This is a genomic window from Acetivibrio mesophilus, assembly GCF_004102745.1.
Lineage (GTDB): Bacteria > Bacillota > Clostridia > Acetivibrionales > Acetivibrionaceae > Hungateiclostridium > Hungateiclostridium mesophilum.
The window spans coordinates 1-48,381 of sequence record NZ_RLII01000025.1 but is presented as its reverse complement, the minus strand read 5'-3'; the positions used below and the strand labels follow the sequence as shown (position 1 = coordinate 48,381).

Genomic DNA, 48,381 nt, shown 5'->3' with positions numbered 1-48,381 from the left:
ACATACTACTATGACGCATTTGGTAATATAGAAGAGGAAAAGTACTATGATGCCAATGGAAATCTGACAACAACGCCGATAAACAACAACATAAGGTATGCCGGCTATCAGTATGATGAGGAAACAGAGCTGTATTACCTGACTGCAAGGATGTATGATCCGAAGATTGCAAGATTTTTGCAGGAGGATACATATACTGGGTCACCGGATGATCCGCTTAGCTTGAATCTGTATGTGTACTGTGGGAATAATCCTTTGGTGTACTATGATCCTACAGGGCACTTTAGAATTTTCGGAGTTGAATTTGGAAATCCAATTGAGGGATTTAAAGAACTATTTTTAACAACCGAAGAAGAACGAGAACAAAATTTTAGAATCATCTACCTATATGGTGGAGACGATGCATATACCACGTTTGTAACTGATATGGGAGCTGCGCTTGTAGAAGTAGGTGATTTGTTCAAAGACCCTATAAGTCAGATGAATGAAAATAATGCAATATTGGATTCTTTCCTTTCCAATGATTTAGGATTAAAAGATTCCAAGGTATATAATACTGCTAAAGAAGCTTTGGAGTCTGATATTAAAAAGGTTGAAGCTGCAGCAATTTATAGTATAAATATGTTTAAGAGTGTAGCACAAACTGGTTATGTCATAATAGACAGTAATAATAAGCAGATGAATTTTGCATATGATACGCTGGGATTATTAACAGGTGGTTCGAATTTTGAATCTTGGGGAAATTCTGCACAGGACTATTATAACCACCAAAGGATGTTGGTAAGTATTCCGGGGAATATAGTAACAGGAGCAGTAAATGATGTAAGAACTCTCTTAAATCCCAAAAATGCCGGTAATTATTTCTTTAACCCGGATGCAAGTCTGGAATCAATAGTAGAATATCAATCTGCGGGATTTGATACTGCTATGTGGGTAATACCAACAGCAAAAGTAGCCCCAAAAATTAAGACTCGTATTACATCAACGTTAGGTTCAATAAGTGAAAAAGGAATAAAAGGCTTTGTTTCTGATATTAAAAATGGTATTAAGCTCAAAGTTGGTAAAAAGGGAGCGAGTAAGGCTCTTGGTGATCTGTCTCAAGCATCAAAGTATGGAATTGATACATATGGCAATTTGACAAAATCTTTAAAAGGAACAGGTTTGCAGGCTCATCATATTATTGAACAGCGTTTGGCAGATGTATTAGGAATATCAAACACTAAATCAATGTTAAGTGTTGCAGTAACTAAAACAGAGCATCAAGCATTTACAAATGCTTGGAGAAAACTTATACCTTACGGTACAAATTATAGTACGTTAACTAAGACTCAAATTTGGAACTACGCACAAGAAGTTTATAAGGATTATCCAGCATTGCTTGATGCAGCTAAAAAAACTATTTTTAAATAGGAGTGATGAATAGTTTATGAAGATAAGGCATCGAATAGTATTTAATAGAAAAACTATCAGCATAGAATTTGTTAATTTTCTTGAGGAAAAAAAAGCTAAATTCTCAAATGATGATTCAGATTTGATAGTTGCATATCTTTTTGAAGAAGAGAATTGGAAAAACGATTTATATCAATTTTTACAGAAGGAAGGAATTACATCTATAATTGAATGTATATATTCAAAGGCAGAAATTGAAAAAGCAACTTGGTTTTCAATAAGGTCAAAGTTTAGATGGGAGTATCCTCAACCAAAAGATTACTTTAGCTATAGGCACATAACATATGACAGTACTAGTTATTGTGATAGTTGTGGTTATGGATTAAAGCAAAAGGAAGAATTTAGAATCAATAAGAGCCCCAAATGGGGAAAACGAAATTTCCTAATGTTAAATTGGGTTCATGATGAATTGTTTATTAATAATAAAGTCAGAAGCATTATGGATAAAGGTGATATCAAAGGCTATAAATTACATAGTGTTTTAAATGTTAAAACAAATAAACCTATCGACGATATCAACCAAATTTATATTGAAGAAGTTTTACAGCCCGGCTTAATCAATAAAGAGCAATCAATTAAAGAAGTATTAACATGTAGAAAGTGTGGAACAGTAAAGTATATTTATACAGGAAGAGGATTTACTTATAAGAAAGATGTTTTTGAAGGTTTAAACACTGATATTGTTAAGTCTGCTGAAATGTTTGGCGATGGACTAATGTGTTCAAGTATTATATTTATTTCCAGAAATCTGTATAATCTTTTAACATCAAATTCTTTAGATAAAGATTTAGTATTTGAGCCAATTACGATCGTGTAAAAACTTTTAAACCCTGGCAAGCCAGTCAAAGGTAAGCCGGGTTTTCTTTCTGTAAATACTTGACATGCGTATTACATTGTGGTACAATAATGACATAAAGAAACATAGGAGGTGCAATTGTGTCCACAGAAAAAGATAGTATGTTAAGAGTAAGACTTACACAAAAACAATCAGATGCACTGGATTCCATCATAGCTGAATTACAAGCACAGATGCCGGAAGCAAGTGTCACCACATCAAGCATTGCTAGATATGCACTTGAGAAGTATGTCAGTGATTATATTGCTAAGCGTGATGGAACTAAAATTTTTATTGAAATAGGTACAGAAGATGCCACAGATGATGACATTAGAAATCTTTATAATCTTGTTTCCAAGATGCTAGATGATGCGAAGGAGAATTACTCACAGTCAGTTCATTACATGGTAGGAGAGATATTTGAACCTATCATGATGCGAATGGCAAGCCTCATGAAACCAAAGAAACCGGAGGTGAAGGCTGGTGAGTAAGAAACAGTACACAGTCCGCTGTCCTCGCTGTAATCACAGAGTATTTGATGCCGACTATGCAGATGTTGAAATTAAATGTCCGAAATGCAGAAAGGTATTTGAGGTAAGGCTGGAGAAGAAGGTGGTGTAAAAAAGTGAATAGTTCTGGCACAGAGCCACAAAGGGAGCAGATGACTCACCTATAGAGCCTGGCAGATAGTCTAAAAAACTATTTGTCGGGCTCTTATTTTATTTGCGCGAACGCGCCCGCGACAACCGGATAAACTCGCGTAGCGTGTTTATCCCGGTTTCGGCAACAAAGGAGGTGAGAAACGTGAATCAATTTATAAATATTCCAGTAGAGTTAAAGAAATTACCACAGTGGGTGTGTCATAGAAATAAAGTGCCTTTTAACCCAGTGACAGGAGCACCAGCTAAGGCAGGTCAGACAGCTACATGGGCAAGTTTTAAGGATTGTGTGAATGCTTTGGATAGTGGAGGATATGACGGTATTGGCTTTGAATTTAACAATAACGGTATAGTGGGGATTGACCTTGATCATGTTGTTACAAATGATGGCTCATTATCTGCCGAAGCTGTTGAGATAGTAGCAATGCTGGACAGCTACACAGAGTATTCGCCTAGTGGAAAAGGTCTTCACATCTTCGTTAAGGGTGATATCCCTGTGGATGGCAGGAAGAAAGGCTTTATTGAAATGTATAAGGCCAAAAGGTATTTTACCATGACTGGTAATGTCTATGGTGATTTAAAGCCAATAAACGAGAGAACAGAGCAGGTGATGCAGATATTTAATAAGTATTTCATCAACCCTGTGTCGGCAAATTCAACCATGAATGCTGCTATAGAAAACGCTTGTATAAGCAAAGGTAAGGACTACCTTCACATCGGACTTGAAAAGGATGCTGTGTTCAAGTCTCTATGGAACGGTGGGTATCAGAGTGAGAAGTGTATTAGCGAAAGTGAGAAAGACCTTGCATTGATGGGGAAGTTACTCTATTGGTGCTCTGGCAATGTGGGTACAGCCATAGAAGCTTTTAAAGACTCACCTTATGCTAGAGGTAAAGACGACAAACACACAGCCAAGTTAGAACGCTTGGATTATCTTCAAAGAACAGCAATGAAAGCAATCCAAGGTTTGACTTCAACAGCTGCTTTGGATGATGAGCAGTTTATAGGACAACAGGAGTTTAGTTTAGATGATATGGGAAATGCCAGGAGATTGGTTTTCATGTATGGCCATAACATACGATTCAGTTATACCAAAAATAGTTGGTATTGTTGGAATGGTAAGGTATGGCAGGAGGATGAGACAGGAGAGATTAACCGACTTGCAGATAAAACAGTGGAAGCAATGTATACCGAAGCTATCAATCTATCTGACCAGGATAAGCGTGATAAACTTCTAAAACATGCATCCAAGACCCGCTCCATAGCAGGTAGAAAAGCAATGATAGAAGGAGCAAAGCATTTGGAGCGTATTCCAGTTACTACAGCTGATTTTGATAGAGATGTGTGGCTGTTAAATCTTCAAAATGGAGTCCTCGATTTGAAATCAGGAATGATACATCCACACAGCCCGGACTTTATGATAACTCAAATCAGTAATGCTAGCTTCAATCCTAGTGCTACATGCCCAAGATGGATGGATTATCTGGATAAAGTCACCAATGGTAATGCAGAGCTTATCAGATATATGCAAAAGGCGGTAGGGTATTCTCTTACAGGCAATACAGGAGAAGAGTGTTTGTTTATCCTTTATGGTACCGGTCGAAACGGGAAAGGAACCTTTGCTGAAACATTGTTACATCTTCTGGGTTCTTATGCAAGAACCGCTCAAGTAGATAGCTTGATGCTTAAAAGCGTATCAGCCAATAGTGCCAATCCTGATATTGCAAGGCTTAAAGGGGCAAGGGTTGTTAATGCTGCTGAACCACAGAAGAATGCAAGACTTAATGAAAGCTTGATTAAACAACTGACAGGTGGGGACACGGTAACAGCCAGATTTCTTTATGGTAAGGAGTTCGAGTACCGACCGGAGTTTAAGCTGTGGATTAATACCAACTACAAACCGCAGATATCGGGCAATGATGATGGCATCTGGAACAGGGTGAAGCTAATCCCTTTCACCGTATATATTCCACCGGAGAAGCGTGACCCACATTTGAAAGAATATCTTCGTGAGAAGGAGATTGACGGAATATTAAACTGGGCGCTTGAAGGATTAAAGCTGTGGCAGAAGGAAGGATTAGAGATGCCAGAGACGATGAAATCAGCCACGATGGATTATCGCTCGGAAATGGATATCATGCAGAAGTTCTTGAATGATTGTACGAAACCAAACAGTAAGTGCAGTGTCGGAGCATCTGCCTTGTACAAAGCTTATTCGAATTGGTGTTCCGAGAATGGAGAGTATACCCTGAGCAATACCAAGTTTGGAAGAGAGATAAGCAGGTACTTAAGTAAACGATATGACAGAAGTGGAACAGTTTACCTTGATATTGAACTCACAAGTCCATTGCTAGGAGAACAGCATGAATTTAACACAGAGCTTTAAGTTGATAGGTGTGGTGTGTTTAAGCAGTTTGTGGTGAGTTGGATGGTTAGTACAAATAGCTGAAAGCCTCTTAAACACAGGGGTGTGGTGAGTGTGGTGGGCTATGGTGAGTTTTTCAGTAACTTTTATATTTTATTTTATTATATAGACTTTTATAAAAACTAACCACAACTAACCACACTCACCACAGAAGATATATAAATTGCATAAGGAAAGTTGGATGATTGTGTGAAAACCATGGACATAGCGGATTTGAGGGCAGGGGGAGGTCAAATCTCTACAGCAAAGAAAAAGAACAACGGGCTGGCAGCACCGCGTAAAAAAATGCAGATTCAAACGGGGTATTAACCCCAGACCATATTAACAAAAAAATATTAAGAAAATGGAGGTTTAAGCATGAGATTTATAGCAGATTTGGTACATGAGAAAAAGCAATTGGTGAAAAAAGCAGAAGCCATTTTGCAGGAAGCTGAAAAAGCAGGTGGAAGTTTGACGAATGAACAGGAGCGACAGTTTAACCGCTACACAGACAAAATTAAGAGCATTAATGAAAGCATTGACGAGGAATTATTAAATATCAGAACCTCTGAGCCAATTCTAATTACACCACAAAAAGCTGTATCTCCTATTGAAGAATCAAAAACACCTGTAACAAAAGCCGTATCAAAATCATTCAGAGGGATGTTCTATGGAAACGAAACTGTGAGCTTAAGCAACAATGGTTTCCATTCCATGGATGAATTCCTGAGAACACTTCACTCGGGAAGAGCCGACAACAGGCTGATAAATGCCAGTATGGTGGAAGGGATACCTGAATTCGGCGGATATTCCGTACCGGAGGAATACGGAGCCTTCCTGATGGATAAATCCCTGGAGAATGAAATCATCCGTCCAAGAGCAACGGTATGGGCAATGGGAAGTGAAACAAAGAAAGTACCAGCCTTTGACGGAGCAGACAGAACCAACAACCTATTCGGCGGCATCTCTGGCGAATGGCTTGAAGAAGGACAGACAGGCACACGAAAAACAGCCAAGTTAAGGCTGATTCAACTGAAAGCCAAGAAGCTGGCATGTTTCAGTCAGGCATCCAATGAACTCATAGCAGACGGAATGTCCTTTGAAGAAATGCTTGCAGGTGCTCTTATTAAAGGCTTGGGCTGGTACATGGACTATGCCTTTATCAATGGAACAGGAGAAGGACAACCACTTGGTATCCTCAATGATCCTGCTCTGATAACCGTCACCAAGGAAACGAACCAGACCGCTGCCACAATCAATTACAGCAATGTGGTCAATATGTTTGCAAGGCTGGCACCTTCCTGCTTTACCAATGCAGTATGGCTTGCAAATCCCTCAGTAATTCCGCAATTGCTCACAATGACTATCACTATTGGAACTGGGGGTGCTCAGATACCTGTATTCAAGGAAGAGGCAAGCAGATTCACCCTTCTTGGCAAAGAAATCATCTTTACCGAGAAGTGCCCGGCATTAGGCTCTAAAGGTGACTTAATCCTTGCAGACCTCAGCCAGTATGCCATAGGCATGAGGAAAGAAATTGCCCTTGACCGCTCCAATGTACCTGGCTGGATGGAGGATATGACCGATTACAGAGTGATAGTGCGTGTAGATGGTCAGGGTACTTGGGATAAGCCTGTTAAGCCTAAAAATGGCACTACGCTCTCTTGGGTGGTGGCTCTTGAAGCAAGATAGTTTTACTCAAATTTGAGTAAAAGCCACTGAACCCAATTTTGGGCTGAGTGTGGCTCACTTCATTGCCACTGAGCACAATTTGAGGCTAAGTAATACTTAGGGCGAAACCGCTCAAAAATGAACAATTGGAAGTGCTGCTCCTATTGAGATAAATCCTTCGGCAGGAGCAGCGCCCCATCCTCTGAAACCCTTAAAAATACTGTATACAAGTGCAGAAATGACTTGATGTATTAGCGGTTCAGAGGGAACATGTTACTACGGAATAAAGGCTTTCAAGGCTTTAACCGTAGGAAGGGGTGATAGTGTGAGAATAAAGATTACCACAACCATAGAGGAAGCAATATTGAACAAAGCCAAAGCACTTGCCAAGCAGGAAGGCTTGGAGGGTGCAAATGCAATTATTGAAAGGGCGCTGGAGTTGTATTTTACCAGTATTGAGAATGAAGTATGGGAAAAATCATTGTCCAGCGGCTGGATTAAGAAGCTAGTTCTCAAAGGGGATTCTATTCTGTACGAAAACATCAAGTGCAGAAAAACCTTGGAGAACTACAAACCAGAGGATTACACACAGAATAATTTACAAAGTAAAGGTTGGAATAAGGTTTAGCAGCCAGTAAAAGGACTTCTGTATTGCTCCTATGAAACGTAAAAAGCGTAGGTCAAAGCCGTAAGCTTTATAGAAACAGACGGGGCAAGTAAAGAGGGATTTGTAAGGGCTGCAGCAGTTATTAACACAGTTATATCGGTCAGAAACATTAAAGAATTTATGTCCAAGCGAAGCAGTAAAAGAACTTTGAAAGCAAATGAACCAAGGCTCGTGATGCCTGAAATCACGTAATTTGTCACACCAGGAATAGATAGGTTGGCGTTCCCTTGCGAGGATTAAGGTTGAAGGACACTTCTTTACAAGAAATGTCCCTAATCGAATCTAACGCTCTTAAATTGAGGTTGCCGGTATGAGTGGTGGAGACATTGGAAAAGGAGAGGATAAATATTTATCATAAACGAAACACCTGCTTTGTTGGAATTGATATGCACAAGGATACCCACTGTGCAGTTGTTATAGATTGCTGGATGAATAAACTGGGTGAGATTAACTTTGAGAATAGACCATCCAGATACCCTGCATTTGTTGAGGATGTTAGGAAGATTTGCGGCACAAAGGAAATTGTATTCGGACTTGAAGATACCAGAGGCTTTGGCAGAAACCTTGCTGCCTATCTGGTGGGCAGGAAATTTGAAGTCAAGCACGTTAACCCTGCCTATACAAGTGCTGTAAGGCTGGCAAACCCTATCATTTACAAGGATGACTCCTATGATGCCTATTGTGTGGCAAGGGTACTCAGGGATATGGTAGACACTCTGCAGGATGCCAAACATGAGGATATATTCTGGACAATCCGGCAGATAGTTAAAAGGCGGGATTTGATTGTAAAGGGCAATGTGATGAACAAGAACCAGCTCCACAGCCAGCTTTCCTACAGTTACCCATCTTACAGGAAATTTTTTGCCATGATTGATTCCAAGAGTGCTTTATGTTTCTGGGAGAACTACCCGTCACCGGAGTATATATGGAACACAACACCGGAAGAAATATATCTGACGATAAAGCCGGTGCATCAGGCACTTAAAATACAGCGTATTCATGAGATTATATCCATGATTGAAAGGGATGGAGACACAAGAAAGGACTATCAGCCCGAAAGAGATTTTATAGTCAGAAACATCGTAAAAGATATCAGGCACAACAAGGAGTTGATTGCCGAAATTGACGATGAACTAAGAAAGCTGATACCTTTGACAGGCTATAAGCTACATACAATGCCGGGAATCGACCTTGTTACAGAAGCACAGATAATATCTGAAATCGGAGATATTAACCGCTTCCCAGACTCAGACAAGCTGGCCCGGTTTATGGGCTTGGCACCGGTGCAATTCAGCTCCGCCGGAAAGGGTAAAGACCAAAGGTGCCGGAATGGCAACAGGGCATTGAATGCCATATTCCATTTCATGGCGATACAAATGGTAGCCATATCGGCGTCAGGAAAACCGAGGCACCCAGTATTCAGGGAATACTTCGAACAGAAGGTCAAGGAAGGCAAAAACAAACCACAGGCGCTTGTATGCGTGGCGAGGCGGCTTGTGAGGATTATTTACGGCATGATGAAGACCAAGACTGAATACAGGCCATTTGAGAAAGTTGACGGAAAGAACTGATTTTTAAAAAGGCTCAGAACCTTGGAAGGAATTTGATTTTTTGATTGAGATATTGAAGTCGGAATAATATAATAGTTATAGTCCTTGTAGTGAGGGAACGAGTAAGACTGGCTATACGTTTAATCCCGATGTAGACCTTGATTGGAGAGGTACAGAAAAAACTTATAAAGACGCATTGGAAGAGGCTTTCAAAAGAACAGGGGTTCCAAAAGAAAAATTTGAAGTAACTGAATGGGCGAAAGATGTAAATGGGAAGTCCTTTCCAGTTGAATGGAGAGCGAAAAATGGAGCAGAGGTTAATATTGATATCGGACATACTACGCATGGTCCTGATGTACCTCATATTGGATATCAGACGGGTGGAAAGAGAAATAGTGGGGGTGCAATACGTGGACATATTTTGGTTGATGATGTTCCTATTAATAGATGATAAGCAAAAGAACTGGAGGTGTAGTTGTGTGGAATATACAAGAGCAAATATTATCTGCTGCTAGCTCGTTAAATATTAATATAGAGAAAGTTGAAGCTATTGAAGTTGAACGTATGATAAGCAAAGTTATAGATAAATTTGCAGGTGGAAGTAAAAGTATGCCATTATGGGAGTATCTTAAAGATGATTTAAGCGTCAATAGCAAAGATGCATGGTTATGGCTTGGTGAGTTAATTGGTGATGTTGAGACTATTATGTTTTTTAATCCTACTGATGAAAAGGAGGCATTTTGTTTTAATAAAGGCGATGATGTGGTTTCTGTATTAGGTGAAACCTACGGATTTGAGTTTTATTTAACTAATAGGGATTTAGAGTATTTAATATGTTTTAATCATCATGATGTTCTCATAGTATGTGGCAATGCTATTGAGAAGTTAAAAAATATAAATTATGAGAACATAATACACTCCTACAAAGGAAAATAGTTTTAAATCCATTAAGTTGTAAATAAAGACGGTTATCTGCGGATAGCCGCTTTTTTCTTCGTAACCGCCAAATAGCTCATCACATAGTAGAATTGTCGTAAGCGGTAAACCATGAGTACCTCGCAAAGAATTAAGGATCATGAGATAATTCTTCTATAATATTTTTGCTAGTTACTTTAGAAACTTGTAATAGTTTTTCAAGTAAACTTAAAAAACTGTAAAGGAGAATTATTAGATGAATGCTCAAGAAGTAAAACTTCAGTATCATCTTTCAAAATGGAGGCCCATTGTTGAGAAGTGCCGTACTAGCGGTATGACTGTAAAGGCATGGTGTAAAGAAAATAATGTAAGTGAGCAACAGTTTTTTTACTGGCAGCGCAGGTTACGAGAAGAAATTTGCACATCTATACAAAATCCTGAAAAAGAACATAAAGAACATCAGCCAACTATATTTGCTCCGATTCCTATTGGGAATCATCATAAAGAAGCTCTTCTATCGGCTTCACTCATACCTGATTTGGTTATAAATATTGGTGATTATAGGTTGGAAATTACGAATCAAACCAGTACTGAGTTGCTGGAAGCTGTTCTGAAGGTAATTCGCCATGTTTAATGATGCTACTGGTTTTGACCGTATATTTATTGCGTGTGGATATACCGACTTACGTCGTGGAATCGATGGTCTTGCCAGGATTGTCGAAAGTGAGTTCTGCTTGGATCCTTTTCAAAATATTTTGCTTCTTTTCTGTGGTAAGAGAACCGATAGAATCAAAGGGCTATTGTGGGAAGGTGATGGATTTGTTCTTTTGAATAAACGTTTGGAAGACGGTAAATTCCAATGGCCTCGAAGTAAAAAGGAAGCTAAAGAGATTACCCAACGTCAGTTTAGATGGTTAACAGAAGGTCTTTCCATTGAGCCATCAAAATCTGTGAATAAAGTACAACCAAAACGGGTTTTTTAGTGGATAACTTATCTTGGAATTCCTTAAAAACATTAGATTTCGTCAAGTTTATCCACAAATTTTAGAAGTTACTTTTAACCTATTCCATATTATCCATTTTCGTGATATTGTAGACATATGGAGAAAACGTATACAGAAATCGAATTAATTAAATATAGTAAAAAAGATATTATACAACTCTTCCTTAATCAGCAGGAGCTCCTTGCAAAGCAAAGCGAACAGTTAGAACAGATGAACAAAAACATCAACCTTCTGATTGAAGCTACGAAGATAGCAAAGCAGCAGAAATTTGGGCGTTCCTCTGAAAAGATGGAATGGGAAGGCCAGATGGAATTATGCTTTAATGAGGCAGAAGTCACAATCGCAGAAAAGAATGTTATAGAACCTGAGTTTGAGGAAGTATGCCCGAAGCCGTATAAGCGTAAAAAAGCCAAAGGGAAACGCCTTCCGGATGAAATCTATAAAAGACTTCAGTTTCATCCAGCTACCTTTGAAGTGGAAGAACACCATGTAGCTGTTTATGTCGGCAAAGATAATCAAACAATTGTAAAGGCAGAACGTCCAACGGATCTGTTGCGTAACAGTATTGTAACTCCATCCTTGGAAGCAGGTATTCTTAATAGTAAATATATAAATGCAGTTCCATTGTACAGACTGGAGCAGGAATTTGCACGGAATGATATCAACATATCCCGGCAAGTAATGGCAAACTGGACCATACAGTGTGCAGAGCGCTATTTTTCACTTTTATATGATCGTCTGCATGAAGAATTGCATCGGTGCCATGTATCCCAAGCAGACGAGACGCCGGTTCTCGTCTCTAAAGACGGACGAGCTGCCGGTTCCAAAAGTTATATGTGGGTATACCGCACGGGAAAAATATATCATGACCCGCCAATCATTCTATATGATTATCAGAAAACACGGAAGGCTGACCATCCCCGCGAATTCCTCAAAGGGTATAAAGGTATTATTGTAGCGGATGGCTATGAAGTTTACCATAAGCTTGAAAAAGAAAATCCTGATATCAGGATAGCTGGGTGTTGGAGCCATTCACGCAGAAGATTCGCTAATGTGGTGAAAGCACTAGGCAAAGAAGCTGCAAAAGATACGCTGGCCTATGCTGCATTGAAGCAAATAGCCATCATATACAAAATCGACAATGGTCTTCTGGATCTCAAACCAGAGGAACGTGTTGCTCAGCGTCAACTACTTGTAAAACCACAAGTTGAGGCTTTCTTTGCGTGGATAAAAGAGCACCGGAATGAAGTGCCGGCACAATCGGAAACAGGTAAGGGATTTACTTATTGCCTGAATCAGGAGAAATATTTAAAAACATTTCTTGAGAATGGTTATGTTCCCCTAGACAATAATGCCTGTGAGTCATCAATTAGAGGATTCTGTATTGGAAAACGCAACTGGCATATGATCGATACGATTGAAGGAGCTAAGGCAAGCGCAATCATTTACAGTATTGCTGAGACAGCTAAGGCAAACAACTTAAAACCATATCAGTATTTCAAATATTTACTGGAAGAGATACCGAAACACATGGATGATAAAAATACTTCCTTTTTGGAAATGTTACTTCCATGGTCAAAAGATCTACCAACTGAATGTCGCAAAGCGGATCAAAATCGCTAAAATTTTACCGTCAGAAATGACGGTGATTTTTATACCAGTACGCGTGGTTTACCGTTTACATATGGAATTCTATGACGAAGCACAAAAAAGATTTGAATACTTTGAAAATAATGTAACAAATTTTCTAGGCATTCAGGATAATGAATACTATTACATAGGAGGTACATTAACTGGTGCTTACAATACGATTAAAGGTGCATCGCAATTTGCAGGTGGTGCCTTAATAGGCGCGCGTGGAATGCGAGATACTACGATTGGTATAAAGGGTATATTGAGTGGTGATGGTACAATATCCTTAATGCTTACGGCAGTTGGTGTTGGTGAATTGATGCTTGCTGCAGAAGTTAGTGCCGGTGGAGTATTAAAGGCTAGAAGCGGTTTTGATAGTTTCAACCGGAATTACGAAAAGTTTGCTAAAATGACAGAGGGAACGGGTGGAACTAAAATAGTAAATGGATTTGAAGCAAAGGTAAATGTAGGACAGCAGGAAAAACATATTCCTGGAACTAACAATTATAAAAATGAAATAGCAAATGGTAAAGTTAAAAGTACTATAAATGGTGATGTGAATGATGTTCAAAGATTGCTTGATGAAAAAGCAGGAACAGGAACTATGATTGGAAATAATAAAGAAAGAGTAGATTTTGGTGAGATAATTGGTCAATATGTTGATCCGAATACTGGTATTGCAACAGATACAACAGTTGGAATTATTCACTATGGTAAAAAAGGGGCTCATATTGTTCCTGCAAGACCTAAGTAAAAGGAGAATAAAAATGGACGAATTAATGAAACAATTAAGTAAGTATCCGAATGGAACAAATATTATTATTGTATGGGATACAGGGTTGTGTATAGAGGGGATAATTAACACAATATATGAAAGTAATAATGGATTGGAAGAAGATGAGGAAGGTTATAAAGAATTTTATGCATGTGCAGTAGAGGTAGTATCAATTATAGCTGATTCTGTTGGAAGAGTAGAAGTAGGAAATCTAATTGAAGTATCAATGGAGAATTGTCCTTTATGTGTAAAATTAAAAGACGGATTGGAAATATGGAAGCGTCCATGACTGTGTCTGTAATTTATTTCGTATAAGCTAATAAACTAATCCTCTTGATTTAATGTCAAAGTAATTATTAGTCCAAGAGGATTAGCTTAGAGCTAGACAAAGGAAGCTTACTCAGGAACGCAAGGTATAACTTTTCTTGCCATTCAGATAGTGACTGTTTCACTGTCAGGTAAGCCAAGACACCCGGTATTTTGGGAATACTTTAATCAGAAGGTCAAGGAATGCAAGAACAAGTCACAGGCACTTGTATGCTTGGCAAGAAGGCTTGTTAGAATTATCTATAATATGATGAAAACCAAGACAGAACACAGACCATATGAGAAAGTTGTAGATAAGAGGTTATTTTAAAATGAGAGCTCATAGTATTTGGAAGTGTTTTTTTGAATAAGTTATTGGGAAAGAAATAATATAATGGTTTTAGTTCTTGTAGTGAGGGAACGAGTAAGACTACAGGAAAACAAGCTCAAATTATAGGTGCGACTAGAGAACAGAAAGTTGCAGATATAACAGGTGGACAAGTTAGTGGAGCAAAAATAAAATCAAGTGCTGGAGGAACAGATATAGATGTAATTGGACCTAATGGCGAATTAATAATGGTCGGTGGACCAGCGAAAGCAAATGATCTTGGTAAATTGGGTCAAGTTATTAAGATATATCAAGATGAAGCAGCTATAAGAGGAGTTGGTGTTAAGGCGTATTTTGCAGAAGGTACACCACAAAATGTAATTGATTTTGCTATAAAAAAGCTGGGCACAGATAATGTTGTGATATTTAAATAGAATTGGAGGTTGCTTATGCCAAGGGGTGTTGCTAGCGTATTTTCTACACTTCAAAATATTGATATGTTTAAACAAATAGAAGTTCTTTTTAACACCAAGGGGATAAGACTTGAATTGCCTAATGCAAATAAAGTGCAAGTATGGACTACAGAAGGTGAAATGCTAAATATTGAGAAAAAAGAATTACTTCAAAACACATCAGATATAAGTGACTATTTAATACAATTTTGGTGGCCTCAGATGGATGATGTTGCAATAAAACTAACTTGTCAAGGGTATTTATGTGTATGTGATATTTATTTAGACGGATTAGATGAAAGTCAAACAAAAGTTATTCTTGACTTATTAATCATTATGACTCTCCAAAGATTCGAAATAGTTGGGTTTGTCATTGATAGGGAGGAACTTGTTTCAGAACTCGAATGGAACAGATTTTTTAGTAACAAAGAGTATTTGGATAGTCATTATTTGGAACTATGCGGTTTAAAAATATTTAAGAAGTATGAGCTCAAAGAATACAAAACAGAGCAGTTGATAGACTTTAAAAGAGATTGTGTTTATGTTGCTATACCAAATCGCGAACGGAGTACAATAACTTTATACTTACTCTGCTAGAAGTTCAAGGGATGCAGAACAGTTTTTATTGGTACAGGAGATGTTAAATAACTTGACGTTGTCCTAAATGAGAAAGAATTTATGTCTTTGAGCACGGTAATCATAAAACAATAAAAGTCTATAAGTAGGAAGAATAGAAAATCTTTTTAAGGTCACACCGTATCGGCTGGTGTGGCCTTTTTTCTTTTATCCACGCTTGATAATATGTGATACTTTGTGACACAATAGAACCAACAAGAAATCCAGGAGGTGCAATAATGTCTCCAGAAAAGGATAGTATGCTTCGGGTAAGGCTTACACAAAGGCAGTCGGATGAGTGGACGCTATCATTGATGAGTTACAGGCACAGATGCCGGAAGCAAGCGTTACCACATCAAGTATAGCAAGATACGCTCTGGAGAAGTATGTGAGCGACCATATCGCCAAGCGTGATGGTACCAAAATTTTCATTGAAATCAACACTGCAGATGCCCCAGACGAGGACAAAGTGACGGCGGTATATTAACATATTTGGCCAATGAGCCAGACAAGGAAATTTTAAAGTCTGATGAATTGGAAATGAAAGCAAATTAAGAATGTTCCAAAACTTGAGATGCCGGAAATTAGAAGAGCATTAGATTAAAAATACTGAGGGCCTAGTGCCTTTTTTTGTATATAAAATTTTAATAAAAATCGGACCTGACTAATATACTTACAAGGAAGTGGTTTTGTTAATTACATATGGAAAGTGATGAATAGCGATGTGGATAAGTGTGGCACAAATACTCATGGCTCTAGCCCTGATTCTAATTAGCTGTGAGTTCTTTACAAATGGTATTGAGTGGTTGGGAAGAAAGCTTGGAGTTGGAGACGGTGTTGTAGGAAGCATATTTTCCGCCGTAGGTACATGTCTTCCTGAGACAATGGTCCCGGTTATTGCGATAGTGTTTTTGAGGGAAGACAGCGGATCGATGGATGTAGGAGTTGGTGCAATTTTAGGAGCGCCTTTCATGCTGAGCACCCTTGCATTCTTTGTGATCGGTATCAGTGTTGTTTTGTTTAGGTCAAAAAGAGAAACAGGAATGACGGTAAATGTTAATAGTGATATTGTTAGCCGTGATATCAGCTTTTTCATTGTAGCTTATAGCGTGGGGGTGGCTACCGCCTTTATAAATATCCATTTTATAAAAGGGATTGTTTCTGCATTTTTGATCACAACATACATCTATTATATTATTCTGACGGTCAAACAGGATAGTGTAAATCAGGGACATTTGGATAAGCTTTATTTGACAAAAGCATTAGGCTTAAAAAACAATATGCAGAATATTTTGCTGCAGATTTGCATTTCATTGACGGGCATAATTTTCGGAGCTAATCTTTTTGTAAAAAATATAGAGGGCGTAGCGGAGCTAATTGGTATAACTCCTCTTATCCTGTCTTTGATAGTGACACCTATAGTAACGGAGCTCCCGGAGAAGTTCAACAGCATTATCTGGATATCAAAGAGGAAGGATACCTTGGCAGTGGGTAATATAACAGGAGCCATGGTGTTTCAAAGTTGTATACCGGTATCAATCGGAATTCTTGCGACTCCATGGCATTTGAACTCCCATATTATAGTAAGTTCTGTAATGGCTACCTTGTCCGCTTCCACAATATATTTCTGGATAGAGGATAAAGGAAAGCTAAATCTCATCCCTCTGCTTATGGGAGGCGCATTTTATGCCCTGTTTATAATCTCCCTCTTTATGAAGGGGTGAGTTGCTATTTGACCTTTTTAGGTGGAAATAAGTAGGGAAAAAGCTAAGGGGCTCGGTGCCCCGAGCTTTTACGTCAAAAAAATATCCTTCGTCACAAAAGATTTTTTAGAGAAAAGGATTCTTCTTCAGGAATTTTGTTTATAAACTGTCGTAATACTGCTATTTCGGATATTGCCATAGAGACATTTTTAGTCTCAACATATTTTGATATTCTTAAGAGGGATGTATCAATATTCTCTATTTCAACATGGTCTAGGAGAAGTACCCATGAGTTTTCCACTTTGGTCCATTTCTCCTGAATCGCCATAAGGTGTTTTTCGGCAGATGTCCAGTCAGCTTTGTTTATACTATCTTCGATTACATTAATCTGCTCTTCAAGCATTTTTGCATCCCTTGAAAAAGTTGTGGATGTATAAAAGGATCCACCTAATAGTAGAACGCACAATAGACCAAGCCCCATAAATACTTTGGCTGAATGCATTTATTTATTTCCCCTTTCCTTAACCTGATAATAGAGGTTGCCCTCCGAGTCCAGACTGGCAAAAAGCACGTCTTTGGGATTGTTTATTCCAAATTTTGAAAGTGTGTCCTTTAGCCAGTTTATGTCGAGATTAGCCAATTTAAGGTTTTCATAGCTTATATCTCCGTCAATAATGATATCCATAGATAAACCCTCATACTGTGTGGATATATTCAGGTCTTGAGGAGTTACAGGTCTTTTTTGTGATTTCGGTATTACGCTCAGTTGTCCATTGGTTTCGAGTAGGGCAAACTCAACATCGGCTATATTTTGTATATCTTTGATTCTCAACTGCTCCAACAAATCATTTAAGGAGTACATCTCCTTTCTTAGCTGCGCTTCATTTATTTTGCCGTTTTGAATTAAAATGGTGGGTCTTCCGCAAATTATTGCTCTAACATGGGGGTTTTTTAACCCTATAAAAGACAGGGTTATCTGTGCGAATAGCAATGTAAGTATAGGAATTATACCGTTTATCAGAGGAATTCCTATGTCTTGCATAGGCAAGGCGGCAAGCTCTGATATCATTATCGCAATAACAAGCTCAAAGGGCTGCAGCTGACCGATTTGACGCTTACCCATTATTCTCATAATAAATACAACAATCAAATAGAGTATCAGTGTTCTGACAACAACTACTAACACAGAATCATCCTTTCTTTTTTGCTGTTGTTTCAGGTCATCTTATATATTATTAGCATTCCTTTTTTAAAAAACTCTATTCGAAGGAGGAATTTACTTAAATAGTCGATAAATTTCGTAATAAGTATCTAATATGAGTAATATCGAAATATCTGCGTACTATCATCTTATAAATGTAAAAAATTGAACAAAATTTACGAATATAATAATGTGCAAAAAATGCTCGCATGATATAGAATAGATGTCATATATTAATTGCAGTGCGTTCAGGAGGAGTAGTATGTTTATAATTGTAGTTGGGTGTGGTAAAGTGGGTTCGAGGTTTGCCCAGGTTTTATCCGAGGAAGGACATGATGTGGTTATTATTGACAACGATTCCGAGGCATTCAAGCTTCTAGATCCTGATTTTGGCGGATTAACCGTTACCGGAATTCCCATTGATCAGGATGTCTTAAAGAAGGCTGGAATTCAAACAGCGGATGTTGTCACGGCGGTTACTCCGGATGACAATATAAACATAATGGTTTCACAGATGGCAAAGGAGATTTTCAAGGTTCCCAGAGTGGTTGCAAGAATTTACAACCCTGCCCGGGAGCATGTGTTTCATGAGTTTGGACTTGATACCATATGTCCTACCGAGATTACTGTTGATTTAATGAGGTCAATGTTACTTTGCCAAAGCGAAACATCCACCCATACTATAGGAAATACAGCCATTGTGTTCAGCAATCAAAAGATTCAAAATGGAGATGTCGGCAAAAAGCTGGGGGCAGTAAAATGCGGCCGGGATTCTCATATTTTTGGCGTCATAAAAGACGGAGAATTTAATTTCCCCGATCCGGAAATGATTTTAAACAAGAATGATGTTTTGGTAGTAGCAAATAAATCCGGTAAGGTGAAAAGTAAAAAGACCTAAATCTGTTGTTTGTATTAATATTATCAATATAATAGTTGGAGGTTTGTTTTATGTATATTGTTATTGCAGGGGGCGGCAAGATAGGCTACTATCTGGTTAAGACTCTTCTTCCTTATAAACATAAAATTGCGATTATTGAACCGCAAGAGAATGTTTGTATTAAGATTGCAAATGAGCTCCACATTCCTGTAATAAATGGTGATGGTACTGATCTTGAAATACTTTCGGAAGTAGAGCTTGAAAAAGCGGATATTTTTATTGCAGTTACCGGCAAGGATGAAGATAATCTTATTTCATGCCAGCTTGCAAAGAGAAACTTTGGCGTAAAGAGAACTATATCCAGGGTTAATAACCCCAAGAACATAGAGGTTTTCCAAAGGTTTGGAGTGGATCTTGCTGTAAGCAGCACTTCGATTATCGCTGAGTTGATTGAGCAGGAAGTGGATTATACAGGAATTAAGACACTTATGAAATTAAGGAGCGGCAAACTGGTCCTAAGCGAGATTTCTATTACAAAAAACTCACCGGTTTGCAATAAGAGTCTTAAGGACATAAATATCCCTAAGGACTGCGTACTGGTTTCGGTTATTAGAGGGGAAGAAGTAATAATACCTAACGGCTTTACCGAACTAAAGGAAAATGACTCTATTATTGCAGTTTCTTCCAAAGAGGATCAACAGGAGTTGAAGGAATATTTTATTGGTAAAGATAAAAGATAGCAAATTTTACCCGACCATAATTTTACCTTCAGGATAAACCAGATCCTTTCTGTTATTTTTCGTTGAAAGAGCTATGGCAAAGGAAAGGGGTCCTACTCTTCCTAAAAACATGGTAAATAACAACAGTAATTTACTTGCAATACTCATATCAAAAGTACCTATTGTGGTCATACCGACAGTAGAAAAGGCAGATGTTGTTTCAAAGAGGATATCAATTAAGGGTTTGTCTTCAAAAATCATTAGTGCAATGGTTATTGTTACGACTAGCAATGCACACAGGCCGATAATGGAAAGGGACCTGTATACGATCTTTTTGGATATACGCTTCTTTAATATTATGGTATCGACAGAACCCTTTGACTGGGAGATAATAGTTGCAATCATTATTGCAAAGGTTGTGATTTTGACACCGCCTCCTGTCGAACCTGGGGCGGCTCCTATGAACATTAAAATAATGGTTATTAATTTGGTTGTTTCTCTCATCTGATCAACAGGTACACTGTTAAATCCTGCGGATCTTGAGGAAGTAGAATGAAAAAATGCAGCATTGATTTTTGCCGGCAGAGATAATGGGCCTAAAGTCGCGGGGTTGTTGAATTCAAATGCAAACACAAGCAAAGCACCAAGGACCAATAACATTGCGGTTGCGCCAAGAACAACTTTTGTGTGTAGTAGAAGCAACCTGTTCTTTCTATAGTCAACCAGGTCTTTCCATACGATGAAGCCCAATCCACCGAAAATAATTAGAGCAGATAGAGTATTTAGAATAATGGGGTCTTGATTCAAAGTGGTGAGGCTACTGAAATTTTCTCTTTGACCCATTATATCAAAACCGGAATTACAAAAGGCACTAACGGAGTGGAATATTGACATATAGATTCCCTTCAATCCGAATAGGGGAATAAACCTTGTTGACAATATCAACGCGCCGATAAGCTCCACTGAGAAGGTGAAAATAATTACGTTTTTAACCAGCTTCAAGACATCTTCAAAGTTAAAATGATTTAAGGATTCTTGTGCCAGTACCATTTCTTTCAAGCTTACTTTTCTCTTTATAAGCACCGAAAAGAATGTTGCAAAGGTCACAAAACCAAGGGCACCTATCTGAAAAAGCGAGAGGATGACAATCTGACCGAAAAGGGACCACTGCTGATAGGTATCTACTACCAGCATACCTGTCACGCAGGTAGCAGAAGTAGAAGTAAAAAGGGCAGTGAATAATCCGGCACTGTTTCCATCCCTTGAAGCTATGGGCAGTAAAAGGAGCACTGTTCCTATAAAAATTATGGCTATGAAGCTGAAAACAATTATTTTTGGAGAATCAAGTTCAAATAGTTTGCTTTTTTTGAACCCAAATTGAAACTTTATCATATATCCTAAATCACCATTCCTAAAAGCTAAAAATCATTATTTGATTATTATATCACAAATTTTGCATATTTCCATAAAAAACAGATTTAAATAAATGTAAAGAAAATAAAAATAGCAGGAGATTATCTCCTGCTATTTTTATTATTTCAAATTGTACATTTATTACCTTGAAGTGTCGCCCAAATGCTCTGAAGGATAGCTGTTTCCAGTATAAGACTGGAATACTTTCTTAACGATGTTTCCACCTATCTTACCAGCTTCCCTTGCAGTTAAATCTCCATTGTAACCCTGTTTTAAGTTAACGCCTACTTCTTTAGCAATTTCATACTTCATGTTATCAAACTGAGTTTTGGTTTTGTTGTTGTTAGCCATTACTATCACCTCCTTAGTCTTATTTTTTCTAAAAACAAGACTATTATGAGTAGAAAGTTTTTCTAACATTTTATTGGACTTACGTTAACTTTATTTTTGATTTATTTTGATGTTTTTATGCTTTTTAAGCACTATCTTTTTATTATGAGACAACGATATCTTTTTGTGGATTTCCCAAAATTTGGGGAAATCATCGGAAAATAAATCGTCAGGGAAGTTAGTGTCTCCTTTTTTCTCTATGCTTAAAAGGAAGCTTACTATCTCCTTTGCAACATTGGGATTTAGATACTCTTTTTGAGATTGCTTTATTTTGTTCAGTTTTTCGGCATTATTAGCAAGAAGCCCGTCGACAGTATGCCTTAATTTTCTAAGGTCTTTACATACGATACCGAGATTGTACTTTTGCATATAAGCTGGATTGCCTTCTTCTTGACCGGGAAGATTGCCGGTGATAATGATGGGCACATTGCAGGCTACAGCTTCCATCATAACATTCGGGCTTCCTCTGGTAACGGCAATATCGGAAGAAAGCATCAAATCCTGAATATTCTCGGTAAAACCGTATATTTCAACTCTATCGCCATATTGCTCGCCGATAGTGCGTTCTAGCCTTTTTTTCAGAAGTTTGTTTCTGCCTGTAACTATTTTAACCCGGCAGTTGAAATTTTTCAGCAGTATCGATGCAATTCTGCTCATGTTTCCGGAGCCTTCACCACCACTCATGATAAGACATTCAAATGGCCTATCGCCAGTATATTTTCGGGTATTTTGGTCATAATCCCCGGAATTATCGTTAATATGCTTCAGAAACTTTTGCCTTACCGGAAATCCTGTCTCGATAAGCTTTGATTCTGAAACCCCAAACTCAAGGCATTTAAACTTTGATTCCTTTGAAGGGCATATAATATAGTCTACCCTAGGATCTGCCCAGAGAGGAGTAATGCTTACGATATCTGCTATCAGTGTAACAATGGGAATATTAATATTATAATCTTCCAGGATGTTCAATACCGAACCGTTAAAGTTTGGATGCACTGACAATATAAGATCCGGCTTTATATCGTGAATGAGCTTTAGAAAGTTATCCTTTATCGAAACTTCGGTAAAGTCGTTTAAGAGACTGGGTTTTTTCAAAGATATTTCCCAAACCAGCTTCCATAAATCTTTCGCATTTCTTGTGACCGATCCATAGAGCTTTCCGACTCTAAGGCCAAAATTTCCTGCTAAGGTAAAACCGTCAACTACATGAACCTTGACGTCTGGGTAAAGAGAAAACTGTTCCAGTAGTGAATCGGTTATGCTTTTATGGCCATGCCCTGTATTATTTGAAGATAAAATAAGAATATTCTTAATCATACTGCCTCCTAGAAAATTAAAATTATTGTATACTGGTTCAATTATTTTCACTAAACTTAATTATATAACTTAATTTTTACAAATCAAAGTGTTGAATATCAATATATTATTAAAAATTTCATGTTTATTGTACTTGAGACTTTAAGTAATTCCGATTTTCTTATTTTTTCAATTATAATAAATAGAAGAATAACAATATTTATACATATGATCTATAAATATAAATAAGCATCAGAAGATATTCGTCTCCTGATGCTTATTATATATTTCACATATTAATCCTTTTCAAAAATCGAAGGCTCAAATACGTTTTATCTCTTCATCAGCTGCAAAAAAGGTCGTTGCCAGACACGCTTCCTTAATTTCAGTTTGCATATTTTTTATGATTATTATACAGTTTGAATAAACCTTTTTTGTTATAGCTATTTCACCTTCGCCTTTTGCTGTTAAATATCTTGAAAGATTCTTTCTTTCTTCTTCTAAAGACTTAAGCTGTCCTTTTAGCTCCGATAGCTTTTGTATGTTTGAGTTGTATTGGGAGGACTGCTCGGAAGTCATTTCTTTCGTGGGGTCCTGCTTTGACATAAATAGCTTTAGGTCTTTTTGCTCATCCTTTATCTTATTTATTTTTGCAACTATATCTTCCAGCATTTTTGTGAGCTTTTTTCTATCAAAGCCTGTGAGAGCAACTACTGTCCTAGTCTCAAGCTGAGAACCCAAGATAGGTACGGTAATTTTTACTTCAGCTTTTATTCGACCTCCAATTATATTTCCCTTTATTGACTCAATAAACACTTCTTTGGCTTCAACTATGCTATTTATGCAATAAAATCCTATATGGGCAATACCTCCGCAAGACAATCTGGAATTATCTACAAACTTTGTATAAATATTTTTTTGGGCAGTAATTTGCGTAGAACCTTTTGAAGATATTCCACCTTTTATGTAAATACTGCCTTCGCGGCTTTTTATTCCCTTAATATTTCCTAGACCTATGGGACTGCTTATTTCTATGTCTTTTGTGGCTTCTACATAGAATCCATCGGTGACGGTACCTCTAATGGTTACATATCCGTCGAAAATTATGTTGCCGGTTTTAAAATCCACATCACCGTCAATTTCAAGATGATTCGATACGGTTATTTTGTTACCGAAATAGTGTACCGCACCGTCTATTTTGGAGAAAAGTACGACTTTCTTGCTTTGCACTACTTCATAGACCGTATTTCTATCGTAAGACAGGGGATAGTTTTTTCCTCTTATAGGATAAATGGTATTTCCATATACTGTTTTTCCCGGAAAACCTTCAGTGGCATCAATACGTTCGCCAAGCCAGTCGCCAGCCTTAACCTTGTTAATCAGCTTTAACTCGTAGAAATTCGCTTTTCCGTCTTCTCTTATCTCCGGTCTGGGTTCTTCGAGTTCGTACATCCTGATTTTGCAGTCCTCTCCATCAATGGCAGGAGTTCCTTCGGCTATAACATATTTTTTCCCGCTTTGCAAATCACCGAAGAACAATTCTTTTTTTATTCCGAAATTAATATTTTTTCTCTTTAAAACTTCATAGGTTTCTATTATGAGTTTTTCGCGGTTTTGAAGCTCCAGTTCCTCTTTCGATAAATTAAAGGTAATGTAGGCCTTTAATTCGTCGGGGGTTACGGATACGACAATTCTTTCCTTCAATTGGCCAAATTTTTGGGGGGACGGGGAAACAATGTTTAGGGCATCGTTAAGACAATTGAAATTGGTTATTTGTATCTGAGGATGCGATGTCAATATAGTATTAAATTGGTTTGGTGAAAGGCCGGGTTTAAATGTTTGGATGAAAACTTCATTGGCAAGTGCGAAGATTTCTATAAAGTCATCTTTGTATAAAGTTTGATGATTCATAAGCTGTCCCCCTCCTATTTATATTATCGACAATCCCGTAAAAATTATTTATAAACTTTCATTACTTTTCATATATTTATAAGGAGAAAATAGATGTCCCACACTTTTTAGTAAGAGGGTGGACCGATTTGCCTTTTAGATAGCTCTCTATTGCCTCGTTGAAACACTGCTGCGGCAATGTGAAGCATGATTAAATTAATAATGGGATGTGATATATTTGAAGAGAAATACAAGAAGAATATTGATTTTTTTATTTTGCTGCATATTTGCAATAAGCTTGAATGGAAGGGTATATGCGGATGAATTTATTGAAGATGAATTGATTTCTGAGTTCGTCATCAATACTGTCAATGGGGGTGAAGAGTTAAAGCCTCCAAAAATAGAAGCGGGAGCGGCAATAGTAATTGATGCCGAGACCGGGAGGGTATTGTATGAAAAGGATGCATACTCAAGAAGAGCTATAGCCAGTACCACCAAGATAATGACGGGTATCGTGGCAATAGAAAACGGCAATCTCGATGATAAGGTAAAGGTCAGTAAAAGGGCTGCCAGTATCTGGGGTTCCACAATCAAGCTTAAGGCAGGGGAGGAACTCACATTGAGGGAACTTCTTTACGGCATGATGCTGAAGTCGGGAAATGATGCGGCATTGGCTGTGGCTGAACACATTGGTGGGACTGTTGAGAATTTTGTTGCAATGATGAATGCCAAAGCAAAGGAACTCGGACTTAAGGATACCTCTTTTAAGACACCCCACGGGCTGGATGTGGAAGGGCACTACTCCACGCCTTACGAGCTGGCGATGATTACCCGGTATGCATTGCAAAATCCTGTTTTCGCCGAGATGGTGTCAACCAAGAACATGACAATTACCAATCGTAGCCTGTATACAACAAATGAAATGCTTTCCCTGTATCCCGGCGCAGATGGAGTAAAGACCGGATATACGGGGAAGGCGGGAAGGTGTCTTGTGACATCGGCGACAAGAGATGGATTTCAGATAATTTCCGTGGTTTTGAACTGTGCCAGCAGGAATAAAAGGGCCGAGAGCAGCAAAGCAATCCTTGACTATGCTTTCAACAATTACAGGCCCTATGAGCTTTTGAAGGCAAATCAGGAACTGGGGCAGGTGAGCGTATATAAAGGAAAAAAGAGCTCCGTGTCCGTTGTTGCTGTGGAGGGAATCAGGTTGCCCTTGAGCAAAGAAGAAAAGGAGAACCTAGAAACGGAGCTGACATTGTATGACTCAATAAATGCCCCGGTGTATAAGGGGGTTGAAGTGGGAAAAATTGAGTTCATTGCCAACGGCAAACTGATTGCCAGGTCAGCTGTAAAGACGGCCGAAGTTGTGCCCGAAAAAAAGTATGGCGATTATTTCAGAGATGTTTTGGATATATGGTTCAAACTGGCAAAGCCAGAATAAACTCCGTTGTAAAATTATCCTTGAAATGATTCAGCTCCGTTTGTTATAATAACGTAATACTTAAGGAGATAGAATCATGAAGACAATTATAATTGGAATAAATTCAAAATATATACATTCGTCCCTTGCCGCATGGTATCTTAAGGCATCCTGTGATAAGCAGTGTGGGGAAGTTCGGGTGATGGAGTTTACTATAAATGATAATCCGGAGTCTGTCCTTTCCCGCATTTACACCGAAGGGTGTGACGTGGCTGCTTTTTCCTGCTATATCTGGAACATAGGATTTGTTCTTAAGCTGGCTGAAAATCTGAAAAGGGTTCTTCCTGATGTGAAGATAATACTGGGTGGACCGGAGGTTTCTTTTGGTCCTGAGGAGATTTTGTACTCAAATTGGTTTGTAGACTACATAATGGCAGGGGAGGGAGAAGGGGCTTTCGGGCTTTTGCTTCGTTCTTTTATTGATGAAGGGGTAGAACTTGATGCTATCGAAGGCCTAAGCTACAGAAAAGACGGAGAAATTCACGGGTCAACGACTTTTCGGTTGGTTAGGGAGCTTGACACCATTCCTTCTCCCTATACGGAGGAAATGCTTGGGGCTGTTGGTAGCAGGTTAATGTACTTTGAATCTTCAAGGGGCTGTCCTTTTTCTTGCTCCTACTGTATATCCTCGACCTTTGACGGTGTGCGGTATTTCTCCATGGACAGGGTCAAATCCGATCTTTTGACACTGATTAATGCCAAAGTCAAGCTTGTAAAGTTTGTGGATAGAACTTTTAACTGCAATAGAGAAAGAGCCAAGGAAATATTTTCATTTATTATTGAAAATTCAAAGGGGACAAGTTTTCATTTTGAAGCAGCAGCCGACCTTTTTGATGAGGAAATGTTTGATATATTATCTCGGGCGCCGAAAGGATTGATCCAGTTTGAGATAGGGATACAATCCACCAATGAAGGGGCTCTTGAGGCCGTGAGGAGAAAAACTGATATAAAAAAGGTGTTTCATAGCATAAAAAGGCTTAAAGAGTACGGGAATATGCATATACATGCGGATTTGATAGCCGGACTTCCCCTAGAGGATTATAATTCCTTCATGAATTCCTTTAATGAAGTCTATGAGCTTTACCCACACCAACTGCAGCTGGGCTTTTTGAAGCTGCTAAAGGGTTCTAGCATAAGGCACGAATATCGAAAACACGGCTATAAATTTAGGCAATACCCTCCCTATGAGATACTGGCCAATAATTACTTGAGCTTTGGTGATATCATTGGGTTAAAAAGGATAGAAGAGCTCTTGGAAAGATATTACAATTCTGCAAGATTTCAAAGAACGCTAAAGTACCTTATTGAAGTGTTTTTTCCTTCGCCGGCCACCTTTTTTGAAGAATTCTCGCGGTATTATGACAAGGCGGGATATTATGAAAGGTCCATTTCCGCCAGGGAGCTTTATACCATATTACTGGATTTTGCATCAAGCCTAAAGCTGAAAGTGGACCTGATAATGCTTAATGAGATTCTAAAGTTTGATTTTTTGGTGTCGGATAACACAAACAATCTTCCAAAAGGCTTGGAACGGATATATATCGATAATTTCAGGGCAAGATGCTTTGAATTTTTAAAAAGTAAGGCGAATATTGAAAACTTTTTGCCCAAATTTTCGAGCATACCTCCTAAAAAAATATTTAACGAGGTTCATTTTGAGGCATTTAGGTTTAATGTCGCCGATGACACCGGAATCATGGATAAAGAGGATACGGTCATTTTGATTGACTATAGCCAAAAGGACAGCATAACAGGGCATTACAGGTACTATAGGATACAGCTTCCCTGATTTTTCAAAGAATGCTTCCGATGTTAATAGTTTATTGATACGGTAACCTTGGTGCCTTTTAGGGGATCGGAAGTTATTTGAATATTATCGCAAAGCTTCTTTAGTATATAGAGTCCCCAACCTCTGCCTTTTATTGTACTGAGACTTGTGTTGTCCTTTTCAATGTTCAGAGCTGACGTGTCAAATCCCATACCTTGGTCAGATATTTCAAGCTGTATGGTATGCTCCTGCTTTTCTATGAAAAAGGATACATTGCCGGCGCTTTTTTTATATCCATGTTCGAGGGAGTTTATCAGCAATTCGTGGGTTGCACTTTTGAGCTTGAAAACAGTCTTTTCATCCGAGGCCATGTTGTTTATTACCTCTTCACAAGATGACAGGAACATTTCTATACTGTCTTTATCGAAAGGAATATGGGCATTGAGCTTATAACTTAATATTTGCATATACAGACCCTCCGTAAGCAGAATACTTACATCACATTCAAAATTATATCATAAATGCAAACGAAAATAAAATATATCAATTTATATTATTAAAAATGGGTTTCCAAAATTATTGTTGACATTAATTTAGGTCAAATATATTATTACTATGTATGTCTATATATGTGTTAATATTTACAGAAGGGGATGGTAAGGATGTTGAAAAGAGTATCGACAATGATTTTAGCAGTACTAATGATGTTGGTTGTGAGTCTTGGCGCTGTAACTACATTTGCAGCAATGGACGATGAGGCAGAGGAAATATCAGTCAATAGTCCGGTAACCGATAATTTGCCGAACTATAAAACTATAAATTATTATAAAGTGGAACTGCCGGCACCGGGTAAAGTAAACTTAAGCTTCAATCATAAGAATTTGGAAAGCTCGAGTGTATACTGGCAAGTTACAATGTTTGATAGTGCTGAAAATATAGTACTGTATTTTGAATCAACAGGAACCAACACAGAAGGCAAGTCCATGAATGCTTACCTTAATAAGGGTACATATTATGTTCGAGTTGTAAGTAGGGATTCTTACTGGTATAGTAGCGCTGATTATACTCTTTGCGTAAACCATACAGAAAATCAGGGTGAATATGAAATTGAACCGAATAGAAACAGAGATTTGGCAACAGAAATTTCGGTCGATAAGCCCGTTACTGGTAATCTTAGAGTAAGCGATGATATAGACTTTTACCAATTTACAATATCAGAACCCGGCAAAGTAAATTTGAGTTTCAATCATAAGAATTTGGAAAGTTCAAGTGTACATTGGCAAGTTACAATGTTTGACAGTGCTGAAAATATAGTATTGTATTTTGAATCAACAGGAACCAACACAGAAGGTAGATCCATGAATGCTTACCTTGATAAGGGTACATATTATATTCGAGTTGTAAGTAGGGATTCTTACTGGTATAGTAGTGCTGATTATACTCTTTGTGTAAACTATACAGAAAACCAGGGTGAATATGAAATAGAACCGAACAACAACATGGATGGTGCAACATTAATAGAGGTAGACGAACCGGTTATAGGTAATTTGAGAACTAATTCAGACGTTGACTATTATAAATTTGTAATGCCTGATTCCGGAAAAGTATATTTAGGATTCAATCACGGAAACCTTGAAAGTTCTGGAGTTCATTGGAAAGTGTCTATGTATGACGCAAATGGCAACAATCTTGATCAACTGGAATCCAGAGGCACTGATACAGTTGGAAAGTCAAAGGAGATAAACGTTGGAAAGGGTACATATTATATCAAAGTTGTATACGGAGGATACTGGCATAGCGCTTCTGACTACAACCTCACAGTAAATACTGTAGGTGGTGCTCCAAAGATTAAAGTTCTATTGGATGGCAAAAGAATCAGGTTTGACCAACCTCCAATTATACAGGACGGTCGTACACTTGTGCCCCTCCGTGCAATATTTGAAGCCATGGAAGCTACCGTTGAATGGGATGACAAGACAAAGACAGTTACAGCAAAAAAAGGAGATACCACTGTTGTTATGGTAATAGGCAACAAGACAATGACAAAAAACGGAGAGAAAATTGTATTGGATGTTCCTCCGCAAATTGTTAACGGAAGAACTCTGGTTCCAGCCCGTGCAGTTGCAGAAAGCTTTGGTGCAAAAGTTGATTGGGATGGCAATACAAGGACAGTTATAATTACACAATAGACTTGGGACAACGGATGCTATAGAAGATTAATTTTTGATGTGTCTTATAGGTAAAACAAGGAGTCTTGTTGCTTGATAAAAAAGAGCATTCGGGACTCCTATTTTATTTCGGATTTTTCATCAAATGAAAATTTAGGATTTCTAATAGCTGGTATTTGTTATTAACGAGAAAATCTGATATTATTTATTATATGATTTTTTATTTAATGTAGTTATTAAATAATTTTGAGATAAAGGGTGAAAATATAGTGCTTCATAATAGTGATATCGAGTTGCTTGAAATAATGATAGACTCTCTGGATAAATACCTCAAAGCAGCCGGACGACTGTCGGATGATGCGTTCAACGAGCTGTCGAAGCATTATGGATTGTTGTGGATGGAGCTGACAAGGCAAAAAGAGATAATAGAAGGATTGCTTAGGACTCAAAATCTTGAGGTGAAACAAGATACCAAAATAGAAGAAGATACAGCTATAGAAGATACGGCTATTGAAGATACAGCTATAGAACAAAACACTGTCATAAAACAAGATACACCTTCCATCAGTGAAAATGCCGGTGTAAGGCTCTATGATGCAATGGTGGATTTTTTAAAGCAGCAAAAATATATTGAGCTTCATTGGGTGAGGGTATATGCTGTAAAATGTCCTCAGGAAGGCTTCTATGATTTTCAAATAAAATACTTTGAACATAAGGATCCGTCACAAGCTGAGAAAAACTATCTTCTATTTGGTGATTCCAATACCAATTACTCCATGAGAAAAAAGTATGATGAAATCATTGGAGATACTTCTCAATGCTTTGAGTATATTCTGAACCTTCGTGACCAATTGGGAATCGAATAGCTATGATTTACCATATATTAGCAGGATGGATTGAGTATTATGGATTACTTGAGCGGAGTCGTAGAAAGAATAACTTTTATTAATGAAGAGAATGGCTTTTCTGTTGTAAAGATAAAGTCAAAGGGCTTTTCAGACCTGGTAACAGTAGTGGGGAATATAGCGTCGGTAAATGTTGGAGCTGTGGTAAGTCTTCAGGGGGAGTGGAAATATGACTCCAAATTCGGCAAACAGTTCAATGTGCACCATTATAAAGAGACGATCCCTGCCACTGTTGCCGGTATTGAGAAATATCTGGGAAGCGGGCTTATTAAAGGAATCGGGCCGGTTAATGCGAAAAGAATCGTAAAAGCATTTAAGGAGGACACCATAAGGGTCATTGATGAGGAGCCCGACAGACTCATAGAGGTCCCGGGAATAGGAATTAAAAGGGTGGAAATGATAAAAGAGGCATGGCAGAATCAAAAGGAAATAAAAAATGTCATGCTTTTTTTGCAATCCCATGGTGTTTCTACGGCTTTTGCTGTAAAAATATTTAAAACATATGGAAGTGACAGCATAAATATTGTAAAGGACAATCCATACAGACTGGCGGACGATATCTGGGGAATCGGTTTTAAGACTGCGGATAAAATAGCTCAAAATATGGGGTACGACAAGGAATCTTATGCACGTATAAGATCCGGTGTAATGTATGCATTAAACGAATTTGCCAATGACGGGCATTGTTTTGCCCTAAAAGATGAACTAATAAAAAAGGCTTCGGAGCTTCTTGAGGTGGATTTAGAGAAGGCAGAGACTACTGTAAAATGCATGCTGGAGGAAAAATCCATAATGATAGAAGGGGAGGATGCTGTTTACCTTCCTCCTTTTTATTACAGTGAGGTGGGGGTTGCCAGAAGGATACGGGAAATAACCGAGACTAAAAGCGCATACAGCTTTTACAATTCCGAGGATGTAATAGAGAATCTCCAGAGGGAATGCAATATCCAATACGACGAAGTGCAGATTGAAGCCATCAAGAATGCGGTTGTATCAAAGTTTATGGTTCTTACGGGAGGGCCGGGAACCGGCAAGACTACAACGACTTTGGCAATAATAAAGGCATTTCAAAGGTTGGGTGCTGCCGTCCTCCTTGCTGCTCCCACCGGAAGGGCGGCAAAGCGAATGTCAGAAGCTACCGGTATGGAGGCAAAGACCATACACCGTTTGCTGGAATACAGTCCTCAGGACGGATATAAGAAGAATGAGGACAATCCCTTGGAATGTGATGTTCTAATCATTGATGAGACCTCAATGATTGACATTATCCTAATGTACAATCTCCTGAAAGCAGTTTCAAATAATACAGTGGTGGTGTTGGTGGGTGACGTAGACCAGCTCCCTTCCGTAGGCGCAGGAAATGTATTGAAAGACGTAATAGAATCGGAAACAGTGACTGTGGTAAGGCTTACCAGGATATTCCGACAGGCTCAGGGAAGCGCAATTGTAACCAATGCCCATAAAATAAACCATGGGGAATATCCTATCTTAAAAGGTGGCAAAAACAGTGACTTTTTTTTCATTGAAGAGGAGAATCCGGAGAAGATTGTGGAGCTTGTCCGACAGCTTTGCTCAAAACGGCTTCCGGGATACTATAAGGTGAATCCTTTAAATGATATTCAGGTCTTGTGCCCTATGCAAAAGGGCGTGGTAGGAGCGCAGAATCTTAATACAGTGCTTCAGGAAACTCTAAATTCATGCAATGTTTCAATAAAATACGGCGGTACCAATTACAAAGTAAATGACAGGGTAATGCAGATTAAGAACAATTATGATAAAAACGTGTTTAACGGAGATATGGGAAGAATAACGGCTATTGACCATGAAGAAAAAACAGTATGTATAAAGTTTGATGATGTTGAGGTCGAATATGATGTGACGGAGCTAGATGAAGTAACTTTGGCATACGCAGTCACAGTACATAAAAGTCAGGGAAGCGAGTATGGCTTTGTGGTGGCACCGTTTACAATGCAGCATTACATGATGCTTCAGAGAAATCTTTTATATACATGTGTTACAAGAGCTAAAAAGGCCTTTGTCCTTATAGGCTCCAAAAAGGCTTTAGGCTATTGTATAAGAAATTCCAAAAGTGCGGACAGAAATACCAAGCTTGCCGAGAGGCTCCGGCAGGTATAAAGCTGATATAGGGAATCAATAAAAAAATCCCGCATGTATTAAAAAATTGACATTATTTTAATATAAAAATATAATATAAATATGTACGAACTATTAATTTGGACTATTGGAGGATATTATGAGAAGACTTAATTTGGTTATTGCCGACACCGATGAAGTTTATGTTCAAAATGTGGTTAACTACTTATTGACTAACTATTTGCAGAGGCTTCAGGTGAGTTCCTTCACAAAACAGGAATTATTATATGATTTTCTCTCTGGATTAAATAGGGTTGATGTGTTGTTGATAAGTCCGGATATGTGTAGTGAGACAATGCCAAAGAAGAGTGATACAAAGATGTTTTTGCTGACCCAGGGAGAGACTTCTGTAAAAGATGAGGGAAGAGACTTCATTGATAAACACCAAGTAGGGGACGAGTTTATAAATAAATTACTTGATATGTTTTCCGAGGGTGAAGAGGATGCCGTCATTTTAGAAGAACCGGCTCGAGACATAGAAACAAAGGTGGTTGCGATATATTCTCCGATAGGAGGGACGGGAAAAACCACTATAGCGATCAATTCTGCGGTATACTGCGCAAAAAAAGGGCTAAAAGTATTTTATCTTAACCTTGAGACTTTTCAATCCACTCCGCTTTTCTTCAATTGCAAAAGTGATAGAAACCTTTCCGAATTACTGCGATGCCTTAAGCAAGGAGAAAACCTTGGCACAAAGATTAAAGAAATAAGGCAGATTGACCCTGATTGCAATGTTCACTATTTTGTTCCGCCAGAGGATATAATTGATCTAAAGGAAACGGATTCCCGGGAAATAAAAGCACTCATAGATGCCTTTAGGTCGATAAGATTGTATGATATTGTAATACTGGATATGTCCAGCGAACTGAACGATAGGAATATTGCCCTGCTTGAGACCTCGGATGAAGTAGTAATGGTATTGGCCCAGGATGCTGTATCCAATATAAAGGCCGAGTATGTGTCAGAGCAACTGGAAAAACTCTTTGCAAGATATGGATTGGACTTGTCCGGAAAGCTTACAGTGGCACTTAACAGATATAACTTCCATATGGCCTTAGAGGTGGATACGGTGTGCATAAATGATGAAGCTGTTTCGGTGTACATACCGTCAGTGCCGGGAATGACTGCCGTCAAAGGAAATGCCCAGCTCACTGATATTCAGGGGGATTTTGGGGCCAGCATAGAAGAGTTGATGGATAAATACATAAAACTATAAATGCTAGGCTGCATAAATAAAAAATAGCATATCAGAGCATAATAAATGCTGTCTATATTTTTTATTTATAGGAGCAGCGATATGGCGGGCAGGTTGGAGAGAACTTATGGCAGAGCATTTAAATACTTTCTTTTTGCCATAAACCCATTTAAGAAAGCGGTAATCAAAACCGAGTGCGTAGTTCACAAATATATAAATATCCAGGCGCTGGAAATACTGAAGAATGATAAATACATTGATGCCCACTGCCTGTTTAGCGATTATATTGATGATTTGAATCAGGGGGTGACATGGGCGGATCAGGATTTGAAAAGTGCCAACCATTTTTACAATCCCTACAGAAAAAAAGGATTGTATGGCAATAATAACGCCCTTACCCTTGCAGTATCGTATTATGAGAATGCACTGAAATACTGGTATGATGCAGAGCCAAATCTAGCTATGTTCTATCTTGGAGCGGCAATACACCTTGTGCAGGATATGACAATACCTCATCATGCCAATATCAGACTTCTTGATAATCATAGACAGTATGAAAACTACATTAAAAGGACATATCTCAACACTCCTAGGTATACAGTTGACAGGGGAGGTTATTATCTTTCCAATATAGAAGAGTATATTACTTGCAATGCAAGAAATGCAATAAAAATTTACTCAAGACTCAAAGATATTAAGGATGTTTCAAAAAGATTCCATGTTATTACCAAATTTACCCTTCCGCTGGCGCAAAAAACTACAGCGGGATGTTATCTAACCTTTTACAGGGACATAGCTAAAAGATTTGCAAATTCTACGAAATAAATAAAGCCCGGAGTAAAGGGCTTTTGACTTTTACTCCGGACATAGATTAAACTAATAAGGGACGAGTATTATTTTATTATTTTGAAGCAGGTGCTGCTTGATTCATTAGCTGCATGATTTCGTTGTTTATTTGATCCATAGGCTTATTATTCGCCATATCGTTGGTAATCTGGGTTATTTTGTTCATTATATCACTGGACTCACTAACTATTACATTGGTTATTGAAGGGTCAATCTCTTTTACCTTATTTATTACCATATTCTTTCTGGCATTGGCATCACCTTGTGCCTGCTGGGGACTGTAAGCCACAAGACAGCTGTCGCCGACTACCAGAACATTTGCCTGACCGATTTCAGGTGTTGCCGCAAGCTGACTGGTTATGTTCGCGCTTTTTAGCCTCATATCAGCAGCATTGCCTTGGGGCGCTGGTGTATTATTCCGGTTTGGATCGGAAGCGGGTGATCCCATATTATTTCCGCCTAAAAGACCGTTGTTGTCAGCACCATTATCTCTTCCAAAAAGATCATTATTTATACCGTTATTTGCACCGTTATTGTCCGTTGGGTTCAAATCCATGTTCAAGAATCTGTTGGCATTGCCATCCGGAGTACTTAACTGCTGTGTGTTTTGCCTGTCAGTTGCTCCCGGTTGATTGCCTTGGCCGGTTCCGCCGCCCATGTTACAGCCAACCAGCGGTAATGATGCGAGGGTAAGTCCCAACGATAAAGATGCTGCTTTAGCAAAATTTTTGTTCATCATAAACCACCTCCAACATTATTCTTCACAACATCGATTTTTTTATTAGAGTTAATATTATAGATGAAAGATAAAAATTAATTTCAAAGTAAACAGATGGAATGTTTTATGAATTTCTTAACATAAAAACAATGAAAAAGTAGCAGTATGGAATTTTATGCATAAAATAGAGTGAATACATTATTTATCCCAGGGAGGTTTTGAAGTCATGTACGGAAATGAATGTATGTATCATATGCAGCATATGCCTAATATGATGAATGCCATGGCTTATCCGCAGCAGTACTGTCCAATGGCAGCAATGCCCGAGCAGCAGCTTGAAGATATGTACCCAAGAACATATTATATAGTGTATCCGAGAGTACAGCATTATTGCGATATGATGGACATGAACTATGGCTGTTCATATTGCCCCACAAAAGAGCAGCTTGATAAGATGTGTGACAAAATATGTGATGAAGTTGAATCCGATGTTGAAGCTGCATTATGCGAAGAAATGAAAGAAGAGGCGGATAGACAGTTGGGCTTCGGTGGAAGAAGACTGCTAAGAGCTTTGGTGGGTACCCTTTTGATAAGAGAGCTCCTGAATAGAAGGCGGCCATTTGGTTTCCCGGGATTCTACGGTGGTTATCCCGGATATAACTACGGTTATTATGGCTACTAATATTAAAGAAAACCAGGAGTCGTTATCTAAGGCTCCTGGTTTTTTAAGTTTAATAGAACTAATCCTTCACAATTTTTCTGCACTCCAAGTAAAATCTTTTTTCCTCTGCTTCTCCCATGGAAAAGGTCTTCCTTGGTAGAACACCATCTAAAATAACCGTCTTAAACAGGTCATGTTTTTCCATAGAGGGAAGATAGAAGCCCATATTGCCAGGCTTTGAACCTAGGCGGGTTACAACATCTTCACCGTGTATATAGTCCACTTTGGATTCCTTATTGTTTTTGACAATGTAATCGAGAAAATCTTGAAGAGTGGCAACCTCAAGGTTGTGCTTTGGAGTCTGTACGGTAAATACTCCAAAACCCTCTTCGGTGACAAACCCAAAGGAGTGAACGGATTCTTCCTTCTTTAGCTCCCTAAGTCTAGTGTTCACCGATTCTAAAGAATCGAATTTTTCGAAGGAGCAGCAGGAACTTCCGTAGAAGTCTTGCATAGAATTTAAAATGGATTTTGAATCAATATTGAACAGAACCCTGTGAATAGGTTCAAAGACAATACCGTCATCATGCACATTTACAATCTCAACTAGAGCAAATCTTGCAGGATGATTTTCAATCTCAGCCTCGCCGAGACCCTTTTTGACATTTTCCCAGTGAGCCTTTGCCGATGCGAGGGAATGATTGCCGTCACCTACTGCAAACAAAAGTACTCCCTTATCGTCACCGACATTGTATTTGGCGCGGAATACTTCAGGGTCGGCCAGGGCTTCAATGGCTTTTAATATGCCATCCAAGGTGTTTTCGTCATCAATCCTGTAGCCCTTGATATGTCCTCCGTTCATCATTAGCTCAAAATCATAGACCTTTTCAAAGGAATCAAGCTTATTTGCCAAAGGCTCGACAACGGTCTTGTTTGGGTCGTCAATTAAAATCATTACATGAGGGAGCTCTAAAGTGGCATTTTCCCTGATTTTGACCCTTGGAGGGAGTCTTTCGATTACCGTACCCTCTGTTGCCCTGATAAGGGTCTGGGAGCCTACGGTGTAGTCGTATTTTTCAAGATCCACAGAAATAATAAGCCCTTTTCGGGATTGGGTATGGGATGTGCTTCTGTCTACCAGCAGCATGCACGGCTTTTGAGAAACAAGAATACCTTCATTTATGTACCTTCTCATTTCATTATTTATGCGTTTTATTCTCTCGGCTTCATTTCCATCTTCAAGATAAATTTCAGGAAAAGTCAGATATAGAGTGGAAGGATTATCTCCTACTTTCTTCTCTACCTCCTGCCAGTATTCCGGCTCGGATGTATATTGGTCGCAGGCTACCACCGACCACTTTTCCATATCTATGCCTTCTTTGGGTAATAAAATTGAAGGAATACGAACTCCAATTTCTTTATTGTATGCCATTTGCTCAATCATTTTTGCACCTACCTCGTAAAAATCAATTAAATGTAAAAAAGGAAAATTCTAATCTTTTCTTTTTACCAATTCTACAACGATTAATTTTATATGAATATGTAATTTAAGTCAAATTGAATGCAGCGTATTTTTTGAGTAAATATTGAAATAATAAATAGTGAGAAAAATAAGCAGTTACTAATATTCTAGAGTTTGAAATGTATTAATATGTGAGTTTGGTAAACGGAGAGATGATTCTTTGAATAGATATAGTGAGGTGCTGGGGCTGCCGGTAATATGTGCAGCCGATGGCAAAAAGCTCGGAATAATAAAGGATATAGTTTTTTGTCCGAAGGAGAAAAGTGTGGTGGCCTTTTTGGTTGAGCCAAAGGGCTACAATATGAGAAAAAGAGTGGTTTTTGCCTCGGATGTCTTGAGCCTTGGCAAGGATGCACTTATCGTTAATGATGCGGATGATGTCAAGGAGCTTAGAAAGGTTCAGAATAGACCGGAGTTTAAGGACAAAGGGGATATCCTGGGACTTCCGATATACACAAAAACCGGTGAAGACTTGGGAATAGCCAAGGATGTATTATTTGACTTAAAACATGGCAAAATAGATGGTATTGAGATTTCTGACGGATTACTGCAAGACATTGTAAAAGGAAGAAATGTACTTCCGTTGATTGGAAAAGTTGAGTTTGGAGAAGAGAATATCCTGGTGGACAGTGAAGCGGTTGAGGAAATGATGGAAACCGGGGGAGGAATTAAAAATATAATTGAAGGAAATAAGAAGGTACAGAGAAAGGGGTGACAATATATGAGAAACAACTTTACCCGGGGATTGATTATTGGAGGAATACTCGGTGCATCAGTGGGGATGGCTATGAATTCCGATTCAATGATGAGCAATAGAACCAGAAGAAAAATGAGAAGAAAAGGAATGGATTTAGTGAAAAAATCCGGGACTTTAATAAGCGATATGGTGGAATTATTTCGATAAATACTCTCAAAATCCTTGTAAAGACTGGAACTAAATCCAGTCTTTAACTACATAATGCGGTTTTAAAAAAAAGGAAACATATATTTGGAGCATGCTTACCTTTTAGCATGCAAGGAAACAGAGGATTGGCAAATGGTTTCAACAAGAAAAATATTTACTTACATTATACTGTTTCTTTTGGGCATATTAATTACTTATTTTGGGCTGACATACACAGATAAAATAGAAAAGATAATTTTTCCGTTGGTGATGGGCGCTGTCATTGCATATATACTTCGCCCCATAGTTTTAAAGCTTGAGTCAAAAAATATTCCTAGAACAAGAAGCATAATTCTTATCTACCTTGCCTTTGGAATTGTGCTGACAACAGCGGTAGTATTCATTGCACCAATCTTTGTGAACAGCACCCGAGAGTTTATAAACACCATTCCCGAAATAACCACGGAGTATGGGGAAAATTTCAATAATATATTAAAAACGATAGATACCAGCGACTGGTCGGAAGAAGTAAAAAATGCTATTTACAATGAGATAAACAACGGAGTAAATATAGCGGAAAACATGCTGATGGACGCGCTGAGAAAATCCCTCATGGGTTTTTTAAAGTCGGTAACGGGTATATCAAACATCATACTGGCAATGATTATTGCATACTACATTATGAAGGACGCCGAATTCTTCAAAAAGGGAGCTCTTTCCTTAGTACCGCGAAGGTGGAGAAAAGAAATTATCGGCGCAAGCCGAGAGATAAATGACATACTGTCATGCTTTATACAGGGCCAGCTCCTGACAGCTTTTATTATAGGTGTCATGGAGACCATAGCCCTTACAATTATAGGAGTAAAATACTCACCGATTCTGGGGCTTATGGGGGGCATTTCAAACATAATACCCTACTTCGGACCCTTTATAGGCGCAATACCTTCGGTGGCCGTAGCTCTTATAGATTCGCCGATGAAAGCTGTATGGACGGTGCTTGCCTTCCTGATTATACAACAGATAGACAACGCCTTTATTTCGCCGAAGATCATAGAAGGAAGGATTGGGCTTCACCCCGTTACAACAATTCTGGCGGTTTTGGTCGGAGGCGAATTTTTCGGTATAATAGGAATGCTGGTGGCTGTTCCTGTGACCGCGGTTTTAAAGGTAATATTAAAGAGGTTTGTAGAGGCTATAGTATAGGTGATGAATGGGATTATAGGTTCTTGACACCAGTAGAATACTTATATATAATTTTACTATTCAGAGTAAGCAAAGGACGAACTTTGTTGTCGAAAATGATGCTCTCGCACCTATAGGATTAGGAGGAGAGTTTTTGTATATTGAACGGCTGGATAAGAGCAGTTGAAATAGATCAACTGAAGTTGGACAGCTGAAGTAGAGTATAACCGAGAGAGGAAGAATGCGTATGGAGAAATTAGGATTAAATGAGCTAAGAGAAAGATTTTTAAGCTTTTTTGAACGCAAGGGACACTTGAGGCTTCCAAGTTATTCATTGGTTCCTCAAAATGACCCCAGTCTTTTGTTGATAAATTCGGGAATGGCACCTTTAAAGCCTTATTTTACAGGGCAGGAAGAGCCTCCTAGAAGTAGGGTGACTACATGCCAGAAATGTATTAGAACACCGGACATTGAGAATGTGGGGAAGACGGCAAGACACGGAACCTTTTTTGAGATGCTGGGGAATTTCTCTTTTGGTGACTACTTTAAAAAGGAGGTTATTCCATGGGCATGGGAATTCTTCACAGAAGACCTTAAGATTCCTGTGGAAAGGTTATGGGTATCCATATATGAAGAAGATGATGAGGCCTTTGAAATATGGAATAAAGAAGTTGGACTTGCCCCTGAAAGAATTGTAAGAATGGGCAAGGAGGACAACTTCTGGGAGCATGGAACAGGTCCATGCGGTCCCTGCTCGGAAATCTATTTCGACAGGGGCGAGGACAAGGGCTGCGGTAGCCCCGATTGCAAGGTGGGTTGTGATTGCGATCGGTTCATCGAGGTTTGGAACCTGGTATTTACGCAGTTCAACAAGGGTGAGGACGGCAGTTATTCAAGGCTCAAAAACCCGAACATTGATACGGGAATGGGCTTGGAAAGACTTGCGTGTGTAATGCAGGATGTAAACAACCTTTTTGAGGTGGATACCATAAGAAGGGTGTTGGATTATATATGCCAGTTGACAGGTGTTGAGTATGGTAGCGCAGAGAAAACGGATATATCCATAAGGGTAATAACCGACCACATCAGAAGTACTACCATGATGATATCAGATGGAGTAATACCTTCCAACGAGGGCAGAGGCTATGTATTGAGAAGGCTCTTGAGAAGGGCAGCAAGACATGGAAAGCTATTAGGATTGGATAAGCCTTTCTTATCGGATGTGGCATCACTGGTAATTGAGGAGTCTAAAGGTGCATATCCGGAGCTTGCCGAAAGAGCGGAAAACATAAAGAAGGTTATAAGGATAGAGGAAGAAAAGTTTGAGGAGACTATAGATCAGGGGCTTGTGATCCTGAACAAATATATTGAGGAAACCAAGAAGAATAATGAAAAGGTAATAACCGGCGAAATGGCTTTTGAGCTTCATGGCACCTACGGCTTCCCGGTGGATCTTACCAGGGAGATAGCCGAGGAAAACGGCCTTGGAGTAGATGAAGAAGGCTTCAGGGGAAAAATGAAGGAGCATCAGAACCTTGCCAGGGAGGATTATCACAGCAAGCAGGGTTCCGCTTGGGGTGACAACATTTATTCAAAACTTGACAAGAGCATTAAAACTGAATTCTTGGGATATACGGCAAATGAGGCATCAGCCAAGGTGATATATATAATAAAAGGAGACCAAATTGTTGATGAAGCCCAAAAAGGCGACAGTGTGACAATCATACTTGACAGAACTTCTTTCTATGCGGAAAGCGGAGGACAGGTTGGAGACCACGGCTTTATTGAAGCCCAAGGGGTTCGGGTAAAGGTTGTGGACTGCAAGAAGACCAATGACGGCAAATTCCTCCACATCGGTGAGATTGAAGAGGGAACTCTTAGAAAGGATATGGAGGTCAAAGCTGCAATTGACAAGAAGAGAAGGATGGCAATAGCAAGGAACCATACCACAACCCATCTTCTCCATAAAGCATTGAAAAGTGTATTGGGCTCCCACGTAAATCAGGCCGGTTCTTTGGTAGAGCCTGACAGATTGAGATTTGACTTCACTCATTTTTCAGCAATGACACCGGAGGAGATAAAGAGTGTTGAGGCTCTGGTAAATGAGAAAATACTGGAAAGCCTTGCAGTGGATATTAGGGAAATGTCCATTGATGAAGCTAGAAAAATGGGCGCTACAGCATTGTTTGGTGAAAAATACGGTGATGTTGTAAGGGTTGTAAAAATTGGGGATTATAGTACGGAACTATGCGGTGGGACTCATCTTGAGATGACTTCCCAAGCCGGATTCATTAAGATAGTCAGCGAAAGCGGTGTGGCATCCGGGGTAAGAAGAATTGAAGCCCTTACAGGAGAGGCAGTATTAAAGCACTTTGACGAAGAGGAAAAGCTCTTGAATGATGTGGCTCAGGTGCTTAAGACCAATCCTTCCGACAGCATCAAAAGGATAGAGTTGTTGTTGAATGAGATTAAAGCAGCCCAGAAGGAGATTGAACAGCTAAGGAGCAAGCTTGTAAGCGGTTCATTGGATGATGTTTTGGCAGGTGCTGTAGAAATTAAGGGGGTAAAGGTTGTTACTGCCCGCTTTGACCAGTTTGATATGGAGGCGCTGAGAAATACAGGAGATACCATACGAAATAAAATGGGCTCCGGAGTAGTAGTTCTCGGAACTGGCTTTGGAGACAAGGTTAGCCTTGTGGTAATGGCAACGAAGGATGTTGTAGCAAAGGGCGTTCATGCAGGGAATATAATTAAAGAAGCTGCCAAGGTTGCCGGAGGCGGTGGCGGCGGACGTCCGGACATGGCACAGGCAGGAGGAAAGGACGTATCTAAGATTGACGAGGCTTTAAAACAGGCTGTCAAGGTAATAGAATCGCAAATTGCAGGTTAGTGTGTTGAAAGAATGGTTAATTTATGATATATTTTAGTTGTAGTTTGAGTTATTAGTGGTAAAATGTGGATGAAAAATTATTGAGAAATTTGAGTTGATAGGCTTGAAGACGTTGGGAATACTGGGTTGTATGCCTATGTTGGTAACTCAAAAATGTGTGATTTTTGATGAAAAAGGGGCATTTTTTGATGGGAAGTGAGCAAAAAAGTCTCGTCAAAAAATGCTCGTAAGGCTTGAAAGTTGCGGGATATGGCTTCGAATGCTGTTGAAGTAGGACTTCCAGTAAAACAAGGATTGAAACTAAATTAATGGGTTTTTCTAACTTATCTGAGTTTATTGTTGAAGTAGGACTTCCAGTAAAACAAGGATTGAAACGATAAAGAAACAGACAAATCAACAGACCTTTGCCCCGGTTGAAGTAGGACTTCCAGTAAAACAAGGATTGAAACTTATCTGTAAGCTCAGTATACACAAAACCAAAAGTTGTTGAAGTAGGACTTCCAGTAAAACAAGGATTGAAACTGATTGTCATGCTTATCTAAACCACAAAACAAAGCATAGTTGAAGTAGGACTTCCAGTAAAACAAGGATTGAAACTATGGAAAGGCATTTTCAATAGGCGCTGTAGTTATTGGTTGAAGTAGGACTTCCAGTAAAACAAGGATTGAAACACAACGTAAAATCTCTTTCCCGCAACATCTCTCAAAGTTGAAGTAGGACTTCCAGTAAAACAAGGATTGAAACCATTTGTTTTTATTTCTTCCCAAGAATATTGTTTTTTGGTTGAAGTAGGACTTCCAGTAAAACAAGGATTGAAACCCCAACCTTCCGAGAAGTTCATAAATTCTTTAGATTGGTTGAAGTAGGACTTCCAGTAAAACAAGGATTGAAACTTTTCACCATAGATCAAGACTACACAAAAAGGCTCAGGTTGAAGTAGGACTTCCAGTAAAACAAGGATTGAAACACATTTAATAACCCCCTTACTGAATTTGTGTATATTAGTTGAAGTAGGACTTCCAGTAAAACAAGGATTGAAACTTTAACTCCCAAACATTTTTTGTAGTCCCATTCTTCACCGTTGAAGTAGGACTTCCAGTAAAACAAGGATTGAAACCGATTGTTCCGATTTCGCCATTTTGCTTCTCATATTCTTGTTGAAGTAGGACTTCCAGTAAAACAAGGATTGAAACTCAACCACTATTTTAGCCGAAGGCAACACTTTCTTAGTTGAAGTAGGACTTCCAGTAAAACAAGGATTGAAACGCCATAGCCTGTGTTTTTCTAGAATGTCATTAATAGTTGAAGTAGGACTTCCAGTAAAACAAGGATTGAAACATGCAGAAACAAATGGATTATGGGGAAAGGCATTTTGTTGAAGTAGGACTTCCAGTAAAACAAGGATTGAAACAACAGATAGTAAGAAAGGCAGGATATACAATAGGAGGTTGAAGTAGGACTTCCAGTAAAACAAGGATTGAAACATGACTACGAATATACTTACGGGTACGGACTTATAGTTGAAGTAGGACTTCCAGTAAAACAAGGATTGAAACTAATATTTTGGTATGAAATAGGGCTGATAGGCTCAGTTGAAGTAGGACTTCCAGTAAAACAAGGATTGAAACACCGATGCAGGAGAAGACGGAATTCCAACCCTTGTCAACGTTGAAGTAGGACTTCCAGTAAAACAAGGATTGAAACTATTATTAGTGATACCTTAATAGAACATCTGCCCTCCGTTGAAGTAGGACTTCCAGTAAAACAAGGATTGAAACATAAAAATTGAAAAAAAACAAAAAATAATTTAAAATAGTTGAAGTAGGACTTCCAGTAAAACAAGGATTGAAACGAATCTTCTGGTAATTATTCTGCATCTGGCTTAAATTGTTGAAGTAGGACTTCCAGTAAAACAAGGATTGAAACGGCTCAAAGCTTTGCACTCTATCGCTGTTGGAGTTCGTTGAAGTAGGACTTCCAGTAAAACAAGGATTGAAACAACATTCAACTTCAACACTGTCATAGCAAACTAAGCAAGTTGAAGTAGGACTTCCAGTAAAACAAGGATTGAAACTTTGTCCTCGGGCCCTGGGGGGTTCGGGGGGAAAGCGTTGAAGTAGGACTTCCAGTAAAACAAGGATTGAAACACCGTTCCATAAGATCCTCCTAGTATTATCAATATTGGGTTGAAGTAGGACTTCCAGTAAAACAAGGATTGAAACTTGTGTCAATCGTGCCTATATTATAAATAAATTCCTGTTGAAGTAGGACTTCCAGTAAAACAAGGATTGAAACATAATATTCTGTTGCTTTTTTGTTTGTGTTGATCTCAGTTGAAGTAGGACTTCCAGTAAAACAAGGATTGAAACTTGTACTATGGTTGATTTTACTTATTACGGTTATATGTTGAAGTAGGACTTCCAGTAAAACAAGGATTGAAACGGGACTCCATGAAAATGATAGTCGCAGAAGCCTATGTTGAAGTAGGACTTCCAGTAAAACAAGGATTGAAACTTAAGCATAATAGGTTTTAATGTCAATCCTGTTATACGTTGAAGTAGGACTTCCAGTAAAACAAGGATTGAAACATAATTTAGCTGAAGCGATAGCCAGCGTAGGAAGTCAAGTTGAAGTAGGACTTCCAGTAAAACAAGGATTGAAACGTTTGTAAAATGTTTTGAAGTGTAGCACGGAGTTTTTGTTGAAGTAGGACTTCCAGTAAAACAAGGATTGAAACGAAATTTTTCGGGGACATTTTTTCGCACGCGAGGGGTCAGTTGAAGTAGGACTTCCAGTAAAACAAGGATTGAAACCTGATGAAATGCCAGTATTTAATTTGACAGAAGTTGTTGAAGTAGGACTTCCAGTAAAACAAGGATTGAAACAAAGAACCCTGTTTTTCTGTTACATGTGTGAATCCCAGTTGAAGTAGGACTTCCAGTAAAACAAGGATTGAAACATACGCTGGGATGAAGACAACAAACTAAGAGCAAAACGTTGAAGTAGGACTTCCAGTAAAACAAGGATTGAAACCCCTTCATGTAACACACTTCTAAGAATTAAATATAGTGTTGAAGTAGGACTTCCAGTAAAACAAGGATTGAAACAATATAGTTTGTTATCATCTGACATTAATAATAATGTTGAAGTAGGACTTCCAGTAAAACAAGGATTGAAACACCTTAATGTTAAAATCAAAATTTTCTCTTAACGTTTTTGGTTGAAGTAGGACTTCCAGTAAAACAAGGATTGAAACAAGTCAAGTACCATAGGCATATTTTTATATCTATTTGTTGAAGTAGGACTTCCAGTAAAACAAGGATTGAAACTGCCTGTTTTAATGTTACCATTTCAAAACCTCCTTGTTGAAGTAGGACTTCCAGTAAAACAAGGATTGAAACTCATTACTCACACCTCCCATCAATGAATCTTTTTTCGGTTGAAGTAGGACTTCCAGTAAAACAAGGATTGAAACAATAATCATTAAAATTCATAATGAGATCCTCCTTAAATTGTTGAAGTAGGACTTCCAGTAAAACAAGGATTGAAACTACCGTCAAGTGTCCTAACAACTCTGTTTTTCTGGTAGTTGAAGTAGGACTTCCAGTAAAACAAGGATTGAAACAGGCTCGTCGTTTCGTTGTGTTTTTCGAAGATATCGAGTTGAAGTAGGACTTCCAGTAAAACAAGGATTGAAACCTGATACTTGTTGTTAGTGGGGTTGTAGTATATTTTATTGTTGAAGTAGGACTTCCAGTAAAACAAGGATTGAAACCTCACTATTCATTAAACAGCGACTTTCTCTTAAGAGAGTTGAAGTAGGACTTCCAGTAAAACAAGGATTGAAACTAGTAATGATGTAAAGCAATCAATAGGAGGTGAGTTGTTGAAGTAGGACTTCCAGTAAAACAAGGATTGAAACTCTATAATAATTATTTTTGCCCTCCAAATAATATATGGTTGAAGTAGGACTTCCAGTAAAACAAGGATTGAAACCCTGTGTAAATGACATTCTCTATTATAGAAGTAATTTGTTGAAGTAGGACTTCCAGTAAAACAAGGATTGAAACAAAATATTGATTTGGGGCAATTAAGCCCCAAATATTACTGTTGAAGTAGGACTTCCAGTAAAACAAGGATTGAAACTTTTGTTGGTAATTGCTGCTCATACCGTATCATCCCGGTTGAAGTAGGACTTCCAGTAAAACAAGGATTGAAACTCTTCCAGGCTCTTCTCAAGCTTTTCCCTTTCCTTGTTGAAGTAGGACTTCCAGTAAAACAAGGATTGAAACAACAGATTGCAAATATTGTAAACACGTTCATTGATGTATGGTTGAAGTAGGACTTCCAGTAAAACAAGGATTGAAACGATTTTGCCATACGCATCATCTCCTTTTTGGTTCAGTTGAAGTAGGACTTCCAGTAAAACAAGGATTGAAACATGGAACAGAAGAAGAATAACCAGTAGGCCAATCAGGTTGAAGTAGGACTTCCAGTAAAACAAGGATTGAAACACCATAATAATTTATATTACACTCAACATTATAGAACGTTGAAGTAGGACTTCCAGTAAAACAAGGATTGAAACACACCTTTGAAATCGAAAATGACATGAAAAAAATAGTTGAAGTAGGACTTCCAGTAAAACAAGGATTGAAACAAAGCTGACTCCCAAATTTCAGAAACTAAGACTATAGTTGAAGTAGGACTTCCAGTAAAACAAGGATTGAAACACGTTAGGGTCGAAGGGCTCATAGTTGCCTTGGAAACCTGTTGAAGTAGGACTTCCAGTAAAACAAGGATTGAAACTAGTATTTTGTGAAAATCATATTTGTAACGATTACTGTTGAAGTAGGACTTCCAGTAAAACAAGGATTGAAACTTTTCGCAGCTCATTAATGCTAATGCAGTGCTTTGGTTGAAGTAGGACTTCCAGTAAAACAAGGATTGAAACACTCATTTGTCATCTTATTTATCCTCCTTTCTTTGTGGTTGAAGTAGGACTTCCAGTAAAACAAGGATTGAAACATTAGGGGGAGAGAAATAAAATTTCCCTATACTTATCATAGTTGAAGTAGGACTTCCAGTAAAACAAGGATTGAAACTTTATCCTTGATGAACTGTATATTTTATAATGCTCCCCATTGTCAAGACAATTTTTGCAGCTTTTTTAAGTTAGATTCTCCCTTCTTTGGTTTTGTATAATATTTACATCTATGCACTCTGTTGGATGATGTCAAGGGCGAGCGTAAGCG

At 38.5% G+C, this 48,381-nt stretch carries 40 protein-coding genes, 3 pseudogenes and 1 CRISPR repeat array; of the genes and pseudogenes, 34 read left to right on the top strand and 9 right to left on the bottom strand.

Going from position 1 to position 48,381, the window contains the following annotated elements; genetic code table 11:
* From EFD62_RS14250 to EFD62_RS14155, 20 genes and pseudogenes are all read left to right on the top strand, one after another.
* On the top strand, positions 1–1,410 hold a 1,410-nt coding region (locus tag EFD62_RS14250; RefSeq protein WP_155522902.1), incomplete at its 5' end, for an RHS repeat-associated core domain-containing protein.
* Between the two features lie 16 nt (positions 1,411–1,426).
* Positions 1,427–2,266: a hypothetical protein gene (locus tag EFD62_RS14245; RefSeq protein WP_027622887.1), complete on the top strand. Its 840-nt coding sequence runs from the start codon at positions 1,427–1,429 to the stop codon at positions 2,264–2,266.
* A gap of 119 nt (positions 2,267–2,385) precedes the next feature.
* The gene (locus EFD62_RS14240) at positions 2,386–2,775 is read left to right on the top strand and encodes a hypothetical protein (RefSeq protein WP_128706331.1); all 390 of its coding nucleotides are present in this window, start codon (positions 2,386–2,388) and stop codon (positions 2,773–2,775) included.
* Positions 2,768–2,905 (top strand): TFIIB-type zinc ribbon-containing protein, encoded by a 138-nt coding sequence (locus tag EFD62_RS17790; RefSeq protein ID WP_170176857.1) that lies wholly within the window; start codon positions 2,768–2,770, stop codon positions 2,903–2,905. Before EFD62_RS14240 ends, EFD62_RS17790 begins: the two co-directional genes overlap by 8 nt.
* 183 nt (positions 2,906–3,088) lie before the next feature.
* Positions 3,089–5,329 (top strand): phage/plasmid primase, P4 family, encoded by a 2,241-nt coding sequence (locus EFD62_RS14235; RefSeq protein ID WP_128706330.1) that lies wholly within the window; start codon positions 3,089–3,091, stop codon positions 5,327–5,329.
* A 396-nt stretch (positions 5,330–5,725) separates the two neighbouring features.
* Positions 5,726–7,039, top strand: a complete 1,314-nt coding sequence (locus EFD62_RS14230; RefSeq protein ID WP_128706329.1) for a phage major capsid protein — start codon at positions 5,726–5,728, stop codon at positions 7,037–7,039.
* Positions 7,040–7,343: 304 nt separating this feature from the next.
* Entirely contained in the window at positions 7,344–7,646 is a 303-nt protein-coding gene (locus EFD62_RS14225; RefSeq protein ID WP_194087095.1) for a hypothetical protein, read from the top strand.
* Between the two features lie 353 nt (positions 7,647–7,999).
* A complete protein-coding gene (locus EFD62_RS14215) occupies positions 8,000–9,256 on the top strand; it encodes an IS110 family RNA-guided transposase (protein ID WP_128706326.1) in 1,257 nt (418 codons plus the stop codon).
* 118 nt (positions 9,257–9,374) lie between these two features.
* Positions 9,375–9,686: pseudogene (locus EFD62_RS14210) on the top strand (polymorphic toxin type 47 domain-containing protein); the annotation flags it as partial.
* Positions 9,687–9,712: 26 nt separating this feature from the next.
* Entirely contained in the window at positions 9,713–10,171 is a 459-nt protein-coding gene (locus EFD62_RS14205) for a DUF6756 family protein (RefSeq protein WP_128706325.1), read from the top strand.
* A gap of 235 nt (positions 10,172–10,406) precedes the next feature.
* On the top strand, positions 10,407–10,784 hold the full coding sequence (gene tnpA / locus EFD62_RS14200) for an IS66 family insertion sequence element accessory protein TnpA (protein WP_069193098.1): 378 nt from the start codon (positions 10,407–10,409) through the stop codon (positions 10,782–10,784).
* Positions 10,777–11,133 (top strand): IS66 family insertion sequence element accessory protein TnpB, encoded by a 357-nt coding sequence (gene tnpB / locus EFD62_RS14195; protein WP_128706324.1) that lies wholly within the window; start codon positions 10,777–10,779, stop codon positions 11,131–11,133. The genes tnpA and tnpB overlap by 8 nt, the downstream gene beginning before the upstream one ends.
* A 117-nt stretch (positions 11,134–11,250) precedes the next feature.
* Positions 11,251–12,777, top strand: coding sequence for an IS66 family transposase (gene tnpC, locus EFD62_RS14190; protein ID WP_069193100.1), 1,527 nt, complete (start codon positions 11,251–11,253; stop codon positions 12,775–12,777).
* 61 nt (positions 12,778–12,838) lie between these two features.
* Complete coding sequence (locus EFD62_RS14185) at positions 12,839–13,540, top strand: polymorphic toxin type 50 domain-containing protein (protein WP_069193101.1); 702 nt, start codon at positions 12,839–12,841, stop codon at positions 13,538–13,540.
* 13 nt (positions 13,541–13,553) lie between these two features.
* Positions 13,554–13,850, top strand: a complete 297-nt coding sequence (locus tag EFD62_RS14180; RefSeq protein WP_069193102.1) for a hypothetical protein — start codon at positions 13,554–13,556, stop codon at positions 13,848–13,850.
* A gap of 132 nt (positions 13,851–13,982) precedes the next feature.
* Positions 13,983–14,198: pseudogene (locus tag EFD62_RS14175) on the top strand (IS110 family transposase); the annotation flags it as partial.
* 245 nt (positions 14,199–14,443) lie between these two features.
* Positions 14,444–14,629, top strand: a complete 186-nt coding sequence (locus tag EFD62_RS18095; protein ID WP_003514537.1) for a hypothetical protein — start codon at positions 14,444–14,446, stop codon at positions 14,627–14,629.
* 15 nt (positions 14,630–14,644) lie between these two features.
* The gene (locus tag EFD62_RS14165; protein WP_069193103.1) at positions 14,645–15,244 is read left to right on the top strand and encodes a hypothetical protein; all 600 of its coding nucleotides are present in this window, start codon (positions 14,645–14,647) and stop codon (positions 15,242–15,244) included.
* A 257-nt stretch (positions 15,245–15,501) separates the two neighbouring features.
* Positions 15,502–15,728 (top strand): annotated as a pseudogene (locus EFD62_RS14160) (hypothetical protein); the annotation flags it as partial.
* Between the two features lie 256 nt (positions 15,729–15,984).
* The gene (locus EFD62_RS14155) at positions 15,985–16,986 is read left to right on the top strand and encodes a sodium:calcium antiporter (protein WP_128706323.1); all 1,002 of its coding nucleotides are present in this window, start codon (positions 15,985–15,987) and stop codon (positions 16,984–16,986) included.
* Between the two features lie 91 nt (positions 16,987–17,077).
* Here EFD62_RS14155 and EFD62_RS14150 read toward each other — a convergent pair whose 3' ends face one another.
* A complete protein-coding gene (locus EFD62_RS14150; RefSeq protein ID WP_069193105.1) occupies positions 17,078–17,467 on the bottom strand; it encodes a DUF4363 family protein in 390 nt (129 codons plus the stop codon).
* Complete coding sequence (locus EFD62_RS14145; RefSeq protein ID WP_128706322.1) at positions 17,468–18,151, bottom strand: DUF421 domain-containing protein; 684 nt, start codon at positions 18,149–18,151, stop codon at positions 17,468–17,470.
* 277 nt (positions 18,152–18,428) lie between these two features.
* On the opposite strand from EFD62_RS14145, the gene EFD62_RS14140 reads away from it, so the two are divergent.
* Both EFD62_RS14140 and EFD62_RS14135 read left to right on the top strand, forming a co-directional pair.
* Entirely contained in the window at positions 18,429–19,064 is a 636-nt protein-coding gene (locus EFD62_RS14140; protein ID WP_128706321.1) for a potassium channel family protein, read from the top strand.
* Between the two features lie 50 nt (positions 19,065–19,114).
* Positions 19,115–19,783 (top strand): potassium channel family protein, encoded by a 669-nt coding sequence (locus EFD62_RS14135; protein WP_128706320.1) that lies wholly within the window; start codon positions 19,115–19,117, stop codon positions 19,781–19,783.
* 6 nt (positions 19,784–19,789) lie between these two features.
* On the opposite strand, the gene EFD62_RS14130 is transcribed toward EFD62_RS14135, so the two are convergent.
* The 4 genes from EFD62_RS14130 to EFD62_RS14115 form a co-directional block, all read right to left on the bottom strand.
* On the bottom strand, positions 19,790–21,154 hold the full coding sequence (locus EFD62_RS14130; protein WP_128706319.1) for a TrkH family potassium uptake protein: 1,365 nt from the start codon (positions 21,152–21,154) through the stop codon (positions 19,790–19,792).
* Between the two features lie 162 nt (positions 21,155–21,316).
* On the bottom strand, positions 21,317–21,526 hold the full coding sequence (locus EFD62_RS14125) for an alpha/beta-type small acid-soluble spore protein (RefSeq protein ID WP_069193109.1): 210 nt from the start codon (positions 21,524–21,526) through the stop codon (positions 21,317–21,319).
* Between the two features lie 90 nt (positions 21,527–21,616).
* Positions 21,617–22,882, bottom strand: coding sequence for an MGDG synthase family glycosyltransferase (locus EFD62_RS14120; RefSeq protein ID WP_069193110.1), 1,266 nt, complete (start codon positions 22,880–22,882; stop codon positions 21,617–21,619).
* A 300-nt stretch (positions 22,883–23,182) separates the two neighbouring features.
* A complete protein-coding gene (locus EFD62_RS14115; protein ID WP_128706318.1) occupies positions 23,183–24,772 on the bottom strand; it encodes a DUF342 domain-containing protein in 1,590 nt (529 codons plus the stop codon).
* 208 nt (positions 24,773–24,980) lie between these two features.
* Here EFD62_RS14115 and EFD62_RS14110 point away from each other — a divergent pair, with 208 nt between their 5' ends.
* Both EFD62_RS14110 and EFD62_RS14105 read left to right on the top strand, forming a co-directional pair.
* Positions 24,981–26,195 carry a D-alanyl-D-alanine carboxypeptidase family protein gene (locus tag EFD62_RS14110; protein ID WP_235832662.1) on the top strand — a complete coding sequence of 405 codons (1,215 nt, stop codon included), beginning with the start codon at positions 24,981–24,983 and terminating at the stop codon, positions 26,193–26,195.
* 76 nt (positions 26,196–26,271) lie between these two features.
* On the top strand, positions 26,272–28,023 hold the full coding sequence (locus EFD62_RS14105; RefSeq protein ID WP_128706317.1) for a B12-binding domain-containing radical SAM protein: 1,752 nt from the start codon (positions 26,272–26,274) through the stop codon (positions 28,021–28,023).
* Positions 28,024–28,046: 23 nt separating this feature from the next.
* On the opposite strand, the gene EFD62_RS14100 is transcribed toward EFD62_RS14105, so the two are convergent.
* Positions 28,047–28,469, bottom strand: coding sequence for an ATP-binding protein (locus EFD62_RS14100; RefSeq protein WP_069193113.1), 423 nt, complete (start codon positions 28,467–28,469; stop codon positions 28,047–28,049).
* Between the two features lie 195 nt (positions 28,470–28,664).
* On the opposite strand from EFD62_RS14100, the gene EFD62_RS14095 reads away from it, so the two are divergent.
* From EFD62_RS14095 to EFD62_RS14075, 5 genes are all read left to right on the top strand, one after another.
* Positions 28,665–30,191, top strand: coding sequence for a stalk domain-containing protein (locus EFD62_RS14095; protein ID WP_235832661.1), 1,527 nt, complete (start codon positions 28,665–28,667; stop codon positions 30,189–30,191).
* Positions 30,192–30,439: 248 nt separating this feature from the next.
* Entirely contained in the window at positions 30,440–31,036 is a 597-nt protein-coding gene (locus EFD62_RS14090; RefSeq protein WP_235832660.1) for a hypothetical protein, read from the top strand.
* A 39-nt stretch (positions 31,037–31,075) separates the two neighbouring features.
* Entirely contained in the window at positions 31,076–33,211 is a 2,136-nt protein-coding gene (gene recD2 / locus EFD62_RS14085; RefSeq protein ID WP_069193115.1) for an SF1B family DNA helicase RecD2, read from the top strand.
* 118 nt (positions 33,212–33,329) lie between these two features.
* Positions 33,330–34,445, top strand: coding sequence for an AAA family ATPase (locus EFD62_RS14080; RefSeq protein WP_069193116.1), 1,116 nt, complete (start codon positions 33,330–33,332; stop codon positions 34,443–34,445).
* An 81-nt stretch (positions 34,446–34,526) separates the two neighbouring features.
* A complete protein-coding gene (locus EFD62_RS14075) occupies positions 34,527–35,249 on the top strand; it encodes a zinc dependent phospholipase C family protein (RefSeq protein ID WP_069193117.1) in 723 nt (240 codons plus the stop codon).
* Between the two features lie 76 nt (positions 35,250–35,325).
* Here the strand turns inward: EFD62_RS14075 and EFD62_RS14070 are convergent, their stop codons facing one another.
* A complete protein-coding gene (locus EFD62_RS14070) occupies positions 35,326–36,009 on the bottom strand; it encodes a YhcN/YlaJ family sporulation lipoprotein (protein WP_235832659.1) in 684 nt (227 codons plus the stop codon).
* Between the two features lie 205 nt (positions 36,010–36,214).
* Between EFD62_RS14070 and EFD62_RS14065 the strand changes: the two genes are divergently transcribed.
* On the top strand, positions 36,215–36,670 hold the full coding sequence (locus tag EFD62_RS14065) for a hypothetical protein (RefSeq protein WP_069193118.1): 456 nt from the start codon (positions 36,215–36,217) through the stop codon (positions 36,668–36,670).
* A 58-nt stretch (positions 36,671–36,728) separates the two neighbouring features.
* On the opposite strand, the gene EFD62_RS14060 is transcribed toward EFD62_RS14065, so the two are convergent.
* A complete protein-coding gene (locus tag EFD62_RS14060; protein WP_128706316.1) occupies positions 36,729–38,093 on the bottom strand; it encodes a DUF1015 domain-containing protein in 1,365 nt (454 codons plus the stop codon).
* Positions 38,094–38,331: 238 nt separating this feature from the next.
* On the opposite strand from EFD62_RS14060, the gene EFD62_RS14055 reads away from it, so the two are divergent.
* From EFD62_RS14055 to alaS, 4 genes are all read left to right on the top strand, one after another.
* Positions 38,332–38,886, top strand: a complete 555-nt coding sequence (locus EFD62_RS14055; RefSeq protein WP_128706315.1) for a PRC-barrel domain-containing protein — start codon at positions 38,332–38,334, stop codon at positions 38,884–38,886.
* A 6-nt stretch (positions 38,887–38,892) separates the two neighbouring features.
* Positions 38,893–39,075 carry a YtxH domain-containing protein gene (locus EFD62_RS14050; protein ID WP_069193121.1) on the top strand — a complete coding sequence of 61 codons (183 nt, stop codon included), beginning with the start codon at positions 38,893–38,895 and terminating at the stop codon, positions 39,073–39,075.
* Between the two features lie 132 nt (positions 39,076–39,207).
* Positions 39,208–40,257, top strand: a complete 1,050-nt coding sequence (locus tag EFD62_RS14045) for an AI-2E family transporter (protein ID WP_069196218.1) — start codon at positions 39,208–39,210, stop codon at positions 40,255–40,257.
* Between the two features lie 226 nt (positions 40,258–40,483).
* Positions 40,484–43,126: an alanine--tRNA ligase gene (gene alaS / locus EFD62_RS14040; protein WP_128706314.1), complete on the top strand. Its 2,643-nt coding sequence runs from the start codon at positions 40,484–40,486 to the stop codon at positions 43,124–43,126.
* Positions 43,127–43,390: 264 nt separating this feature from the next.
* A CRISPR array of direct repeats spans positions 43,391–48,231; the repeat unit is 37 nt; unit sequence GTTGAAGTAGGACTTCCAGTAAAACAAGGATTGAAAC.
* Between the last annotated feature and the right edge of the window lie 150 nt (positions 48,232–48,381).

Coding starts and splice junctions, on each gene's coding strand:
- EFD62_RS14050 (WP_069193121.1), top strand. CDS start 38,893: ATGAGAAACAACTTTACCCGGGGATTGATTATTGGAGGAATACTCGGT.
- EFD62_RS14095 (WP_235832661.1), top strand. CDS start 28,665: ATGTTGAAAAGAGTATCGACAATGATTTTAGCAGTACTAATGATGTTG.
- EFD62_RS14140 (WP_128706321.1), top strand. CDS start 18,429: ATGTTTATAATTGTAGTTGGGTGTGGTAAAGTGGGTTCGAGGTTTGCC.
- EFD62_RS14075 (WP_069193117.1), top strand. CDS start 34,527: ATGGCGGGCAGGTTGGAGAGAACTTATGGCAGAGCATTTAAATACTTT.
- EFD62_RS14165 (WP_069193103.1), top strand. CDS start 14,645: ATGCCAAGGGGTGTTGCTAGCGTATTTTCTACACTTCAAAATATTGAT.
- recD2 (WP_069193115.1), top strand. CDS start 31,076: ATGGATTACTTGAGCGGAGTCGTAGAAAGAATAACTTTTATTAATGAA.
- EFD62_RS14105 (WP_128706317.1), top strand. CDS start 26,272: ATGAAGACAATTATAATTGGAATAAATTCAAAATATATACATTCGTCC.
- alaS (WP_128706314.1), top strand. CDS start 40,484: ATGGAGAAATTAGGATTAAATGAGCTAAGAGAAAGATTTTTAAGCTTT.
- EFD62_RS14125 (WP_069193109.1), bottom strand. CDS start 21,526: ATGGCTAACAACAACAAAACCAAAACTCAGTTTGATAACATGAAGTAT.
- EFD62_RS14180 (WP_069193102.1), top strand. CDS start 13,554: ATGGACGAATTAATGAAACAATTAAGTAAGTATCCGAATGGAACAAAT.
- EFD62_RS14230 (WP_128706329.1), top strand. CDS start 5,726: ATGAGATTTATAGCAGATTTGGTACATGAGAAAAAGCAATTGGTGAAA.
- tnpC (WP_069193100.1), top strand. CDS start 11,251: ATGGAGAAAACGTATACAGAAATCGAATTAATTAAATATAGTAAAAAA.
- tnpA (WP_069193098.1), top strand. CDS start 10,407: ATGAATGCTCAAGAAGTAAAACTTCAGTATCATCTTTCAAAATGGAGG.
- EFD62_RS14155 (WP_128706323.1), top strand. CDS start 15,985: ATGTGGATAAGTGTGGCACAAATACTCATGGCTCTAGCCCTGATTCTA.
- EFD62_RS14080 (WP_069193116.1), top strand. CDS start 33,330: ATGAGAAGACTTAATTTGGTTATTGCCGACACCGATGAAGTTTATGTT.
- EFD62_RS14185 (WP_069193101.1), top strand. CDS start 12,839: ATGGAATTCTATGACGAAGCACAAAAAAGATTTGAATACTTTGAAAAT.
- EFD62_RS14115 (WP_128706318.1), bottom strand. CDS start 24,772: ATGAATCATCAAACTTTATACAAAGATGACTTTATAGAAATCTTCGCA.
- EFD62_RS14100 (WP_069193113.1), bottom strand. CDS start 28,469: ATGCAAATATTAAGTTATAAGCTCAATGCCCATATTCCTTTCGATAAA.
- tnpB (WP_128706324.1), top strand. CDS start 10,777: ATGTTTAATGATGCTACTGGTTTTGACCGTATATTTATTGCGTGTGGA.
- EFD62_RS14060 (WP_128706316.1), bottom strand. CDS start 38,093: ATGATTGAGCAAATGGCATACAATAAAGAAATTGGAGTTCGTATTCCT.
- EFD62_RS14130 (WP_128706319.1), bottom strand. CDS start 21,154: ATGATAAAGTTTCAATTTGGGTTCAAAAAAAGCAAACTATTTGAACTT.
- EFD62_RS14245 (WP_027622887.1), top strand. CDS start 1,427: ATGAAGATAAGGCATCGAATAGTATTTAATAGAAAAACTATCAGCATA.
- EFD62_RS14120 (WP_069193110.1), bottom strand. CDS start 22,882: ATGATTAAGAATATTCTTATTTTATCTTCAAATAATACAGGGCATGGC.
- EFD62_RS14065 (WP_069193118.1), top strand. CDS start 36,215: ATGTACGGAAATGAATGTATGTATCATATGCAGCATATGCCTAATATG.
- EFD62_RS14135 (WP_128706320.1), top strand. CDS start 19,115: ATGTATATTGTTATTGCAGGGGGCGGCAAGATAGGCTACTATCTGGTT.
- EFD62_RS18095 (WP_003514537.1), top strand. CDS start 14,444: ATGGTCGGTGGACCAGCGAAAGCAAATGATCTTGGTAAATTGGGTCAA.
- EFD62_RS14150 (WP_069193105.1), bottom strand. CDS start 17,467: ATGCATTCAGCCAAAGTATTTATGGGGCTTGGTCTATTGTGCGTTCTA.
- EFD62_RS14070 (WP_235832659.1), bottom strand. CDS start 36,009: ATGATGAACAAAAATTTTGCTAAAGCAGCATCTTTATCGTTGGGACTT.
- EFD62_RS14045 (WP_069196218.1), top strand. CDS start 39,208: ATGGTTTCAACAAGAAAAATATTTACTTACATTATACTGTTTCTTTTG.